Source organism: Pseudomonas piscis (assembly GCF_009380155.1).
Classification (GTDB): Bacteria; Pseudomonadota; Gammaproteobacteria; order Pseudomonadales; family Pseudomonadaceae; genus Aquipseudomonas; species Aquipseudomonas piscis.
The window spans coordinates 2023451-2081121 of record NZ_WHUV01000001.1; the positions used below are offsets into that span (position 1 = coordinate 2023451).

General features: G+C 65.2%; 48 protein-coding genes (1 of these 48 cut by a window edge). 32 read left to right on the forward strand and 16 right to left on the reverse strand.

The features are described 5' to 3' along the window. The first annotated feature begins 241 nt into the window (after positions 1–241). From GDH07_RS09545 to GDH07_RS09560, 4 genes are all read left to right on the forward strand, one after another. Complete coding sequence (locus GDH07_RS09545; protein WP_022643672.1) at positions 242–1021, forward strand: ABC transporter substrate-binding protein; 780 nt, start codon at positions 242–244, stop codon at positions 1019–1021. A 97-nt stretch (positions 1022–1118) separates the two neighbouring features. Then, complete coding sequence (locus tag GDH07_RS09550; protein WP_022643673.1) at positions 1119–2231, forward strand: succinylglutamate desuccinylase/aspartoacylase family protein; 1113 nt, start codon at positions 1119–1121, stop codon at positions 2229–2231. Between the two features lie 87 nt (positions 2232–2318). Next, a complete protein-coding gene (locus GDH07_RS09555; RefSeq protein ID WP_053138048.1) occupies positions 2319–2726 on the forward strand; it encodes a hypothetical protein in 408 nt (135 codons plus the stop codon). A gap of 114 nt (positions 2727–2840) precedes the next feature. Further along, positions 2841–3557 (forward strand): alpha/beta hydrolase, encoded by a 717-nt coding sequence (locus GDH07_RS09560; protein WP_152897231.1) that lies wholly within the window; start codon positions 2841–2843, stop codon positions 3555–3557. 7 nt (positions 3558–3564) lie between these two features. Here GDH07_RS09560 and GDH07_RS09565 read toward each other — a convergent pair whose 3' ends face one another. Continuing rightward, positions 3565–4143 carry a DcrB/PsbP domain-containing protein gene (locus tag GDH07_RS09565; protein ID WP_152897232.1) on the reverse strand — a complete coding sequence of 193 codons (579 nt, stop codon included), beginning with the start codon at positions 4141–4143 and terminating at the stop codon, positions 3565–3567. Between the two features lie 180 nt (positions 4144–4323). Further along, complete coding sequence (locus GDH07_RS09570) at positions 4324–4764, reverse strand: thiol-disulfide oxidoreductase DCC family protein (RefSeq protein ID WP_152897233.1); 441 nt, start codon at positions 4762–4764, stop codon at positions 4324–4326. 170 nt (positions 4765–4934) lie between these two features. Between GDH07_RS09570 and GDH07_RS09575 the strand changes: the two genes are divergently transcribed. Next, the gene (locus GDH07_RS09575) at positions 4935–6248 is read left to right on the forward strand and encodes an Nramp family divalent metal transporter (RefSeq protein WP_343038205.1); all 1314 of its coding nucleotides are present in this window, start codon (positions 4935–4937) and stop codon (positions 6246–6248) included. 102 nt (positions 6249–6350) lie between these two features. On the opposite strand, the gene GDH07_RS09580 is transcribed toward GDH07_RS09575, so the two are convergent. Beyond that, positions 6351–7283, reverse strand: coding sequence for a LysR family transcriptional regulator (locus tag GDH07_RS09580; RefSeq protein ID WP_152897234.1), 933 nt, complete (start codon positions 7281–7283; stop codon positions 6351–6353). Between the two features lie 112 nt (positions 7284–7395). Between GDH07_RS09580 and GDH07_RS09585 the strand changes: the two genes are divergently transcribed. Together GDH07_RS09585 and GDH07_RS09590 are read left to right on the forward strand one after the other, a co-directional pair. Continuing rightward, positions 7396–7899, forward strand: coding sequence for a DMT family transporter (locus GDH07_RS09585; protein WP_022643680.1), 504 nt, complete (start codon positions 7396–7398; stop codon positions 7897–7899). A 2-nt stretch (positions 7900–7901) separates the two neighbouring features. Continuing rightward, entirely contained in the window at positions 7902–8354 is a 453-nt protein-coding gene (locus GDH07_RS09590; protein WP_152897235.1) for a DMT family transporter, read from the forward strand. A gap of 31 nt (positions 8355–8385) precedes the next feature. Here the strand turns inward: GDH07_RS09590 and GDH07_RS09595 are convergent, their stop codons facing one another. Genes GDH07_RS09595 through glcD form a run of 4 tightly spaced genes read right to left on the reverse strand, consistent with a single transcriptional unit; the run spans position 8386 to position 12598 of the window. Next, positions 8386–8793 (reverse strand): heme-binding protein, encoded by a 408-nt coding sequence (locus GDH07_RS09595; protein ID WP_022643682.1) that lies wholly within the window; start codon positions 8791–8793, stop codon positions 8386–8388. A 17-nt stretch (positions 8794–8810) separates the two neighbouring features. After that, complete coding sequence (gene glcF / locus GDH07_RS09600; RefSeq protein WP_152897236.1) at positions 8811–10031, reverse strand: glycolate oxidase subunit GlcF; 1221 nt, start codon at positions 10029–10031, stop codon at positions 8811–8813. Between the two features lie 3 nt (positions 10032–10034). Beyond that, positions 10035–11099, reverse strand: coding sequence for a glycolate oxidase subunit GlcE (glcE, locus tag GDH07_RS09605; RefSeq protein WP_152897237.1), 1065 nt, complete (start codon positions 11097–11099; stop codon positions 10035–10037). Further along, positions 11099–12598 carry a glycolate oxidase subunit GlcD gene (gene glcD / locus GDH07_RS09610; RefSeq protein WP_152897238.1) on the reverse strand — a complete coding sequence of 500 codons (1500 nt, stop codon included), beginning with the start codon at positions 12596–12598 and terminating at the stop codon, positions 11099–11101. The genes glcE and glcD overlap by 1 nt, the downstream gene beginning before the upstream one ends. Before the next feature lie 232 nt (positions 12599–12830). On the opposite strand from glcD, the gene glcC reads away from it, so the two are divergent. Further along, entirely contained in the window at positions 12831–13598 is a 768-nt protein-coding gene (gene glcC / locus GDH07_RS09615; protein WP_031321469.1) for a transcriptional regulator GlcC, read from the forward strand. Positions 13599–13645: 47 nt separating this feature from the next. Here the strand turns inward: glcC and GDH07_RS09620 are convergent, their stop codons facing one another. Continuing rightward, positions 13646–13873, reverse strand: a complete 228-nt coding sequence (locus GDH07_RS09620) for a DUF6555 family protein (protein WP_022643687.1) — start codon at positions 13871–13873, stop codon at positions 13646–13648. A gap of 218 nt (positions 13874–14091) precedes the next feature. Here GDH07_RS09620 and GDH07_RS09625 point away from each other — a divergent pair, with 218 nt between their 5' ends. The 3 genes from GDH07_RS09625 (at position 14092) to GDH07_RS09635 (ending at position 16286) form a co-directional block, all read left to right on the forward strand. Next, positions 14092–14868 (forward strand): AraC family transcriptional regulator, encoded by a 777-nt coding sequence (locus GDH07_RS09625; protein WP_022643688.1) that lies wholly within the window; start codon positions 14092–14094, stop codon positions 14866–14868. A 248-nt stretch (positions 14869–15116) separates the two neighbouring features. Then, complete coding sequence (locus GDH07_RS09630) at positions 15117–15290, forward strand: DUF1427 family protein (protein WP_083457005.1); 174 nt, start codon at positions 15117–15119, stop codon at positions 15288–15290. A 39-nt stretch (positions 15291–15329) separates the two neighbouring features. Continuing rightward, positions 15330–16286 carry a quinone oxidoreductase family protein gene (locus tag GDH07_RS09635; RefSeq protein ID WP_152897239.1) on the forward strand — a complete coding sequence of 319 codons (957 nt, stop codon included), beginning with the start codon at positions 15330–15332 and terminating at the stop codon, positions 16284–16286. A gap of 199 nt (positions 16287–16485) precedes the next feature. On the opposite strand, the gene GDH07_RS09640 is transcribed toward GDH07_RS09635, so the two are convergent. Together GDH07_RS09640 and GDH07_RS09645 are read right to left on the reverse strand one after the other, a co-directional pair. Beyond that, on the reverse strand, positions 16486–17505 hold the full coding sequence (locus tag GDH07_RS09640; RefSeq protein ID WP_425502102.1) for a purine-nucleoside phosphorylase: 1020 nt from the start codon (positions 17503–17505) through the stop codon (positions 16486–16488). Between the two features lie 107 nt (positions 17506–17612). After that, positions 17613–18569, reverse strand: a complete 957-nt coding sequence (locus GDH07_RS09645) for a nucleoside-specific channel-forming protein Tsx (protein ID WP_152897241.1) — start codon at positions 18567–18569, stop codon at positions 17613–17615. A gap of 505 nt (positions 18570–19074) precedes the next feature. On the opposite strand from GDH07_RS09645, the gene GDH07_RS09650 reads away from it, so the two are divergent. From GDH07_RS09650 to mnmH, 6 genes are all read left to right on the forward strand, one after another. Further along, positions 19075–29604: an autotransporter-associated beta strand repeat-containing protein gene (locus tag GDH07_RS09650; RefSeq protein WP_425502103.1), complete on the forward strand. Its 10530-nt coding sequence runs from the start codon at positions 19075–19077 to the stop codon at positions 29602–29604. A 486-nt stretch (positions 29605–30090) separates the two neighbouring features. Further along, a complete protein-coding gene (locus GDH07_RS09655; protein ID WP_152897242.1) occupies positions 30091–30306 on the forward strand; it encodes a hypothetical protein in 216 nt (71 codons plus the stop codon). Between the two features lie 822 nt (positions 30307–31128). After that, the gene (locus GDH07_RS09660) at positions 31129–32103 is read left to right on the forward strand and encodes a PAS domain-containing protein (protein WP_178124018.1); all 975 of its coding nucleotides are present in this window, start codon (positions 31129–31131) and stop codon (positions 32101–32103) included. Between the two features lie 101 nt (positions 32104–32204). Then, positions 32205–32570, forward strand: a complete 366-nt coding sequence (locus GDH07_RS09665; RefSeq protein ID WP_152897244.1) for a nuclear transport factor 2 family protein — start codon at positions 32205–32207, stop codon at positions 32568–32570. 43 nt (positions 32571–32613) lie between these two features. After that, positions 32614–33648 carry a selenide, water dikinase SelD gene (selD, locus tag GDH07_RS09670; protein WP_053138077.1) on the forward strand — a complete coding sequence of 345 codons (1035 nt, stop codon included), beginning with the start codon at positions 32614–32616 and terminating at the stop codon, positions 33646–33648. Beyond that, positions 33648–34745: a tRNA 2-selenouridine(34) synthase MnmH gene (mnmH, locus tag GDH07_RS09675; protein ID WP_152897245.1), complete on the forward strand. Its 1098-nt coding sequence runs from the start codon at positions 33648–33650 to the stop codon at positions 34743–34745. The genes selD and mnmH overlap by 1 nt, the downstream gene beginning before the upstream one ends. A gap of 151 nt (positions 34746–34896) precedes the next feature. On the opposite strand, the gene GDH07_RS09680 is transcribed toward mnmH, so the two are convergent. Then, positions 34897–35952, reverse strand: coding sequence for a permease (locus GDH07_RS09680; protein WP_152897246.1), 1056 nt, complete (start codon positions 35950–35952; stop codon positions 34897–34899). A 160-nt stretch (positions 35953–36112) separates the two neighbouring features. Here GDH07_RS09680 and GDH07_RS09685 point away from each other — a divergent pair, with 160 nt between their 5' ends. Genes GDH07_RS09685 through GDH07_RS09695 form a run of 3 tightly spaced genes read left to right on the forward strand, consistent with a single transcriptional unit; the run spans position 36113 to position 37481 of the window. Next, positions 36113–36436 (forward strand): ArsR/SmtB family transcription factor, encoded by a 324-nt coding sequence (locus tag GDH07_RS09685; RefSeq protein WP_152897247.1) that lies wholly within the window; start codon positions 36113–36115, stop codon positions 36434–36436. Beyond that, positions 36433–36873: an SRPBCC family protein gene (locus tag GDH07_RS09690; RefSeq protein WP_152897248.1), complete on the forward strand. Its 441-nt coding sequence runs from the start codon at positions 36433–36435 to the stop codon at positions 36871–36873. The genes GDH07_RS09685 and GDH07_RS09690 overlap by 4 nt, the downstream gene beginning before the upstream one ends. After that, a complete protein-coding gene (locus GDH07_RS09695) occupies positions 36870–37481 on the forward strand; it encodes a flavodoxin family protein (protein WP_152897249.1) in 612 nt (203 codons plus the stop codon). Before GDH07_RS09690 ends, GDH07_RS09695 begins: the two co-directional genes overlap by 4 nt. 99 nt (positions 37482–37580) lie before the next feature. Here the strand turns inward: GDH07_RS09695 and GDH07_RS09700 are convergent, their stop codons facing one another. Continuing rightward, positions 37581–38255 (reverse strand): histidine phosphatase family protein, encoded by a 675-nt coding sequence (locus GDH07_RS09700; protein WP_152897250.1) that lies wholly within the window; start codon positions 38253–38255, stop codon positions 37581–37583. Between the two features lie 227 nt (positions 38256–38482). Between GDH07_RS09700 and GDH07_RS09705 the strand changes: the two genes are divergently transcribed. The 6 genes from GDH07_RS09705 to GDH07_RS09730 all read left to right on the forward strand — a co-directional run bounded on the left by GDH07_RS09705 (position 38483) and on the right by GDH07_RS09730 (position 45585). Then, positions 38483–39187, forward strand: a complete 705-nt coding sequence (locus tag GDH07_RS09705; protein WP_152897251.1) for a glutathione binding-like protein — start codon at positions 38483–38485, stop codon at positions 39185–39187. Positions 39188–39368: 181 nt separating this feature from the next. Beyond that, the gene (locus GDH07_RS09710) at positions 39369–40211 is read left to right on the forward strand and encodes a PhzF family phenazine biosynthesis protein (RefSeq protein WP_152897252.1); all 843 of its coding nucleotides are present in this window, start codon (positions 39369–39371) and stop codon (positions 40209–40211) included. A 222-nt stretch (positions 40212–40433) separates the two neighbouring features. Beyond that, complete coding sequence (gene hemB / locus GDH07_RS09715; RefSeq protein ID WP_068588817.1) at positions 40434–41408, forward strand: porphobilinogen synthase; 975 nt, start codon at positions 40434–40436, stop codon at positions 41406–41408. A gap of 117 nt (positions 41409–41525) precedes the next feature. After that, positions 41526–42047 carry a sigma-70 family RNA polymerase sigma factor gene (locus GDH07_RS09720; protein ID WP_152897253.1) on the forward strand — a complete coding sequence of 174 codons (522 nt, stop codon included), beginning with the start codon at positions 41526–41528 and terminating at the stop codon, positions 42045–42047. Beyond that, positions 42044–43015, forward strand: a complete 972-nt coding sequence (locus tag GDH07_RS09725; RefSeq protein WP_152897254.1) for a FecR family protein — start codon at positions 42044–42046, stop codon at positions 43013–43015. The genes GDH07_RS09720 and GDH07_RS09725 overlap by 4 nt, the downstream gene beginning before the upstream one ends. A 101-nt stretch (positions 43016–43116) precedes the next feature. Beyond that, positions 43117–45585, forward strand: a complete 2469-nt coding sequence (locus GDH07_RS09730; protein WP_152897255.1) for a TonB-dependent siderophore receptor — start codon at positions 43117–43119, stop codon at positions 45583–45585. Between the two features lie 66 nt (positions 45586–45651). On the opposite strand, the gene GDH07_RS09735 is transcribed toward GDH07_RS09730, so the two are convergent. Further along, on the reverse strand, positions 45652–47202 hold the full coding sequence (locus tag GDH07_RS09735; RefSeq protein ID WP_152897256.1) for an FAD-dependent monooxygenase: 1551 nt from the start codon (positions 47200–47202) through the stop codon (positions 45652–45654). A 57-nt stretch (positions 47203–47259) separates the two neighbouring features. Further along, positions 47260–47874 (reverse strand): LysE family translocator, encoded by a 615-nt coding sequence (locus GDH07_RS09740; protein ID WP_022643594.1) that lies wholly within the window; start codon positions 47872–47874, stop codon positions 47260–47262. Positions 47875–48214: 340 nt separating this feature from the next. On the opposite strand from GDH07_RS09740, the gene GDH07_RS09745 reads away from it, so the two are divergent. Continuing rightward, entirely contained in the window at positions 48215–49309 is a 1095-nt protein-coding gene (locus tag GDH07_RS09745; RefSeq protein ID WP_152897257.1) for a DUF1615 domain-containing protein, read from the forward strand. A gap of 307 nt (positions 49310–49616) precedes the next feature. Beyond that, positions 49617–50165 carry an ATP phosphoribosyltransferase regulatory subunit gene (locus GDH07_RS09750; RefSeq protein ID WP_053138453.1) on the forward strand — a complete coding sequence of 183 codons (549 nt, stop codon included), beginning with the start codon at positions 49617–49619 and terminating at the stop codon, positions 50163–50165. A gap of 6 nt (positions 50166–50171) precedes the next feature. Here GDH07_RS09750 and GDH07_RS09755 read toward each other — a convergent pair whose 3' ends face one another. Beyond that, a complete protein-coding gene (locus tag GDH07_RS09755; protein ID WP_022643597.1) occupies positions 50172–50969 on the reverse strand; it encodes a DUF4349 domain-containing protein in 798 nt (265 codons plus the stop codon). 198 nt (positions 50970–51167) lie between these two features. Here GDH07_RS09755 and GDH07_RS09760 point away from each other — a divergent pair, with 198 nt between their 5' ends. Beyond that, entirely contained in the window at positions 51168–51590 is a 423-nt protein-coding gene (locus tag GDH07_RS09760) for a PaaI family thioesterase (protein ID WP_152897259.1), read from the forward strand. Between the two features lie 167 nt (positions 51591–51757). On the opposite strand, the gene rtcR is transcribed toward GDH07_RS09760, so the two are convergent. After that, positions 51758–53356 (reverse strand): RNA repair transcriptional activator RtcR, encoded by a 1599-nt coding sequence (gene rtcR / locus GDH07_RS09765; RefSeq protein ID WP_152897260.1) that lies wholly within the window; start codon positions 53354–53356, stop codon positions 51758–51760. A gap of 203 nt (positions 53357–53559) precedes the next feature. Here rtcR and GDH07_RS09770 point away from each other — a divergent pair, with 203 nt between their 5' ends. From GDH07_RS09770 to GDH07_RS09780, 3 genes are all read left to right on the forward strand, one after another. After that, a complete protein-coding gene (locus GDH07_RS09770) occupies positions 53560–55110 on the forward strand; it encodes a TROVE domain-containing protein (RefSeq protein WP_152897261.1) in 1551 nt (516 codons plus the stop codon). A gap of 745 nt (positions 55111–55855) precedes the next feature. Next, positions 55856–57082, forward strand: coding sequence for an RtcB family protein (locus GDH07_RS09775; RefSeq protein WP_053138441.1), 1227 nt, complete (start codon positions 55856–55858; stop codon positions 57080–57082). A gap of 4 nt (positions 57083–57086) precedes the next feature. After that, a protein-coding gene (locus tag GDH07_RS09780; RefSeq protein ID WP_152897262.1) for a PBS lyase crosses the window boundary here: on the forward strand, positions 57087–57671 show its 5' portion. The gene runs 756 nt beyond the window's last position; only the first 585 of its 1341 coding nucleotides appear in the window; its start codon is at positions 57087–57089; its stop codon lies beyond the right edge, outside the window.

Consider the following 57671-nt stretch of genomic DNA (forward strand, 5'->3'; position numbering starts at 1 on the left):
CGGGGCTGCGTTCGTGGCCACGGTAGATGCCTCGTTTGCGGGTGGACATGCAGCGATGCGCAGGTCGACGCACCACCCCGGGGCAGGGAAAACCGACCTGGATCAAGGGGGTGTTATTTTTATAAGTATTTGTCGCATAAACACAATTTGCATCCAGGGCGCCGCTCTAGACTGCTGCCCACTTCGATTGGCCCACGATCGAATTCTGCCAACAAGAAACCTCCGCCCCCTGGAGTTATAAATGAACAAGTTTGTGCTGTTCGGTGCCCTGGCACTGTCGCTGTTTTCCTTCACCGCTTCGGCCGACGAGGCCAAGCCGATCCGCATCGGTATCGAAGCCGGCTACCCGCCATTCTCGATGAAGACTCCCGACGGCAAGCTCGCCGGTTTCGACGTGGACCTGGGCAACGCCCTGTGCGAGCAGATGAAAGCCAAGTGCACCTGGGTCGAGCAGGAATTCGACGGCCTGATTCCGGCGCTGAAGGTGAAGAAGATCGACGCCATCCTGTCGTCCATGACCATCACCGACGATCGCAAGAAGAACGTCGATTTCACCATCAAGTACTACCACACCCCGGCTCGTTTCGTGATGAAGGCCGGCACCACCATCAAGGACCCGCTGACCGAGCTCAAGGGCAAGAAGGTCGGCGTACTGCGTGCCAGTACCCACGACCGCTTCGCCACCGAAGTGCTGGTGCCCGCCGGTATCGACCTGGTGCGCTACGGCTCGCAGCAGGAAGCCAACCTGGACATGGTTTCCGGTCGCGTCGACGCGCTGCTGGCCGACTCGGTCAACCTTGACGACGGTTTCCTGAAAACCGAGGCCGGCAAGGGTTTCGCCTTCGTTGGTCCTGAGTACAACGATCCGAAGTATTTCGGTGGCGGTGCCGGTATCGCCGTGCGCAAGGGTGACAAGGAGCTGGCGGAGAAATTCAATGCCGCCATCACCGAGATCCGCGCCAATGGCAAGTACAAAGAGGTGCAGGACAAGTACTTCACCTTCGACGTCTACGGCGAATAAGCCGCTGGCATGAAAAAAGGTGGCGACCGGCTCCCGGTCGCCACCTTTTTTATGCGCGCTGTTCTATCCTGCGCCACGCCTTTTTTCCGGAGCCAGCATGCAACGCATCGACCACGCCCTGCCCTGGGGCCACCTGGGCACTTCGCGCCAGCTCAGCGTATTTCGCTTCGGCAACGGCCCGCGCAAGGTCTACATCCAGGCCAGCCTGCACGCTGACGAGCTGCCCGGCATGCGTACCGCCTGGGAGCTCAAGCAACGCCTGGCGCTACTGGAAGACCAGGGGCGCCTGCAATGCACGGTGGAACTGGTGCCGGTGGCCAATCCCATCGGTCTCGACCAGCAGGTGCAGGGCAACCACCTGGGGCGCTTCGAGCTGGGCAGCGGCAAGAACTTCAACCGTGCCTTCGTCGAGCTCAGCGGTCCGGTCGGCGACCGGATCGGCAAGCTGTTGGTGGATGACGCGGCGGCCAACGTGACCCTGATCCGCCGCACCATGCTCCAGGTGCTGGACGAGTTGCCAGCCCCGCTGTCGCAGCTCGAAGCCCTGCAGCGCTTGTTGTTGCGCCATGCCTGCGACGCCGATATCACCCTCGACCTGCATTGCGATTTCGAGGCGGCGATCCACCTGTATGCCTTGCCCCAGCACTGGCCCCAGTGGCAGTCCCTGGCGGCGCGGCTCAAGGCTGGCGTGGCGCTGTTGTGCGAGGACTCCGGGGGCAGTTCCTTCGATGAGTCCTGCTCCGCCCCCTGGCTGCGCCTGGCGCGGGATTTCCCGCGGGCGGCGATCCCCCTGGCCAACCTGGCCACCACCCTGGAGCTGGGCAGCATGGGCGACACCCGGGTCGAGCAGGCGCGCGCCAACTGTGAAGCCATCCTGGGCTTTCTCGCCGAACAGGGGCTGATCGACGGCGACTGGCCGGCGGCGCCGCAGGAATGCTGCGAGGGCATGTCGTTCGACGGCACCGAGTATCTGTTCGCCCCGCACCATGGCGTGGTCAGTTTCCTGCGTGAAGCCGGGGAGTGGGTCGAGCGCGGCGACGCCTTGTTCGAGGTGGTGGATCCGTTGAGCGACCAGGCCAGTATCGTCCGGGCCGGCACCAGCGGCGTGCTGTTCGCCCTGGATCGAGGACGCTACACCCAACCGGGGATCTGGCTGGCCAAGGTCGCCGGCCGCGAACCCATGCGCCATGGCAAGCTGGTCAACGACTGACCCGTTACACACCGCGAACCGCCCGTTGCCGATCTTGCAGTGGGCCTTTCACCACCCGGCCGCTTTGCGGCCCATGGGGCTCAAGCCTTGTTCCGATTGTCCCTGTGCATCCGCTGGTTGTTCGCCCTGTGCCTGCTGGCGGCGACGTTCAACCACCTGCATGCCGCCTTTACCCATGGCCTGCTCTGGGATTACGCCTATGGCGCCGCTACGCCCCTGGCCAGCCGGGCGTTCTGGGGTTCGCTGACGCTATTGGACCCGCTGGCCGTGCTGCTGTTGTGGCGGCGCCCACGCTGGGGGCTGGGGTTGACCCTGGTGATCATGCTGGCGGACGTCCTGCACAACAGCTTCTATGTCGCTGCCCACCACCAGTGGCTGGCGTCTTTCTACTTGTCCCAGGTGGCGTTCCTGCTGCTGGTGCTGTTGCTCACGCCGCTGGCCTGGCGGGGGCTTGCCGGCACCGGGCAAGCGAGATGCCGGCGCTTGCCCGGTTGAACTGGCGCGGGCTGCCCAGGGAGGTCATCGTGGCGGGCTCTGGCGGCGGCTGCTCCAGCCAGGCCCGCAGTGCTAGGCTCTGGCCGTCGATTTTTCCCACCCAAGGAGCCTTCCATGATCCGTTGCCTGGCGCTACTGGCCCTGTTGGCCGCGCCCTTTGTCCACGCCGATACCCTGCTGCACGACGACTTGCCGCTGCGCTACCTGGAGCAGGCGCCGGCGGAGACCCGCGACCAGCCGCTGGTGATCTTCCTGCACGGCTACGGCAGCAATGAAGCCGACCTGTTCGGGCTGCATGAGCGCTTGCCGGCGACCTACACCTACCTGTCGGTGCGCGCGCCGCAGACCCTGGACGCAGATAGCTTCCAGTGGTTCCGGCGCCAGGGACAGGGCGCCTATGACGGCGTCAGCGAAGACCTGGCCAGCAGCGCCGAGTTGATCGGCCGCTTCGTCCGTGCGGCGGCGGCCAAATATCACACCGAGCCTGGCAAGGTGGTGCTGGTGGGCTTCAGCCAGGGGGCGGCAATGGCCTATGAAGTGGGCTTGCGGCATCCGCAAACGGTGCGCGGGATTGCCGCCTTGAGCGGGAAGATCCTGCCGCTGCTGGCCTCGCAGCTCAGGAGCGAGCCAGGGTTGCAGCGCCTGGGGATCTTCATCGGCCATGGCACCAGCGATCAGCGCTTGCCCTACAGCGACGGCGTGGAGGCCAACCGGCTGTTGCGCGGGCTGGCCCTGGAACCGCAGTTCCATGCCTATCCGGGGATGGGCCACAGCATCAGCGAAGTGGAGATCCAGGATCTGGATCGCTGGTTGCGCGCACTCGCCCCCTGAACCAGGGTCATTGGCCGAGGATCTGCTTCATCAATGCCGCATGCCCGGCTTTGTCGGCGGCCCGGGAGATCACCTGGATCACCGCCATGTGCGTACCGGAGCCGGCGATCAGAGTCGAGTTCAGGGTCAGGCCGCCGCCCTGGGTGGCGGTGCTGTCGATCTGGCGCACGCCGAGACCCTTGAGGGTGAGGCTTCTTTGCGCCTGTTTCTTGAAGTCCGGCAGTGCCTGGGACTGCTGGACCAGGAAGCCGGCGGTCGCGTCATCGAGAAAGGCGCTGTCGTTGTCCTTGACCTGGGCCCCGTTGGGAATGCTGTTCTGCGCCGCGATCACTACGGTACGGGTGTCGTCGTTGGCGTACAGGGTGCCGCTGGCGCCGCCGGTGCCCTTGGCGTCGTCACCCACCGGCAGCGTCGAGGCGCTGAAGCCCTTGGGCAATCTGAAGGCCAGCTTGCCGTCGAGCAGCGTGACTTTTTCGCCCGTGGTCTGGCGAGCGGTGGATTTGCCGGCGGCCACGGCGTTCAACGCACCAAGGCCTGCCACGGCGGCGAACACCAGGACCAGGGCTTTTCTAGCTAGGGATGACATGCACGATCTCCGGGCATCTGGATGGAAGGCGCGCATCATCCCACGCCCGTGGCAGCCGGCTCCAGAGGGATTTCTTTCATTGGATCATCGGCTCTAGCTGCTGCCAGGCCCTGCCCCCGGTACCGGGCCGTGCGCAGCCTGCGGCAGCGGCTACACCAAGCAAAGCCCTGGCGTGGCAGGTCAGGGCGTGTCGTCGAGAAAGCGCCCATGGTGATCGGGGCTGGGCAGCAGGCAGACGTCGTAGCGGCCGAACCAGCGATAGCGGTGGCGGGCGATGTAGCTGTAGCCCCAGTCGCGCAGGGGCCGGGGAATCCACTGCAGCAGGCGCAGCCAGCGCCAGGGCGCGGGCAGTTGCGCCATCAGGCGGATGAAGGCTGTGGAGCGCAGGGACAGGCGCTGGCCTTCGATCAGCACCACGCTGTCGAACTGTTCGGTGGACAACCCGGCCCACGCCAGCAGGGCCTGGCCCTGGGGCGATTGCACCGAGGCCAGGCGGATCCGCCGTTCGGTGTCATGGGCGATGACGAAGCGCACCGAGGCGTTGCACAGTTTGCACACGCCATCGAACAGCAGCACTCGTTCGCCAGGTTGCAGGAAGGGCGGCAGGGTATCGCTTGCCATAGTCGTTGCGGAGTCAGCCACGGAGAAAACCTTGCAAGGGTGGAACGATGTCCGGTCCGGGCCGGAACCTGCGCAGCATACTCGCCTTGGCCGATGAATTTCAGGCTTGGGCGGCCGCGGCGAAACCTCTAAGCTGGGCACCTGCTTCAAGCCGCCGTGGAATCCCCCTTGTGAAATTCAGCCTGCCGAAAATCGCCACCGCTCCTTTCTGCCCGCCGGAAGTGGCCGGTTCCGTCACCGTCGACCCCCGTGCCTCGCTGTTCAAGCGCCTGCTGCGTTTTGCCGGTCCCGGATTGCTGATTTCCATCGGCTACATGGACCCGGGCAACTGGGCCACGGCCATCGAGGCCGGCTCGCGCTATGGCTACAGCCTGCTGTTCGTGGTGCTGCTGGCGAGCCTGGCGGGCATGGTGGTGCAGTGCCTCTGCTCACGCCTGGGCATCGCCACCGGGCGCGACCTGGCGCAGCTTTGCCGCGAGCGCTACAGCCCACGCTCGGCGCGGGCCCAATGGTTGCTGGCGGAGGTATCCATCATTGCCACCGACCTGGCCGAAGTGCTGGGCTGCGCCTTGGCTTTCCACCTCTTGCTGGGAGTCTCGTTGAGTACGGGAATCGTCATTACCGCCTTCGATACCTTGCTGGTGCTGGCTTTGCAGAACCGTGGCTTTCGCCGCTTGGAAGCGATCATGCTGGCTCTGGTGGCGACCATCGGCGTGTGCTTTTTCATCGAGTTGCTGCTGATCAAGCCCCACTGGCCAGACGTGGCCCGGGGCTTCACCCCGTCGCTGGCGGCCATCAGCGATGCCGCGCCGTTGTACCTGGCGATCGGTATCCTCGGCGCCACGGTGATGCCGCACAACCTGTACCTGCATACCTCGGTGGTCCAGACCCGCCTAGTGGGCAAGGACCTTGCCAGCCGCACCGATGCGATCCGCCTGGCGCGCATCGATACCATCGGTTCCCTGGCCCTGGCGCTGCTGGTGAACGCGGCGATCCTGATCCTTGCCGCAGCGGCCTTCCACAACACCGGGCACAGCGACGTGGTGGAGATCCAGGATGCCTACCACCTGCTCGATCCGCTGGTGGGCGGGGCCCTGGCCAGCGTGCTGTTCGGCGTGGCGCTGCTGGCTTCGGGGCAGAGCTCGACCTTCACCGGGACCATCGCCGGCCAGGTGATCATGGAGGGTTATCTGAACCTGCGGATTCCCTGCTGGCAGCGCCGCCTGATCACCCGTGGCCTGGCGCTGATCCCGGCGTTCATCGGCGTCTGGCTGCTGGGCGACGGCGCCGTGGGCAAGCTGCTGGTGCTGAGCCAGGTGGTGCTCAGCCTGCAATTGCCGTTCGCCTTGTATCCGTTGATCCGCATGACCAACGACCGACGCCTGATGGGCGTGTTCGTCAACCGCTGGCCGACCCGCTGGCTGGCCTGGAGCCTGTTCGCCGTGATCAGCGCTGCCAATGCCTGGCTCATAGCTAGCCTCTAGCGGCAAGCGGCAAGCGGCAAGCTCCAAGCCAGAGCCAGAGCCAGAGCGCCCAAGCCAAGGCTGATCGTCCGGCTTTCAACTTGCCGCTTGGAGCTGATCGCGCTAGCGATCCCAATACGGTACGGGCCCGAATGTCTCGACGAAGAAGTCGATCACCGTGCGGACCTTCACCGACAGGCGCCGGCTGCCCGGCCACAGGGCGGCGATCTGTTGCGGTTCGAGGCTGGTGGCCACTTCGAAATCCTCGAACAGCGCCACCAGCCGGCCCTGGTGCAGGGCCTCGCCGATCAGCCAGGAAGGAAACATCACCAGCCCCAGGCCTTGTTCGGCGGCCTGGGTCAGGGTGTCGGCGTGGTTGCCGGTCAGCGGGCCCGTGACGCTGTAGGGCGTCCAGGATTCCTGGCCCTGGCGGAAGAACCAGCGCTGCTGGCCGCTTTCGCCCTTGTAGGCCAGGCATTGGTGCTGGTGCAGTTGGTCGGGATGCCGGGGGTGGCCGTGACGGGCCAGGTAGCCCGGGCTGGCGGCGACCCGGTAGCGCTGCGGTGCCAGTAACCGGGCCTGCATCGAGGAGTCTCCCAGCACGCCGATGCGAAACAGCAGGTCGGTGCCGTCCTGCAACGGGTCGATGTAGCTGTCGGTCTGCTGGATATCCAGTTGCAGCTTGGGGTAGCGCCGGTGCAGTTCGCCCAGCCAGGGCGAGATATGCCGCTGGCCGAACACCACCGGCGCATTGATCCGCACCAGCCCGGTCGGCTCGTCCTGCTGTTCTTGCAGGGCCTGCTCGGCTTCTTCCCATTGCGCCAGCACCCGCCGGGCATGGTGCCCCAACAGGCGCCCGGCCTCGGTGGGGCTGACCGCCCGGGTATGGCGATACAGCAACTGTTGGCCCAGGGCCTGTTCCATCAGCTGGATCTGCCGCGAAATGGAGGAGGGTGCCAGGCCTTCGCGTCGGGCCACGGCAGAGAAACTGCCCTGGTCGAGCACCGCGATGAACAGCCGCAGGGCCTTGAAACCCAGGTCGTTGAAGCCTTGCATGGGAAGTCCTTGCTGTGCGCTTTACGCAAAAGTGTTGTCGGCATGCTCCCATTTATCGCAAAGCACGGGCAACCAATAATGCTCGCCATTCCATGAACCCAAGAGGTACCCCATGTCTTGCGAAACCCTTGACCCTACGCTGCCACCGCCAGTGGCCCCTGCTGTATCCACTGCCGGCTGGCAACGCCTGGCCCTGCTGCCGCTGGTGATCCTGGCCGGCATGGGCCTGTCGGTGGAGGCCGGCTTGCTCGGCCCCCTGGGAGCCCAGGTCGGCCACCTGTGGGCGACCCTGAGCATCTTCGGTGTCGGCGCGGCGTTGCTGGCCTTGCTGTTGCTGTTCAGTGGCCCGCAGCCGGGGCCGGCCTTGAGCCAGTTGCCGCGCTGGCAGTTGCTGGGCGGAGTGCTGGGGCCGATCTACGTGGTGGTGTTGACCCTGGCCACGCCGCATATCGGCATTGCCATGACCATGATCGCGATTCTTTCCGGCCAGGTCGGCAAGAGCGTGCTGATCGACCACTTCGGCTGGTTCGGCAGTGCCCGCAAACCGGTCAACGCCGAGCGTTGGCTGGCCCTGGTGCTGATCGTCGGCGCCCTGATCCTGATTGCCCGAGGTTGAACATGAACCTGATTCTATTGCTGGTGGTCGTGGTGGCCGCAGGTGCGGTGCTCAGTGTGCAGGCGGCGATCAACGGCCGCCTGGGACAGAGCGTGGGGGTGTTGCGCAGCAGCCTGCTGACCTTCGCCGTCGGTGCCCTGGTCACCTCGCTGCTGATCGTGTTCTTCCAGCCGCCCCAGGCCATGGGCCTGTTGCAGGCGCCCAAGTGGCAGCTCAGCGGCGCGCTGTTCGGCGTGGTGTACATGCTGGTGATGGTCGGCGCGGTGCCTCGGGTCGGTACTGCCGTGGCGACGGTGGCGGTGATCCTCGGGCAGTTGGGCATGGGCATGTTGATCGACCACTTCGGCTGGTTCGGCAACCCGGCCATGGCACTTTCCGGCAACCGCATCCTGGCGATGCTGTCCCTGGCCCTGGCCTTGTTGTTCATGTACCGCAGCAGCCTGCGCCGTAGCTGAGGGCCCAGGGGCGTTCTACGCAGCCGAGGGGTCAGGATCCTTCCAGGCAGTTGGCGGCCACTTGCGCCACCTGGGCATCTTCGCCGGAGCGGACGCCGGACACGCCCACCGCGCCGACCACCTGGCCATCCACGCGAATCGGCACGCCGCCTTCCAGGGAGGTCAGCAGCGGCGCCGAGAGAAAGGCGCTGCGCCCGGCATTGACCATGTCTTCGTAGGCCTTGGACTCACGCCGGCCCAGGGCGGCGGTGCGGGCTTTCTCCAGGGCGATGTAGGCACTGATCGGCGCGCAGCCGTCCAGGCGCTCCAGGGCCAGGGGATGGCCGCCATCATCGACCACGGCGATGCTCACCGGCCACTGCTGGCGATGGGCCTCGGCCCGGGCGGCGGCGAGGATGCGGCTGACTTCGTCTTGGCACAACACGGCTTTGTGGTGCATGGCAGGCTCCATTGGGTTCAAGGCTTGAGGGCGGCGTCCAGCAGTTCGATCCAGTGGCGTACCGGAGTGCGCCCGGCGCCATCCAGGTGGCTCTGGCAGCCGATGTTGGCAGTGGCGATCACGTCCGGGCTGCCGCTTTCCAGGGCTCGCAACTTGTCGTCGCGCAGTTGCCGGGCCAGGGCGGGCTGGGTCAGCGAATAGGTGCCGGCCGAGCCGCAGCACAGGTGGCCGTCGGGCACCGAAGTCAGGTTGAAACCCAAGCGTTGCAGCAGGCTTTCCACGGCGCCGCCCAGTTGCTGGGCATGTTGCAGGGTGCAGGGGCAATGGACGGCCAGGCGCTGCCCACTGCGTACTTGCAGCGCTGCCAGAGGTTCGGCCCGCACCACCTCCACCAGGTCCCGGGCCAGGGCGCTGACTTGCTGCGCCTTGGCGGCATAGACCGGGTCGTCGGCCAGCAGGTGCCCATAGTCCTTGACGAAGGCGCCGCAGCCGCTGGCGGTCTGGACGATGGCCTCGGCACCTTGTTGCAGGTGCGGCCACCAGGCGTCGATATTGTGCCGGGCTCGCTGGCGGCCGCGCTCCTGGGCATCCAGGTGGTAGTCCACGGCGCCGCAGCACGCGGCCTCGGCCACCGGCTGCACGCTGATGCCCAGGCGGTCCAGGACCCGGCTCGCGGCGGCGTTGGTATTGGGCGACAGCCCCGGCTGCACGCAGCCTTCGAGCAGTAGCACGCGCCGCGCGTGGACCCTGTCCGGGCGCACGCCGGCGGCGGGTACCTGGCGCGGCAGCTTGTCTTGCAGGGCCTGGGGCAGCAGCGGGCGCAAGCGGCTGCCGCCCAGTACCAGTGTCTTGAACAGCTGCGGGTTGCCCGCCAGGGTCCGCAAGCCCTGGCGCAGCAGACGCTGGCTGGCGGGCCGGGGCAGGGCGGCGTCCACCACCGCCCGGCCGATGTCCAGCAGGTTGTGGTACTCGACGCCCGATGGGCAGGTGGTCTCGCAGTTACGACATGACAGGCAACGGTCCAGGTGCAGTTGCGCCTGGTGGGTGACCGCGGCGCCCTCCAGCACCTGCTTGATCAGGTAGATACGGCCGCGCGGCCCGTCCAGCTCGTCGCCCTGGACCTGATAGGTGGGGCAGGTGGCGTTGCAGAACCCGCAATGCACGCAGCTGCGCAGGATACGTTCGGCTTCGGCGGCCCTTGGCAACTGCCGGGCCTCGGGGCTGAGGGTGGTCTGCATGGATCAGAGCTCCGGGTAGAGTCGGCCGGGGTTGAAGATGCCCTGGGGATCGAGCTGCGCTTTCAGGCGTTGGTGATAGTGCAGCAGGGTCGGTTCCAGGGGCTGGAAGGGGCTGTCCAGCAGGCCATGGCTGTAGCAACTGGCATGACCGCCGGCGGCGCTGGCCAGGGCGCGGATGCGCTCGGCCGGAGCATCGGACTTGAGCCAGCGCTGGGCGCCGCCCCAGTCCAGCAATTGGGTGCCGGGTAACGCAAGCTCCGGGGTGTTGTGCGGCAGCGACAGGCGCCACAGCGGCAGGCCGGGGTCGAAAAACGGCAGTTGCTGCTCGTTGAGCCGGTTCCAGTAGTGGCTGTCCAGGGGCTCGCCGCCGAGCCGATCGCGGGCCGCGGCCACTGAGCTTTCGCCGCCTTCCAGCCGCAGGTGCAGGCGGCTGCCGTCATGGCAGGCGGCGCTGATGGGCAATGGCTGCTGGCCCCATTGCGCGAGCCTGGCCAGGGCTTGCCCGGCAGGCAGTTCCAGGCTCAGGCTCAGGCAGTGGCGCGGCTTGGGCAGCACCTTCAGCGAGACTTCGGTCACCAGAGCCAGGCAGCCATAGCTGCCGGCCATCAACCGCGACAGGTCGTAGCCGGCGACATTCTTCATCACCTCGCCACCAAAGCGCAGGTGCTGGCCCAGGCCACTGATGATCCGGGTGCCCAGGACGAAGTCGCGCACCGCTCCGGCCCAGGGTCGGCGTGGCCCGGACAGGCCACTGGCGAGCATGCCGCCCAGGGTGGCGCCGGTACCGAACGCCGGCGGCTCGCAGGGCAGCATCTGCCCGGCGGCATCCAGTACCGCCTGCAGTTCGCCAAGCGGTGTTCCGGCCCGGGCGCTGATCACCAGTTCGGTGGGGTCGTAGCTGACGATGCCGCGATGGACCCGGGTATCGAGGATTTCGCCGGCGCTGTCGCGCCCCAGGAACGCCTTGCTGTTGGAGCCCTGGATGCGTAGCGGGGTGGCGTTGTCCAGGGCGTCGCGCACCTGCTCCAGCAGGGCTTCGCTGGCGTCGCAATCGGTGGGGGCGGCCATCAGAATCGCTCCAGTTCGGGGAAGGGTAACTGCCCATGGTGGATGTGCATGGCCCCGGCCTCGGCGCAGCGGTGCAGGGTCGGGATGTTCTTGCCGGGGTTGAGCAGGCCCAGGGGGTCGAAGGCGCGCTTGATGCCGTGGAACAGGCTCAGCTCGTGGCTGCTGAACTGCACGCACATCTGGTTGATCTTCTCCCGGCCCACGCCGTGCTCGCCGGTGATGGTGCCGCCCACCGCCACGCACAGCTCGAGGATCTTGCCGCCCAGGGTTTCCGCTCGCTCAAGTTCCCCACTCTGGTTGGCATCGAACAGGATCAACGGGTGCATGTTGCCGTCGCCGGCATGGAACACGTTGGCCACCCGCAGCTGGTGCTCGGCGGCCAGCCGGGCGATGCCGTGCAGCACCGCGGGCAGTTGGCGCCGGGGGATGGTGCCGTCCATGCAGTAGTAGTCCGGCGACAAGCGGCCCACCGCCGGGAAGGCATTCTTGCGCCCGGCCCAGAACCGCGCGCGCTCGGCCTCGTCCCGGGCCAGGCGCACTTCGCTGGCGCCGGCCTGTTGCAGCAGTTGGCGCACCCGCTCGCAGTCGTCGTGGACATCGGCCTCGACCCCATCCAGCTCGCACAGCAGCATGGCCTGGGCATCCACCGGGTAGCCGGCGTGGATAAAGTCTTCGGCGGCGCGGATCGCCAGGTTGTCCATCATCTCCAGGCCGCCGGGGATGATGCCCGCGGCGATGATCGCCGCCACCGCCTGGCCGGCGTTCTCCACCGAGTCGAAGGCCGCCAGCAGCACCTTGGCGATCTGCGGCTTGGGCAGCAGCTTGACCGTGACTTCGGTGATCACCCCCAGCAGCCCCTCGGAACCGGTGAACAGCGCCAGCAGGTCGAAGCCCGGCGAATCCAGGGCCTCGCTGCCCAGGGTCAGGGGTTGGCCCTCGACGGTGAGCATCCGCACCTGGAGCAGGTTGTGCACGGTCAGACCGTATTTCAGACAGTGCACGCCACCGGCGTTTTCCGCGACATTGCCACCGATGGAGCAGGCGATCTGCGACGACGGGTCGGGGGCGTAGTACAGCTCGTAGGGCGCCGCGGCCTGGGAGATCGCCAGGTTGCGCACCCCGGGTTGCAGGCGCGCGCAGCGCGCGGCGGGGTCGATCTTGAGGATGTCTTTGAATCGCGCCATCACCAGCAGCAGGCCCTTTTCCAGGGGCAGGGCGCCGCCGGACAGGCCGGTGCCCGCGCCCCGGGCCACCACTGGTACCCGTTGCTGGTGGCAGATCTTGAGGATCTGCTGCACCTGCTCCAGGCGCCGGGGCAGGGCCACCAGCAGCGGGGTGCTGCGGTAGGCGCTCAGGCCGTCGCATTCGTAGGGCTTGAGTTGCTCCTGGCGGTCCAGCAGTTCCAGGTCCGGCAGCTGGCTGCGCAGGGCGTGGATCAAGGCTTGGCGGTCGACCTCGGGCAGGGCGCCGTCGAGGCGTTCATCGTAGAGAATCGTCATGGCTGGCGAATGACCTTGTGTCGTTGTTATCAGGTCGCGACTGCATCACGCATGCCTTGCATCATTGGCCCGGGGCGCCTTAGTGTCCATGTGCGCCGGCAGTGGTCGAACCACTTTGTTTTCCGGTACTTGCCCCGGGCTCCAGTAAAACTGATTGATTTCAGCAAGTTGCAGCCAAGCCAGGAAGTGGGCGCGAATCGACAAGGAACTGGTCATACCAGTGGGAGGCGAGATGCAGGACAAACCGGGACAGCCGCGCTTGCAGGTGGCCGATAGGGTCTGCGCACGGATCGAGCGCCTGATCGTCGACGGGGTATTCAAGACCGGCCAGCTGTTGCCCTCGGAGCGGCGCCTGACCGCCAAGCTCGGGGTCTCGCGCACGGCCCTGCGCGAGGGCCTGAAGCTGTTGCGGGCCCGGGGCATCATCGACACGGTGCAGGGTCGTGGCTCGCAGGTGGCGCAACTGTCGGCGCCGGCGGCGGACTCGCCACTGCTGCACCTGTTCAGCTCCCAGCCACGCACTCTCTACGACTTGCTGGAGGTCCGCGGCCTGCTGGAGGGCGAGTCGGCGCGGCTGGCGGCCCTGCGTGGCACCGAGGCCGACTTCGTGCTCATCGGCCGTAGCTACCAGGCCCTGCTTGAGGCCCATGACCAGGACCTGGAGCCCGCCGACCTGGCGCGCCTGGACCATGCCTTCCACCTGGCCATCTGCGAGGCTTCGCACAACCCGGTGCTGGTGCAGACCCTGGGCTCGCTCAACGGCCTGTTGCTCAATTCGGTGTTCGCCTCGGTCAACAACCTCTATCACCGGCCACTGCACAAGCGCCAGATCGACCGCCAGCATGCGCGCTTGTACCACGCGGTCACCGGTCGCTTGCCGGAACAGGCGCGCAAGGCCGCACAGGCGCATATCCAGGGCATCGCGCAAAACCTGCAGGAGATCGAAGAAGAGGAGCAGCGCTTGGTGCGGGCCACGCTGCGCCTGCAAGGCTGGGATTGAGCCTCGGCGCTGGGGATGGCGCCGGGTGGCGCCATCCGGTTTACCGGCTAGACCGAAGGGCGCCAGGTGACGTTGTGGATACCGAACTTCTCCGCCGTGGGGCGGCTGGTCTTCTTCACTTGTTCGCGCCCGAAGCGGCCGATGCGGCCCACCCCGGCGTCGCAGCTGGCCCAGTGCCAGGCCTCGGCGTTGTCCATCTTTTCCTGGCGGATGATGAAGGACTTGGGAGCACCGTGCAGGGTGTATTCGATGACGAAGAGTTTTGCGTTGTTCATAAAGCGTTCAATCCTCCCTGTGATGCAGCAGTGATCCCCCTGCGGCGGAAAAATTCACTCGGATTGTCCCAGCGGGCCGGCGAGGTGTCGAAAAATCCCGGCAGGCTATCCAAACGGATGGTTCTCGAGCGCCATGGCATCGATTTGGCTAGTGCTGGCTGGTGGCTGCCTCGACGGCTGGTTACCATGGTCGCCCGCCGTCCCGCCGCGACCTTGCCATGGCCCTAGCCGCTCCTCCCGACCTCACCGACACCGCGATTCCCGTGCAGCCGCTGGCCCGTACCTACCCGCGCGGGTTGTTCGTCGAGCCCCATGAGCACGACTGGGGCCAGTTGCTGTATGCCATGAGCGGGGTGATGTGGGTCGAGACTCCCCACGAGGCCCTGGTGGTGCCTCCGCAGCGGGCGGTGTGGCTGCCGCCGGGCGTGGTCCATGGCATCCGCGTGGTCAGCGACCTGCAGATGCGCAATATCTACCTGCGTCCCTCCCTGGCAGCGACTCTGGATACCAGGGTCCAGGTGCTGCAAGTGGATACCCTGCTGCGGGAGTTGATCGTGCGCCTGGTGGAGCTCGAACCACCCCAGCCGGACTACTACGAGGCCCTGGTGGGCCTGGCCCTGCTGGAGCTGCAACGGGCGCGGCGCTCGGAGTTGAAGATCGTCTTGCCCGATGCCGCCGACCGGCGCCTGTGCAGCCTGTGCCAGGCGGTGATGGCGGCGCCGTCCCTGGAGATATCCTTCGAGCAGCATGCCGAGGCCGTCGGGGCCAGCGTGCGTACCCTGGCGCGCTTGTTCAAGGAACGCCTGGGCCTGGGCTTCGCCGAATGGCGGCGCCAGGTGCAACTGGCCACTGCGGCGGCGGAGCTGATCCAGGGCGTGCCGGTGAGCCGGATCGCCCGCGAGCTGGGTTATTCCCCCAGCAGCTTCAGCGACATGTTCCGCCGCGAGCTGGGCGTCGCCCCCTCGCAGTATGTCGCCGGCGAACCCTCGGCCTGAGACACCGCGATGCTTTGGCCGATAGCCTGAAGTACTTGGCCGATGCCACTGCCTCCTTGTCTCTAGAATCCACTCCATGCCTGTAGCCGCTGCCGAGCCTGTGAAGCTGCGTTCGGGGCCGCAGGGCCTTGCGCGATCCCAGGCTCGCGGTGGCCCTGCGGGCCATGCGCAGCCTGCGGCAGCGGCTACACGAAGCGACGCTGTAGTTGCAGCCGAGCCCATGCACCACGGCCTTTTGGGAGTGAGCCATGAATTACCTGATGTCCCTGGCGGCTGGCCTGCTGGTCGGGCTGCTCTACGGTGCCCTGCAGGTGCGTTCCCCGGCACCGCCAGCCATCGCCCTGGTGGGGCTGCTGGGCATGCTCGGTGGCGAACAGCTGTGGCCCCTGGGGCGCCAACTGTTCAGCCAGTGGCTGTCCTGATCGCTGATATCGACTGTTTTTCGACCCATGGAGTCTTTGATGAAAGCACTGCAATTTTCCGCCACCGGCGACCTCGCTTCCCTGCAACTGGTGGAGGTTCCGACTCCGGTCCCCGGGCCCGGCCAGGTATTGGTACGGATCAAGGCGGCGGGCCTGAATCCCAGCGATGTGAAGAATGTCCTCGGGCGTTTTCCCTACACCACGCTGCCACGGATTCCCGGACGGGATTTTGCCGGGGTGGTGGAGCAGGGGCCGGACGACTTGATCGGCCAGGAAGTCTGGGGCACCGGCAGGGACCTGGGCTTTTTCGCCGACGGCAGCCACGCCCAGTACGTGGTGTTGTCGGCCAGCGGCGTGGCGCTCAAGCCCCGGCACCTGAGCTTTGCCCAGGCCGCCAGCCTCGGCGTGCCCTATACCACCGCCTGGGATGCCCTGGAGCGTAGCGGCGTGGTCGCCGGTACCCGGCTGCTGGTGATCGGTGGCGGCGCCGTGGCCACTGCGGCCCTGGCCCTGGCCAAGGTTCGTGGCGCCCAGGTGCTGGCGGCGGCGCGCCGGCCGGAGCAGGTGCAGGCGTTGCAGGCCCAGGGCTATCCGGTGCTGCAACTGGCGCAGCCGGAAAACCTCGCCACCCAGGTGGGCGAGCATCATGCCGGCGGCGCCGAGGTGATCTTCGACACTACCGGCTTCTGGCTGCCGGCGGCGGTGCCGGCCCTGGCCACGTTCGGTCGGATCGCCATCATCGCCGCGCCGGTGGATGGCCATGTGCAGCTGCCGGCCCTGGCCCTGTACCGCAAGGGTGGCTCGGTGGTGGGGATCAATTCGCTGCTGTATGGCGTCGAGGAATGCGCGGCGATGCTGGAGCAGTTCGGTCGCTATTTCGACGAAGGCTTGTTGCCGCTGCCCGAGGGGTTGCTGGAGTCGCCGCTGGAGCAGGGGCTGGAGCGCTATGCCGAGGTCAACCAGGGCGGTGGCGACAAGGTGATCCTGATTCCTTGAGGCGGGCAGGGCCGGGGGGCGTTGACGCAGCTTCGCAGGCTCAGCAGCGGCTACAGGGTTTGTTTGTGTAGCCGCTGCCGCAGGCAGCGTACGGGCCGTAGGGCCGTAGGGTTTGTGGGATCGCTGAAGGCCCTGCGGGCCTTGGCGCAGCTTCGCGGGCTCAGCAGCGGCTACAGGTTTGGGTAGGGCGATCACGGGGTCATTGCGGGACGCCGTGCTCCCAGGCCGACCAGTTCTTGAGGATGTCCTGCACCAGGGGGTTGCCGGCGCGGTAGAGGTTTTCCAGGGCCGGTACGAAACCGCCCTGGTCGGCGTACTTGAGCAGGTTGTCCACTTCGCTGGCACCGGGTGCCGGGCGGTCGAAGTCCGAGCCGGCGCGCAGTACCGCCAGGCGCTGGACGTCCACCAGGCCTTCGCGGCTGGCCCGCAGCAGCGCCTCGTAGGTGGAGTTGTCTTCCTGCTGGGTGGTGCAGTAAACGCCCTTGTTGTCGGTGAGCAAGCGGGTCCAGACCTCAGCTCGTTCACTCAGGCGCGTGCCGGAGAACCAGGTATTGCCGGCCAGGGTGTCGCAGCGGGTGACCACCGGCGGTTGGTTGGCCGGAGCCTGGGGATACTTCAGGCGCCAGGCCGCTGATTCCTTGCTTTCGCTCAAGGTCACCTTCTGGCTCAGGGCAAACGCCTTGGCCTGGAGTTTCGGGTTGAGCTCGAACACTTCGGTCTTGTAGTCCAGGGGCGGTTTTTCATTGGGCCCCTTGGTGTTGATGCCCAGGTAGCCGGTGGGCCATTCCTTGGGCGCATCCCGCGAGTCGAGCTCCCACTGGGTGCCGAACTCCACCAGGTAATGGGCCCAGGCCGCGGTGCCGATGGTGCCTTGATGCGGGCTGATGCCGGCAATCCCGGCAATGAGGAAGTAACTCTTGCGCAGGTCGAACTTCGGCGACAGCGCCAGGGCCAGGGTCGAGGCCGCGGCGTTGGTCTGGCCCATGCCGGTGGTCAGCAGGCACACCTGCCGGTCGTTGTTGCAACTGATGTCCGGGTATTCTCCGGCCAACCCCGGGACACGCACCTTGTGCTTGAGCTCCAGGCGCTCGATCCAGTTCTGTGCTTCCGGAGCGAACATGCTGATCAGCACCACCTTGGGCTTGATCGGCGCCTCATTGGCCCAGGCCCCGCCGGCCAGCACCGCACTCAGGCCCACTATCCACGAAACTTTCTGCATGCCACGCATAACACCTCCATGATTGCCGTTGATCGGTGCTGATCCTGCTCGATCCAGGTTACACCGTGGTTGTCTTGCTGCTTGTCGCTCGAAACTTGCCGCTGTCGCTAAAACTGATAGCCGACCCCGGCGTAATACCCCCAGCCGTTGGAGCGCGCGCGGAATTCGCCATCGCCGAAATTCAGCACGCTGCCGTCTTCCCAGTTGCCGCCGTTATGGAAGTACCGGCCCACCAGGGTGAAGCGCAGATGGGTGAAGGAGTACAGCAGCACATTGGTGGCCACGGTGGCATTGGCCGTACGGGCCGGGTTGTCCTTGTGCAGGTCGGAACCGAAATCGAAGTTGGTGAAGCCGATGTAGGTCAGCGAGGCGCCGTTGCTGAATTTGTCGATGGGCACGATGTACTTGAGCTGGGCGCGGTAGCCATCCCAGGAGTATTCATTGCTGGCGCCATAGTTTTCCCACTGGTAGCGACCGTAGAAGTTGGCGGACAGGTTGACCCGCGAGTGGGTGTCGATGTCGGTGCCCAGGCCGCTGTACAGGGTGTTGGCACGGTTGGCGGTGCGGCTGCCGTGGTCGTAGATCCAGTCGAAGGCCACGTACCACTCCTTGATCGGGCCGATGGCCAGGCTGCGGCCGGCCAGGTAGTCGATGGAGATGCGCGGCTCGTGCTCCATGAACAGCGGCGAGCCATGGTCCCAGACGCCCTTGTCGTGGCTGTTGCCGATATCGAGGACCTTCGGCAGGTCGATGTAGCCATAGAGCTCGAACGGTCCCTTGCGCCCGAAATACTCGTATTCCAGGTAGACGTCGTCCGCCGGGCGGGGGCCGAAGCTGATGTCCTTGCTGCCGATCAGCATCAGGTCCTGGTTGTACCAGTCGGAGAGGTAGGCGCCGGGCTTGGCCGGTTGCACATCCTTGCTCAGGCCTTCGCCCTGGGCCGACTCGTCCGGGGTGACCGGTTGGGCCAACAGTGCAGGGCTGAGTAATCCGGTAACGATGCCCAGTAGCAGGGAAACGCTGCGTGGGTACGAAGGCGCGGTACGCCTGGAGGTGACGAGCATTGAAAATCCTTGTTCGTGCGGGGTGAGATCAGGTTTGGGCAATCATCGGCGAATGGCCTGGATTCCCTGGCGCGCAAACGTTTGCATGTGTCGTACCAACTCGTCTTTTTGCTGTTGGATCGACGTGACCGGTCTGTTTGGGAAGGAAAGGGTGGATGAGCGCACCATTTGGCCAGGTTCAGCCCGAACTTGACCTCGTAAGGGTGCAATACAGTGACCTGTGCGCTGTTGTAAAAATTTTAGAACACTACGGATGGCCGAAAATAAGCGCTTTTTCCCGGATTTTTACTGAGATTAATCGTTGCACCTTACCAAGGTATTAATGCTATTTGATGGTGCACCAGGGTTGGGCAAGCTTTGCGGCGTCGTCTAGGTTTCTGCCAGGGAAATTTAACCATCAGTCAGGTTTTTGCGGGTTGCTGCGTGTAGTAGAGGGATCTGAAGCTTCCGGGTAGTACGCGTTCCTACGTAATGAAGAAGCCTGCTCTCAAGGAAGGAGCTGCATGTGAACGCTCGCGCCAGGGATGTGCTGGTCAGTCTTTCGCCTTTGCCCCTGGCCATCCGCCTGGGATTGGCCGGCCTGCTCTGGGGCCTGGCCAGCCCGGCAGCCATGGCCGCGTGCTCCCCGGCCAACCCCAGCGCCGGCAGCATCGTCACTTGCAGCGGCAATGCCACGGCGATCCTCACCAACGCTTTCGCCACCTCCGCCGACGACCTGACGGTCAACGTCAACAGTGGCGCGACCTTCAACTCGCTGCTCGGCGGCACGGCGATGAGCCTCACCGGCCATAACATCACCCTGAACAACAGTGGCACCATCGACCCGGCCCTGCTCGGGCTGGTGACCCTGCTCAGCAATGGTGCGGTCATCGGCAATGGCAGCGCCGCGACCGTCAACATCAACAACGCGGCCAGCGGTACCCTCAACGGTACCTCCGGCATCCTCGGCCTGAACCTGGGCACGCTCAACGGCATGGCGCTGAACATCAACAACGGCGCGGGGGGCAGCACCACCATCGTCAATAACGGCAGCATCGGTTCCTCGGCATTGCTGGGCCTGACCCTGCTCTCCGCCGATGCGCCGGTGGTGGCGGTGCGGGGTGGCTCGCAGGTCAACATGACCAACAACGGCACCCTGGTGGGCCGGGTGGCGTTCCAGGCCTCGGCGGCTGGCAACAACTTCACCAATACCGGGCAGATCACTGGCGGTGTGTCCCTGGGGGCCGGCAGCACCAACAGCTTCACCGCAGTGACTGGTTCCTCGGTCAGCAGCGGCGGCGGGATCGGTGTCAGCCTGGGTGGCCTGCTGGGGGTCGACCTGACGTTTGCCCCCACAGGGCAGATCGATGGCGGCGCCGGTGGTTCCAACACCCTGCTGCTGCAGAACACCCTGGGCGTGGGTGGCGGCACCACCGGCAGCGGCACCATTTCCAGCGCCAACTACGTCAACTTCAACAACCTGACCCTCAACAGCGGCACCTGGACCTTGCAGGGGCCGGTGGTCAGCGGCAACACCACGCTCAATGGCGGGGTGGCCCTGTACAACAACAGCGCCACCTTCGGCAGCGGTCTGCTGACCTCCAATGGTGGTGTGCTGCAAGCCAGCAGCGCCGGCCTGACCTTGAACAACCTGATCAGCCTGGGCGCTGGCGGCCTGACCCTGCAAGGCAGCAACGACACCACCCTGGCCGGGGTGATTTCCGGTGGTGGCGGGCTGGTCAAGTCCGGCGCCGGGCAACTGACCCTCAATGGCGCCAATACCTACACCGGCAGCACCACCCTCAATGGCGGCACGGTGCAGGTGGGCAACAACCAGGCTTTCAGCACTTCCACCGTGACCCTGGGCGGCGCGGCCACCTTGAGCGCGCCGGGCAGCGTCAACCTGGGCAACAGTTTCGTGTTGAACAACGCCCTGAGCACCGGCGGTGTCGGCGCGCTGACCTTGTCCGGTGTCCTCAGCGGCAGTGCCGCGCTGAACAAGGGTGGCACCGGTAGCCTGACCCTGAGCGGCAACAACACTGGCTTCAGCGGCACCACCAACCTCAACGCCGGCAGTCTGATCCTGGGCAACAACAATGCCTTGGGCAGTGGCCTGCTCAGTACGGCCAGCGGCACCACCCTGGATGCCAACACTGCCATCAACCTGGGCAACGCCCTGGCCCTGGCCGGCAACCTGACGGTGGGCGGCAGCAATGCCCTGACCCTGGGCGGCCTGGTCAGCGGTGCCGGTGGCCTGATCAAGAATGGCAGCGCCGACCTGGTTCTCAATTCGGCCAATGCCTACCTGGGCAACACGGCCCTGAATGCCGGGCGCTTGATCGTCGGCAATGCCGGCGCCCTGAGCACCGGCACCCTCAACGCGGCGGCCGGTACGACGCTGGATGCCAACACCGCCTTGAGCCTGGGCAACAACGTCAACCTGGCCGGTGCCCTGACCATTGGGGGCACCCAGAACCTGGGCCTCTCCGGGCAGATCAACGGTGCCGGCGGGCTGGTCAAGAACGGCGGGGCCAGCCTGACCCTGTCCGGCAACAACGGCTACCTGGGCAATACCAACCTCAACAGCGGGTCGTTGATCGTCGGCAGCAACCTGGCCCTGGGCCTGGGTGTGCTCAATACCGCCGCCGGCACTACCCTGGACAGCAGCACCGCGGTGTCCCTGGGCAATACCCTGAACCTGTCCGGCAACCTCAACCTGGCCGGCAGCAACGCGCTGACCCTCGGCGGGCTGGTCACCGGCACCGGAGGCCTGACCAAGAACGGCACGGCCAACCTGACCCTCAATGGCAGCAACACCTACCAGGGCGGAACCTTGCTCAACGGCGGCACCCTGACCCTGGGCAACAGCGGCGCCCTGGGCAGTGGCACCTTGACCGTGGGCAGCGCGGCGAACCTCGCCGGCAGCACCAGCCTGGACCTGCTCAATGCCATAGTGCTCAACGCCGACCTGACCCTGGACGGGCTCAACCCGCTGATCCTGGATGGCGATATCAGCGGTGCCTATGGCCTGGTCAAGAACGGTGGCGCCAACCTCACCCTCAATGGCAACAACAGCTACCAGGGCGGCACCTTGCTCAATGCCGGCAGCCTGACCCTGGGGAGCGCCACGGCCCTGGGCAGCGGTGCGCTGACCGTGGGCGGCGCCAGTTCGCTGAATGCCGGCAGTGCCCTGAACGTGGGCAATGCCATCAACCTCAATGCCAACCTCACGGTGGGCGGTAGCAATGCCCTGACCCTGGGCGGAACCATCGGCGGCAGCGCCGGGCTGATCAAGAGTGGCAGTTCCAGCCTGACCCTCAGCGGTACCAATACCTACCAGGGCAATACCGCCCTCAACGGCGGCACGCTGATCCTGGGCGCCAATGGTGCCCTGGGCAATGGCACGCTGAATGCCGCCAACGGCACCAGCCTGGATGCCAGCACCGCGGTCAGCATCGGCAATGGATTGAACCTGGGCGGCAACCTGACGATCGCCGGCAGCAATGCCCTGACCTTGGGTGGCGTGATCGGCGGGATCGGCGGCCTGATCAAGAATGGCAGCGCCGACCTTATCCTCAACGGCGCCAACGCCTACCTGGGCAATACCACCCTCAATGCCGGCCGGTTGATCGTCGGTAACGCCAATGCCCTGGGCGGCGGTGCGTTGAATGCGGCCGCAGGCACCACCCTGGATAGCAGCAGTGCCCTGACCCTGACTAACCAGTTGAACCTTGGTGGCGGGGTCACTATCGGTGGCGGCGCCGACCTGACCCTGGCCGGGGTGGTTGGCGGGATCGGCAGCTTGATCAAGAACGGCAACGCCAACTTGACCCTGAACGGCGCCAACACCTACCAGGGCGGCACCACGCTCAACGCCGGGACCCTGACCCTGGGCAACAACAGCGCCCTGGGCAATGGGGTGTTGACTGTGGGTGGCGCGGCAAACCTGGACAGCGCACCAGGTATCAGCCTGAACAACAACCTGACCCTCAATGCCAACCTGACCCTGCCCGGCAGCAACGACCTGACCCTGGGCGGGGTGATCGGTGGTACGGGGCAATTGATCAAGAACGGCACGACCAACCTGACGCTCAACGGCATCAACACCTACCAGGGTGGCACCGCGCTCAATGCCGGGACCCTGACCCTGGGCAACAGCGGGGCCCTGGGCGCTGGCGCCCTGACCGTTGGCGGCGCCGCGACCCTGGACAACAGCACGCCAATGGCCCTGGGCAACAACCTGACCCTCGATGCCGACCTGACCCTGGCCGGCAACAACAACCTGATCCTGGCTGGGGTGATCGGTGGCAGTTCCGGGCTGATCAAGGACGGCCTGGCGGACCTGTCCCTGAGTGGCAACAACACCTTCAGCGGACCCTTGAATGTGCTGGCAGGCAGTGTGACCACGCTCTCCAGCGGCGCCCTGGGCAACAGTTCCGGGGCCAATATCAGCGCGGGTGCCAGCCTCAACCTGGGCGCCAATGCCAGCCTTGGCGGGTTGACCGGCAGCGGCTCGGTGCAACTCAGCCCCGGGGTGGCGCTGAGTGTCGGTGGAAGTAACGCCAGCTCGGTGTTCAACGGCGACCTCAGTGGCAGCGGGCAGTTGACCAAGGTCGGCAGCGGCACCCTGACCCTGGACGGCATCAATGGCCTGACCGGCAACACCCTGGTCAGCGGCGGCACCCTGAAGGTCGACGGTTCCCTGGCCAGCGGCACGGTCAACGTCGCCAGCGGCGGCACCCTGACTGGCGCCGGTTCGTTGCTGGGCGCCCTGGATGTGGCGTCCGGTGGCCATCTGGCGCTGAACTCGGGCAATACCCTGTCGGTGGGCTCGCTGGTGCTCAACAGCGGCGCCAACCTGGACGCCAACCTTGGCGCGCCGTCCACCACTTCGCTGCTCAATGTCGGCGGCAGCCTGACCCTGGGCGGCCAACTGAACGTCAGCGATGCCGGTGGTTTCGGTGTGGGCGTTTATCGCCTGATCAACTACACCGGCAGCCTGGTGGACCTGGGCCTGAACGTGGCCAGCGTGCCATTGGGCTTCAACCTTGGCGACCTGGTGGTGCAGACCAGCGTTGGCAACCAGGTCAACCTGCTGGTGTCGGGAAGCGGCAGCAACGTGCGTTTCTGGGACGGCAGCCAGACCACGGCCAACGGCGTGGTCGATGGCGGCAGCGGCACCTGGGACTCGCTTGGCAACAACTGGACCTCGGTCAACGGCAGCCTCAACCAGACTTGGGGCAACGGCTTCGCGGTCTTCCAGGGCACTGCGGGTACGGTCACCGTGGCCGGGGCGCAGAGTTTCACTGGCATGCAGTTCACCACCAGCGGTTATCAACTGGTGGGGGCCCCCGGTGGTTCGTTGACAGCAGTCAACGGCAGCAGCGGCAACACGGCGATTCGCGTCGATCCCGGCATGACTGCCACCCTCGGCGTGGCGATCAACGGCAGCGGGACCCTGGCCAAGCTCGACAGCGGTACCCTGGTGCTCAATGGTGCCAACAGCTACAGCGGCGGCACTTCGCTGCAGGGCGGCACCCTGGTGGTGGGCAACAACAGCGCCCTGGGTACAGGCGCCCTGAGCACCGCCAATGGCACCACCCTGGATAGCAACACCGCGGTGACCCTGGGCAATGCCGTGACCCTGGCTGGTGCACTGAATATCGCCGGCTCCAATGCCCTGACCCTGGGCGGAGTGATCAGCGGCAACGGGAGCCTGGTCAAGAACGGCAGCGCCAGCTTGACCCTGACCGGCAACAACACCTACCTGGGGCCTACCGCGCTCAACGCCGGTGGCCTGATCCTGGCCAGCAACACCGCCCTGGGCGGTGGTGCGCTGAACGCCGCAGCGGGTACCAGCCTGGACGCCAGCACGGCGGTCAGCCTCACCAATGTGCTCAACCTGGCCGGCAACCTGGGCATCGGCGGTACCGCCGACCTGACCCTGGGCGGGATGATCAATGGAGCAGGCAGCCTGACCAAGAACGGTGCGGCCAACCTGATCCTGAACGCCAACAATGGCTTCACTGGCGGCACCTTGCTCAACGCCGGGACCCTGACCCTGGGCAACAACGGCGCCCTGGGCACCGGTGGCCTGACCGTGGGCGGTGCCGCGACCCTGGACGCCAGCAGCGCCCTGAGCCTGGCCAATGCCCTGACCCTCAATGCCAACCTGACCCTTGCCGGCAGTAACGACCTGACCCTGGGTGGAGTCATCGGCGGTGCCGGCCAGCTGATCAAGAATGGCCCGGGCAACCTGATCCTGGGCGGCGTCAACAACTACCAGGGCGGTACCTTGCTCAACGCCGGCACCCTGACCCTGGCCCAGGCCGCAGCCCTGGGCAGCGGCGCGCTGACCGTGGCGGGCTCCGCGACCCTGGCCAACAGTGCGCCGCTGGTGCTGAACAACGATTTGAACGTCAATGCCGGACTGGCCCTGGCCGGGGCCAACGACCTGACCCTGGGTGGCGTGATCGCCGGCAACGGGACCTTGACCAAGAACGGCGCGGCCAACCTGACCCTGAGTGGCAACAACAGTTTCAGCGGCCTGTTCGACGTGTCGTCCGGCAGCCTGATCACCCAGGGCAGCGGGGCCTTGGGCAACAACGCCAGGGTCAACCTCGGGGCTGGAACCAACCTTGACCTGGGCGCTTCCGCCAGCCTTGGCGGTCTCAGCGGCAGTGGTGCGGTGACCATCGGCAGCGGCAATACCCTGGCCCTGGGCGGTAACAACCTGGGCAGTACCTTCGCCGGCGGCCTGAACGGTGCCGGGCAACTGGTCAAGACCGGTAGCGGCGTTCTCAATCTCAGTGGCACCAGCAGCCTGAGTGGCAATACCCAGGTCAACGCCGGCACGCTGAACCTCAGCGGCTCCCTGGCCAGCAATACGGTCACGGTCAACAGCGGCGCGACCCTGACCGGTAACGGCAGCCTGGGCGGTACCCTCAGCGTGGCCGATGGCGGGCACCTGGCGCTGAGTTCCGGCAACAGCCTGTCGGTGGGCTCGCTGGTATTGGGGGCCAACTCCAACCTGGACGTGGGCCTGGGCACGCCAGTCAGCGGTGGCGGCAATGCCCTGGTCAATGTCGGCGGCAACCTGACCCTGGACGGTACCCTCAACGTCAGCGATATCGGTGGCTTCGGCACAGGCGTCTATCGCTTGATCAACTACACCGGAGCCTTGACCGACAACGGCCTGAACTTCGGCAGCTTGCCTGGCAGCGTGACCCCGGGCGATCTGCAACTGCAGACGTCGGTGGGTAACCAGGTCAACCTGCTGGTGACTGCACCCAACACCACGGTGCTGTTCTGGGATGGCTCGCAGACCGTGGGTAATGGGACGATCGAGGGCGGTTCGGGCACCTGGGGCAGCGGCACCAGCAACTGGACCTTGGCCGATGGCAGCCTGAACCAGGCCTGGGCCGGCAGCTTCGCGGTGTTCCAGGGCAACGCCGGCAACGTGACCGTGAACGGTACGCAGAACCTCACCGGCATGCAGTTCGTCACCGACGGCTACAACCTGGCCGGCGGTGTGGGCGGGGCGCTGAACCTGGTCAATGGCGGCACCGGCAACACGGCGATCCGGGTCGACCCGAATGCCACAGCTACCCTCGGCGTGACGCTCACTGGCGGCGGTACCCTGGCCAAGCTCGACAGCGGCATCCTGGTTCTCAATGGCAATAACAGCTACAGCGGCGGCACCTCGCTACAGGGCGGCACCCTGGTGGTGGGGAACGACAACGCCCTGGGTACAGGCGCCCTGAGTACCGCCAATGGCACCACCCTGGACAGCAATACCGCAGTGTCCCTGAGCAATGGGCTGAACCTGGCTGGCGCATTGAGCATCGGCGGTTCCAATGCCCTGACCCTGGGCGGCGTGGTCGGTGGCAGCGGTGGGCTGGTGAAGAGCGGCAACGCCAGCCTGACCTTGAACGGCGTCAATACCTACCAGGGCGGCACCTTGCTCAAGGCTGGGCAATTGATCCTGGGCAACAACAGCGCCTTGGGCACCGGGGCCCTGACGGTGGGCGGCAATGCCCAGCTCGACAGTCCGGTGGCCCTGCAACTGGCCAACGCCATTACCCTTGGCGCGCAGTTGAACCTGGCCAACCAGCAGGCCCTGACCCTCAGCGGCGTGATCAGTGGCAATGGCTCGCTGGTGAAGAATGGCAGTGGTGATCTGTTGCTCAGCGGCGCCAACACCTACAGCGGTGGCACCACGCTCAACGCGGGCATCACTCGCGGCGACACCAGCAGCTTGCAGGGCTCGATCCTCAACAACGCCGCGCTGATGTTCCAGCAGAACGCCAATGGCACCTATGCCGGCAACCTCAGCGGCAACGGCACCCTGGTCAAGCAAGGCAGCGGCACGCTGTTGCTGACCGGCAACAACAGCTTCACCGGTACCACCCAGGTGCAGGGTGGCTCGTTGCTGGTGGACGGCAGCCTGGCCAGCGGCAATGTGCAGGTGGCCAATGGCGCCAGCATCGGTGGCAGCGGTCAGCTCAGCGGCACCGTGCAGTTGGATGATGGCGCCAGTCTCAAGGCCGGCGGCAGTGCCACGCCATTGTCCGTGGGTGGGCTGGTGCTGTCTTCCGGCACCAACCTGGACTTCAGCCTGGGCCAGGCCACCAGTTCCACCACGGTGGTCAACGTGGCTGGCGACCTGACCCTGGACGGTACCTTGAACATCACCGATGCCGGAAACTTCGGCGTAGGTGTCTACCAGTTGTTCCGCTACGGCGGCACCTTGACCAATAACGGCCTGAACTACGGCACGCTGCCTGGGGGCGTGTTGCCTGGGTCCCTGAGCCTGCAGACTGCCCTGGCCAACCAGGTCAACCTGTTGGTGCAGGGCGCGCCAGGCCAGGTGCAGTTCTGGAACGGCGGCCAGACCACGGCCAACGGCAGTATCAGCGGCGGCAACGGAACCTGGGGCGGTTCGACCAACTGGACCGACCCCACCGGTACCCAGACCGAAGGCGCGGGCAACCAGTTCGTGATCTTCGGTGGGCAGGGTGGCACCGTGACCGTGGCTGGCAACCAGGGCTTCACCGGCATGCAGGTGCTGGACAGTGGCTATAGCTTCGTCGCTGGCAGCAACGGCAGCCTGAGCCCCACCAATGGCAGCGACGGCAGCCTGGCCAAGGTACGGATCAACGGTGGGGTGGTGACCCAAATAGACGCACCGCTGGTGGGCAACGGCGGTATCGAGAAGACCGATGCCGGGGTGTTGCTGCTCACCGGCGCCAACACCTACACCGGCGGCACCACGGTAAGTGGCGGCACCCTGGCGGGCAACACCACCAGCTTGCAGGGGCGGATGCTGGTCAACGCCCGGATGTTGTTCGCGCAGAACAGCAATGGCGTGTTCAACGGCCTGCTCAGTGGTACCGGTACCGTGGTCAAGCAAGGCGCCGGGCTGTTGCAACTCAATGGCAACCAGCCCTTCAGCGGCACCCTGGCGGTGGAGCAGGGCACCGTACAGATCGGCGACGCCCCGGCCTCCCTGGCCGGACAGGTGGTGGTCAGCAATGGTGCCGCGCTGCTGGGTAACGGTAGCGTCGGTAGCCTGGCCAACAATGGCCTGGTGAGTTCCGGCGGGCCGATCGGCAAGCTGGCGGTCACTGGCAACTTCAGCAATGGCAGCACCGGCACCCTGCAGTTGACGCCGACCTCGGCCAGCAGCCCGGCGTTGCAGGTCGGTGGCACCGCCAACCTGGCGGGCAACCTGCAGGTCACAGGCCTGAACTATGGCGCTGCCAGTTCCAGCTACTCGTTGATCAATGCCGGCGGTGGTATCACCGGTACCTTCAGCGGCAGCAACTTGCCGCAACTGGTGTTCTTCAACACCTCGCTGGTGTATGGCGCCAACCAGGTGAACCTGAACGTCAATCGCAACCAGACCAGCTTCGTCGACGTCGCCCAGACTTCCAATCAGCGCGCGGTGGCGGCGGCCCTTGCCGCCTACTCGGGTGACGACGACGATCCGGCCGACCAGTTGAACGCGCAGATCCTCGGCCTGGACCGCGCCGGGGCGGTGGAGGCGTTCAACAGCCTGTCCGGGGAGATTCACGCCAGCACCGTCAGCGCCTTGCTGGAGGACTCGCGTTATGTGCGTGATGCCCTCAATGACCGGATGCGCCAGCCTGGCTGCTCCAACTCCCAGGACGATCCACGGCAGGTCTTGGCCAGTCGTGAGAACCGCCTGAGCGGCAGCGGCTGCCAGGGTGAGATGGTCGGCTGGATGCGGGTGCTCGGCACCTGGGGCGACATGGCCGGCAACAGCAATACCGCCAAGCTGGACCGCAACCTGTCAGGCTTCATGCTCGGCAGCGACCGCCAGCTGGACGACACCTGGCGTGCCGGGGTCGCTGCCGGTTACACCCGCAGCGACCTGTCGGCCCATCGGCGCCAGTCCGACGCCAAGGTCGACAGCACGCACCTGGGGGCCTACCTCAATTCCCAGTTCGATGCCGTGGCCGTACGCCTGGGAGCGGCTTACAGCTGGCACCGGATCGAGACCAAGCGCGACGTCAATGTCGGCACCTACAGCGATCGGCTCAAGGCGCACTACAACGCCCGCAGTGCCCAGGTCTTCGGTGAGGTGGGGTATGCGATGGACGCTGCAGGTGTGGCCCTGGAGCCATTCGTCGGGTTGTCCTATGTCAACTACGACAGCAACACCGGCAAGGAAAAGGGCGGTGCGGCGGCGCTCAAGGCCAAGGCCAGCCAGGACGTGACCTTCTCCACCGTCGGTATACGGGCCGGCAAGCGCCTCACCTTGGGCAATGGGCACCAGCTCACGCCACGGGTGGGCCTGGGCTGGCGCCATGCCTATGGCGACACCAAGCCGGATGCCGACCTGACCTTCATCGACGGCGGCACCTCCTTCACCACCCAGGGTGTGCCGATTGCCAAGGACAGTGCGCTGCTGGAGGCTGGCCTGGACTACCAGATCACCCCGGCCGGCAAGCTGGGCATCGGTTACTCGGGGCAGGTATCCGACAAAACCAAGGACCATGCCATGACCCTCAACTTCACCCTCGACTTCTGACTGTCCAGGGTGTTCGGCAGCCGCCCTATGGGCGGCTTTGCCATGTCCGGTGGTCGCGCGAGGTTGCCGGTCGTCGGGCCGCGTTGCTTGACCAATGTCCTTGAGTGGCGTCCAGTGGCGCGCGATCTTGCTTGTCGGACATGGCAGAAATGCGGGCCGATACTGGAGGCCGACAAGCCTTGCCGGCTGTTCTGGATCACTCTTTCCTATATTTAAAATATAAGGCTGCTTGATTGCAGTGGACTTGTTTCAAGTCTGGCTGTTAATTCGATGAACTTGCATTTTGGCAAATTGTCCGACCCTCCTGCTGTCATGGTTCATAGGTGAAATAAAACTGCAACAAGGTCGCGTGAGTATGCGTGGATAGAAACTTTCCTGGTGTGTCGGTATCAGGCTGGGCTGTTTCGATTGTGGGTTTAAGTGGCACTATGGTGGGGCTTTGATAATAAGCGTGGGCTTACCGCGGACCAATCCGGGATGCAGGTTATGTACGATGAACAGCGTCAGGCTCGAATAATTACAGTTTTGCAACTTATAGGTAGTGCGCCTGATGCTGTACATGTCCGTGCGGCAGCGGCCTATGTCCATGGTTATATCGACGGACTATTCGACGAAGGTAAACTCTCGGTGCAAACCGCACAGGACTTGAAGTGGGTGGCGGAGATGCGCCGTGATAAGCGGCTGGCGGATTTGAACATTTGAACCCGATTGCTGAGGCAAACGCTGGAAGCCGGGCGTTTTATCCTCCTGTGTGCAGGTCTGCGGCACGGTTGTCCAAAGCATCGGTTCTTTTGTACCTGATCCTGCTTTTGGGCAGAGCGCAGCCACCCGGAGCGGGGCCGAGTCTACGGGCACCAGGCAGGCGCTCGAGGCGCTTCTGGCGATGGCTACTGCCTGTCCTCGCTACCCGCTGGTTTTTGGCTGGTCTCTACGGATACAGCATTATCGAGATGCGGATAGGGGCTGCCTTGCACGGGAAATATCCCGGTCTATCTTATGCCCTTGCTGTTTTCGCCCTATCTTCACTGTTCCTTGGTCAATCGAACCCTATCCCTGGAATGTCCTGTGGGTTAGTAGAGGCTCATGCTTGTTATGGACAGCCTGGTTGACTCTATGGGGAGCTTCTGGGGATGTCTTGGTCAAGTGTTCTGATGCAGTTTTAGTCTGTCAAAAATACAAGTCATGGTCTTTATCGATGGATGTCTGTCGGACTGTTTCAATCAATCATGGGTAAGTTTTTTTGAGTGTTCGTTCGGTTTTTCAGAACAAGTTTTTATATCCAATGGTTCGTTTTTTTATTTATAGTCAGGTGCGGTTTTCGTTGGGCGAGTTGCGCAAGGCAACATGAATGGTGCTTATGGCTCAGAGCGAAAAGTATTGTGGGGCTATTTGGATGTTGATTTTTCGTCGTGGCCATAGTTGTCATGTTTTTGTCGCGTGAACTTTTGACGCTGTTGTCCGGGTTCACTCTTCGGGTAGTCAAGACATATGAAGAAAGAGTCCGGCAAACGGGATACTCCCGGCATGGAGCTGACTGCTGCCAATATCCAGCGCGCAATGCTCGATGCCACCCCTGATTGCATCAAGGTGCTGACGCCTGGCGGTGTGCTCCTGGCCATGAGTGAGGCTGGATGCGTCGCGTTCCAGATACCCCAGGCGCAAGTCAAGGGCACGGCCTGGGTACCCTTGCTGCCTGCATCGACCCACGGCGCCGCCCTCGATGCCCTGGCCTTGGCGGCGGCGGGTATTTGCGCGCGTTTCACCGGCTACAGCGATGCCCACGGCAAGATCATCCACTGGGATAACCTGCTGACCCCGACCCTCGATCAGCAGGGGCGAGTGCATAGCATCGTGTGCGTATCGCGCGATATCACCCCGCAGGTGCTGTTGCAGCGGGAGCTGAACCAGGCGCTGGTGCGCGAACAACTATTGACGAGCGAAAGGCTGCATCGGATCAAGAACCTGTTCACCGTGGCCGATGCGGTGGTCATGATGGCCGACAGGGAAGCGCGCAGCACCGGTATTCTCGACCGCCTGGGCAAGATCGCGGCCGACAAGCTGAGGGCGCTGTCCAGGGTCTATACCCAGATCCTGGACGCGGAGGGGGGCACGGCGATGGAAATGACCGCCTTCATCGGTTCCGTGCTGCAACCCTTCGGCGCTCGGTGCCGGTTCAGCGGCACCCTCGAACATGTCCCCGGGACGCTGGCCAACCTGTTGGCCCTGTTGCTCCATGAACTGGCGACCAATTCGGTGAAGCATGGTGCACTGAGTGTCGTCGAAGGTGAGATCGACATTCGCTGGGCGAGCCATGAGGGCTGGCTGAGTCTCGATTGGCACGAGCAGGGCGGGCCGGCGATTCTTGCCCCGCCGCTCCGGCATGGCTATGGCTGTGAGTTGATCGACGAACTGGCGATCGTCGCCGGTGGGGCCATCGAGCGGCACTGGTACCCGGAGGGACTGCGGGTGGCATTGAAGCTTGCATTGGCCGGTAAGTAGCTCGGTAGCCGCATCCAGTGGTCATTTGCGGAACACCGAAAGAGCGATGCGCTCGGGTGCTAGAGTGCGCTGTCCAGGCATGACCGATACCCGGAGGAAAGATGGATCTGTGCGAACACTTGCTGCTGCTCGAACGCCAACTGCAGGACGCCGACGTGCGTGGCGATCCCCAGGCGCTGGATGCGCTGCTGGCCGATGAGTTCCTCGAGTTCGGCGTCAGCGGCGGGCGTTGGGACAAGGCCCAGGTGCTCGCCAGCTTGGCGCAGCAACTGTTCATCGAGCGGCACATCGAGCAGTTCACCGTGCAGCGGCTGGCAGCTGACTTGGCCCAGGCCACCTACCTGTGCCATAACGCCGCAGCGCCCGGGCGGGTGGCCTGCAGTGCCTGGCGCAGCTCGCTGTGGCGCTGCCGCGAAGGGCACTGGCAGATGCTGTTCCACCAGGGGACGCCGCGACCTGGGGCCTGAGGGCTCTGCTAGAATCCCCGTCCCAGACTTGACGAGGTGCCCCATGAGCGAGCCGATTCGCCTGACCCAGTACAGCCACGGAGCCGGTTGTGGTTGCAAGATTTCACCCCAGGTCCTGGAGGTCATCCTGGCCGGCAGCGGGGCGCAGAACCTCGATCCCAAGCTCTGGGTCGGCAACGCCTCGCGCGATGATGCGGCGGTCTACGCCATCGACGGCGAACGCGGGGTGGTCTCCACCACCGACTTCTTCATGCCCATCGTCGATGATCCCTTCGATTTCGGGCGGATTGCCGCCACCAACGCCATCAGCGATATCTACGCCATGGGCGGCGATCCCTTGATGGCCATCGCCATCCTGGGCTGGCCGGTGAACGTGCTGGCCCCGGAAGTCGCCCGTGAAGTGATCCGCGGCGGGCGCTCGGTGTGCGACGCGGCGGGCATTCCCTTGGCAGGCGGGCACTCCATCGATGCCCCTGAGCCGATCTTCGGCCTGGCGGTGACCGGCCTGGTGGAAAAACGCTTCATGAAGCGCAATGACACCGCCACCGCCGGCTGCCTGCTGTACCTGACCAAGCCCCTGGGGATCGGGGTGCTCACCACCGCCGAGAAGAAGGGCAAGCTGCGCGAAGGTGATGTTGGCCTGGCCCGCGACTGGATGTGCACCTTGAACAAGCCCGGCAGCCATTTCGGCAAGCTCGAGGCGGTTACCGCAATGACCGACGTCACCGGCTTCGGCCTGCTCGGGCATCTGGTGGAGATGGCCGATGGCAGTGGCCTGACCGCGCGTATCCACTATGACCGGGTGCCGCGCCTGCCCGGGGTGGAGTACTACCTGGACCAGGGCTGCGTGCCCGGTGGCACCCTGCGCAACTACAGCAGCTACGCCGACAAGGTCGGGCGGGTGCAGGAGCTGCACAAGCGGGTGCTGTGCGATCCGCAGACCAGCGGCGGCCTGCTGGTGGCGGTGACGCCTGAAGGCAATGCCGAGTTCCTCGCCCTGGCGGCGCAGTTGGGCCTGGAACTGGCGCCTATCGGCGAGCTGTTGGAGCGACAGAGTCACGCGGTCGAGGTGTGCTGATGTCCCTGGACTACACCGATTACCGCGAGATCTTCCTCAACGACCGGCCGCTGATGGACACCCGTGCGCCGATCGAATTCACCAAGGGCGCCTTTCCCGGCGTGCTCAACCTGCCGCTGATGACCGACCAGGAGCGCCAGCGGGTCGGTACCTGCTACAAGCAGCAGGGCCAGCAGGCGGCGATCGTCCTCGGGCACCAGCTGGTATCCGGGGCGATCAAGGCCGAACGTATCCAGACCTGGGCCGATTTCGCCCGGGCCCATCCCGATGGCTTGCTCTACTGCTTCCGTGGCGGCTTGCGTTCGCAGATCGTCCAGCAGTGGCTGCGCGACGAGGCCGGCATCGACTATCCACGGGTGGGCGGTGGCTACAAGGCCATGCGGACCTTTCTCCTGGACACCGTGGAGCAGGCCATGCAGCAGTGCGACTTCGTGCTGCTGGGCGGCATGACCGGCACTGGCAAGACCCAAGTGCTGGGGCAGTTGGACAACGCCCTCGATCTCGAAGGCCATGCCAATCACCGGGGTTCCAGTTTCGGCCGGCGCGCCACCGGCCAGCCGAGCAACATCGACTTCGAGAACCGCCTGGCGGTGGACCTGCTGAAGAAGCGTGAGCGTGGCGTGCGGGGCTTCGTCGTCGAGGACGAGAACCGCATGATCGGTAGCTGTGCATTGCCGCTGCCGTTGCACCAGGGCATGCAGCTAGCGCCGATGATCTGGCTGGAGGACCGCCTGGACCAGCGGGTGCAGCGGATTCTCCAGGACTACGTGGTGGACCTGTGCGCCGAGTTCGTTGCTGTGTATGGCGAGCCGGGTTTCGCTCTGTTCGCCCAGCGCTTGCTGGAAAGCCTGAACAAGATCCACAAGCGCCTGGGCGGCGAGCGCCACCAGCGGTTGCTGGCGCTGATGCAGCAGGCCCTGGCCGAACAGGAGCGCAGCGGCGTGGTGGAGTTGCACCGGGGCTGGATCCAGGGCCTGCTCAGCGAATACTACGACCCGATGTACGCCTTCCAGCGCGAGAGCAAGGGCGCCCGGATCGAGTTCGTGGGCGACCACGCCGCAGTGCTCGATTACCTGCGCCAGCGCCGCCCTCTGTAGCTGCTGTCGAACCCGTGAGGCTGCGCATGAGAACGCAGTCCTCGCCAAACCAGTCGATGCATTCCACCTGGATAAACGCAGTGCCTGCTCTAGCGGGCGCTGCGCACCCGGTCGCAGCCGCGCTGGCGCTTGGCTGCGGTCAGGGGAAGGGTTACAGCAGGGCGCCGCCGACCAGGCCGCAGACGATGCCCACCAGCATGGTCAACACGGCGACGGTGACCAGCACCCGGGCGTCGAAATCCTTGCGCAGCATCAGCAGCGACGGCAGGCTGATGCTCGGCAGGGTCATCAGTAGGGCCACGGCGGGGCCGGTACCCAGGCCGAGGGTCATCATGGTCTGGACGATGGGGATTTCCGCGGCGGTAGGGATTACGAACAGGGTGCCGGCAATCGCCAGGGGCACCAGCCACCACAGGCTATCGCCCATGGCCCCGTCGATATGCGGGAACAGCCAGACCCGCGCCGCGCCCAGCAGCAGGACCGCGACGATATAGATCGGGATGGTGCTCCAGAACAGTTGCCACAGGGTCTTGCCCCAGCGTGCCAGGAAGGGCTGAGAGTTCGGCGTGCCGGCTTGCACCACGGCTTCCACCGCCGCTTCGGGCAGTTGCTCGGGGCGAGCCACGCGCTGGGCGATCAGCGATACCCCCAGCACCAGGACGATGCCAGCCACCAGGCGCAGGGCCGTGAAACCCCAGCCGAGGACGAAACCCATGAACACCAGGGTCGCGGGGTTGAGCACCGGGTTGGCGATCCAGAACGCCAGGGCCGCACCCACCGATACGTTCTGCCGACGCAGGCCGGCGGCCACCGGGGCGGCGCAGCAAGAGCACATCATGCCGGGCAGGGCGAACAGGCCGCCGCGCAGGGTCGAGCCGAAGCCGGCGCGTCCGAACAACCGCAGCAGCCAGTCCCGGGGGATCAACACCTGCAGCAGGGAGCCGAGGATCACTGCCAGAACGGCGGCCTTCCAGATCGCCAGGAAGTACACCTGGGCATAGGCCAGGGCAGCGCTCCAGGGCGAGCTTTGCTGATCGTTGAGGATCGAGGCACCGATACTGTGGCTGTCGGCGGCGACGAAGGCCTTGAAGTAGTAGGGCGACCACTTCACGTAGTACAGGCCGATGGCGGCGACCAGCAGGAACAGCAGGGGTTTCCACCAGAACGACCAGCCACGGGCGGGCTGGGTGGAGGCGAGGTTGGACATGAAGGGGATTTCCACACGAAGACAATAAGCGCGGATTTTAGCCGATGGCCGAGCCAGTTGCTGAATCGATCATGGTGCTGTCTTTTCCAGGGGGAGGTCGTTGACAATCGATAACCGCAAAGTTATGGTTTTAATTCATAACTTTTTGGCTATGTATTTCATGAACACTTCGACGGACCTCCTCTTCACTGCCCTGGGGGATCGCACACGGCGCAATCTGTTCCAGTACCTGGCGCAGCAGGGCGAGCAATCGGTGCACGCCATGACGGCCCAGGCGGGCATCTCCCAGCCAGCGGTGTCCAAGCACCTGGCGCTACTCAAGCGTGCCGGCCTGGTGCAGGACCGGCGTGCCGGCCGCGAGACTTTCTACTGCATCCAGCCTGACGGGTTGGCGCCGCTGATCGACTGGATGAGCTTCTACAGCGAGTTCTGGAACAAGCGCCTGGATTCGCTGGAAGACTTGTTGGGGCGCATGGACACATGAACCTGTTCCCGGATTACAGCCGCAGCCTGGTGTTCCAGCGGCAAGTGCCGCATCCACCGGAAAAGGTCTGGCGCGCCCTGACCGAATCCTGGCTGATGGACGAATGGCTGCTGGACAACGACTTCATACCCGTGGTCGGCCATCGTTTCACCGTGCGCGGCAAGCCGCGGCCGGGCTGGTCCGGGGTCACCCATTGCGAGGTGCTGACGGTGGAGGCGCCGCTCCGGCTGGCCTATCGCTGGGGCGACGGCACCGAGTCGGTCAATGGCCTGCGGACCCTGGTGACCTGGAACCTGACCGCCAATGCCGGCGGCACCCTGATTCATCTCGAACACTGCGGGTTCGGTGCCAGCGACGAGCTCAGCGCCAGGCGGATCGGCGCCTTGTGGCCGGTATTTCTGCAACGCATGGATACTTTACTGGGAGCAATCGCATGACTTTGATCCAACCGCAGGTGGCCGTGGTCTATCACAGCGGCTATGGCCACACCGAGCGCCAGGCGCGCGCCGTTGCCGAGGGCGTGGCCCTGGTCCCGGGGGTACAGGCGCTGCTGCTCGATCTCGAGCAGGCCGCTGCGCAGCTGGAACTGCTGAATCAGGCCGAAGGCATCATCTTTGGCTCGCCCACCTACCTGGGCAATGTGTCGGCCGCCTTCAAGGCGTTCCAGGAGATGACCTCGCGCGCGGTCATGTCCAACGGTTATGCCTGGCGCGACAAGGTGGCTGCCGGCTTCACCAACTCAGGCGCCCAGGCCGGGGACAAGCTGGCCACCCTGGTGCAACTGGCGCTGTTCGCCGCCCAGCACGGCATGCATTGGGTCAACATGAGCCTGCCGCCGGCCAACAACAGCACGAACGGATCCGCCGCCGACCTCAACCGCCTGGGTTTCTGGCTGGGAGCCGGGGCCCAGTCGAATGTCGATGAAAGCGCCCAGACCGCGCCACCGGAAGCCGACCTCGCCACCGCCCGGCACCTTGGCCAGCGCGTGGCCGAGGTCACCTTGCAACTGGCCCACGGTCGCGAACGGTTGGGGCGGGCGGCCTGAGGCAGGCCCGCGGTTGCGAAGGCGCCCTGTGCTTGCCTGCTGCCGGGCAAGCCTCCCTGCCGGTTCAGCTCTCGCACTGCCAGTAATGCCCTGGGCTGATCAGCTCGGGCATTCATGCGCGCCATTGTCCAGGCCCTGCTTGTAGCTCTGGCTGTGCAGGCTGGCCTTGCCGTCGCGCCAGGTCAGGGTCAGCACGTACAGCGAGTCGAAGTCATTGGAGGCCCAGTCTTCGGTGATCGAGTGTTTTTCGCCCACGGCTTCTTCAGCGACCTTGTTGATCAACTCCGGCAGGTAGCCGTGGGACCAGGCGGTGTAGATGATCGAGTTGTGGTAGCGATCATGCAGCAGCTCGTCCGCCAGGTCGCTGGTGTCGTTGGCGGCAAAATCGATGTTCACCGGCAGGCCGAGCTTGATGGCGCTGGGGCTGATGGTCATCAAGGGGCGGATGTAGCTGTAGGAGTTGTCCAGCTCGCCTTCCTCGACGTTGCGCGTCGGGTCGGCGGCGAACACGTACTGCGCCTTGCCGAATTTTTCTGGCAGTAGCGAGGCCAGGTCGATGGCCCGGTTCAGGCCCTGGCAGTTGAGTTGGCCAAGACCACCGGCGGGCTTTTCCGCGTGGCGCAAAAAGACCAGGGTCTGGGTGCCATCCGCTGGTTGCGCGCGGCTGACGCTGGATTCCAGGAACAGGCACAAGGTGCTGCCCAACAGCAGGGCGGGGAGCGGCAGGTAGCGGCGGTGCAGGGCATAGCGGGCAAGGCGGCGGGGCAGGCTCATGGGCTTGTCGTTCTTCGCGGGCATTCATGACGGCTGACAAACCGATGTTCCTTGTCGTTGCTGCGGCCTGTCGGGGCCGTGGGTTCTGAGTCCCTGAATGGCATTTGGTTCGATCATCGGCAGGTTGAACGCTGCAGGTTGCCGATTTAAGAAAAGCCGGCGGATAATTCCCCGCGGTTGCCCGCCTGTGGCGCTGTTCCCCTTTTGATTGAGACTGGAAGCCTGTCATGACCGATCTTTCCGCTTTTGCCGTCACCCAGAAATGGCCCGCGCAATTTCCCGACTGGATCCAGTTGTACTCCCTGCCGACTCCCAATGGGGTCAAGGTCTCGATCATGCTCGAAGAGATCGGCCTGCCTTACGAGGCCCATCGGGTCAGCTTCGATACCCAGGACCAGATGACGCCCGAGTTCCTCAGTGTCAGCCCCAACAACAAGATCCCGGCGATCCTCGATCCCCATGGCCCGGGCGAGCAACCGCTGGCGCTGTTCGAGTCCGGGGCGATCCTGATCTACCTGGCCGACAAGAGCGGGCAACTGCTGGCCCAGGAGTCGGCGGCCCGCTATGAAACCATCCAGTGGTTGATGTTCCAGATGGGCGGCATCGGGCCGATGTTCGGCCAGGTGGGCTTCTTCAACAAGTTCGCCGGCAAGGAGTACGAGGACAAGCGCCCCCTGGAGCGTTACGTGAACGAAGCCAAGCGCCTGCTGGGGGTGCTCGACAAGCACCTGCAAGGGCGTGACTGGATCATGGGCGAGCGCTACACCATCGCCGATATCGCCACCTTCCCGTGGATCCGCAACCTGATCGGCTTCTACGAGGCCGGCGAGCTGGTGGGTATCGACAACTTCCCTGAGGTCAAGCGAGTGCTGGCGAAATTCGTGGCGCGCCCGGCGGTGATTCGCGGGCTGGAGATACCCAAGGTTTCTTGACGGGCGCACGCCCTCTAGCCGCTGCCGCAGGCTGTGCTCGAGCGCGCAGCGGTCGCGGCGATCTCAAGAGCGCCTGAGGCCTGGGGTCGCCAAGCAAGGGCCTGCGGCCCTTCTCGCAGCCTCGCTACAGCCAGCGTTGTGCCTTATAACGCTGCGCCTCATAAGAAACAGGAAATTTCGTATGCGCCCCCTGAGTTTCAAGCAGGTCGACGTCTTCAGTTCCACGCCCCTGAAGGGCAACCCGGTGGCCGTGGTGTTCGATGCCGACGGGCTCGACGAGCAGCCGATGGCGACCTTCGCCAACTGGACCAACCTCAGCGAAACCACCTTCATCCTCCAGCCCCGGGACCCGCGTGCCGACTATCGCCTGCGGATCTTCACCACCCTGGACGAGCTGCCGTTCGCCGGCCACCCGACCCTGGGCAGCTGTCATGCCTGGCTGGAGTCCGGTGGGGTGCCCAAGGGGCAGGAGATCATCCAGGAGTGCGCGGTGGGCCTGGTGCGGATCCGCCGCCAAGGGCAGCAATTGGCGTTCCTGGCGCCGCCCCTGCTGCGCTCCGGGCCGGTGGCGCCCGAGTTGCTGGAGCAGGTGCGCCAGGGTCTGCGCCTGGTACCGGGGGCGATCGTCGATGCCCAGTGGGTCGATAACGGCGCTGGCTGGCTGGCGGTGATGCTCGCCGAGCGCCAGCAGGTGCTGGAGCTGCAACCCGACTATTCGCAGTTGCACGGCCTGGCGGTGGGGGTGATCGCCCCTTGCGACCCGGAGCGCGACGAGAGCGATGCGCAGTTCGAAGTCCGGGCTTTCATCGCTGGCGACGGCATGCCCGAGGACCCGGCCACCGGCAGCTTGAACGCCGGCATTGCCCAGTGGTTGCTGGGGGCGGGGCTGGCCCCGGCGCGCTATCGGGTCAGCCAGGGCCTGAGCATGGGGCGCGCCGGTTGCATCGAGGTGGAGCAGGTGGGGGACGAGGTGTGGATCGGTGGCAACGCGGTGACCTGCATCGATGGACATCTGACGCTGTAGCCCAGCCCCGGAGCTGCCCTGGCACGCTTGCGGCAGATCGTCGCAGGATGCTGCCCGGCCCTCGTGGCGAGTGCCTGAACACCGGGGTTGTCGGCGATTGTTACCTGATCGGCAAGGCTCTCTTGAGCATCCCGGGTTTGTACCCGGGCGGCCGCAGGCATAAGCTTTCAGCCTTTTTTCGATATAGCTCTAGTTGTCCCGCGCCCAGCCTTAGGAAAAAACATGTCCAGTCAGTTTCCAGAAGCCCGTCCTCGTCGCCTGCGTCGTTCCGAACAGCTGCGCAGTCTGTTCCAGGAAACCGAATTCACCCTCAACGACCTGGTGCTGCCGATTTTCGTCGAGGAGGAAATCGACGATTTCGTGCCGATCAAGAGCATGCCCGGCGTGATGCGCATCCCCGAGTCCAAGCTTGCTGGCGAAATCGAGCGTTATGCCCGTGCCGGGATCAAGTCGGTGATGACCTTCGGCGTGTCCCATCACCTGGATGGCGACGGTAGCGATACCTGGCAGGAAAACGGCCTGGTCTCGCGTATGTCGCGCATCGCCAAGGACGCGGTGCCGGAGATGGTGGTGATGTCCGACACCTGCTTCTGCGAGTACACCGAGCATGGCCATTGCGGCGTGATGCACGGCCACGAGGTGGATAACGACCAGACCTTGATCAACCTCGGCAAGCAGGCCGTGGCCGCCGCCCGCGCCGGTGCCGACGTGATCGCCCCGTCGGCAGCCATGGACGGTCAGGTCCAGGCGATCCGCCGGGCCCTGGATGCCGCCGGGTTCACCCAGACGCCGATCATGGCCTATTCCACCAAGTTCGCCTCGGCGCTCTATGGCCCGTTCCGCGAGGCTGGCGGCAGTGCGCTCAAGGGCGACCGCAAGAGCTACCAGATGAACCCGATGAACCGCCGCGAAGCGGTGCGTGAGTCGTTGCTGGACGAGCAGGAAGGCGCCGACTCGCTGATGGTCAAGCCGGCGGGCGCCTACCTGGACATCATCCGCGACATCCGCGAAGCCTCGCGCCTGCCGGTGGCGGCGTACCAGGTCAGTGGCGAGTACGCGATGATCAAGTTCGGTGCCCAGGCCGGGGCGATCGACGAGCAGCGCGTGGTACGCGAGAGCCTGGGCTCGATCAAGCGTGCCGGCGCCGACCTGATCTTCACCTACTTCGCCATGGACCTGGCCCTGGCCGGGATCTGACTCCCGCCGCGCCGGTGCCCAAGACCACGGACGTCATCGCGACGTTCGTGGCTATTGCCAAGCCTTCCGTCCCTACATGACAATGCGATTCATTATCAAATATGAATCCCCTCTGTCATGCCCGCCGACGACTTAACCCTGAGCTGTGCCGTCAACGACCTCTATCTCGACCATCATGGCTGGCTCCAGGGTTGGCTGCGCCGCCGCCTGGGCAACACCTGCGATGCCGCCGACCTGGCCCAGGACACCTTCGTGCGGGTGCTCAAGGCGCGCAACGCCCTGGAGATCCGTGAGCCTCGGCCCTATCTCTCGCGGATCGCCAATGGGTTGCTGATCGACCTGTTCCGCCGTCGCTCCCTGGAACAGGCCTATCTCGAGGCCCTGGCCCAGGTGCCCGAGGCCGAGCATCCGTCGCCTGAAGAGCAAGGCATGCTGCTGCAGGCCCTGATGGAGGTCGACCGCTTGCTCGATGGGCTGGGGGCCAAGGTCAAGCAGGCCTTCCTGCTGTCCCAGTGCGATGGCCTGACCTACGAGCAGATCGCCGTGCGCCTTGGAGTGTCGGTACGCAGCGTCAACAACTACATGGCCAAGGCGATGGAGCATTGCTGCCTGATGCAGATGCGGATGCAACGCGGATGAGCCCGCCACCGCTGCAATTGAGCGTGGGCGAGCGCCAGGCCATCAGCGCCGCCGCCCGCTGGTATGCCCAACTGCGCTCCGGTACGGCCAGTGAACAGGAACAGGCGGCGTGGCGTGAATGGCTGGCGGCTGATCCGTTGCACCGCGAGGCCTGGACGCAGATGCAGGCACTGGGTGAGCAGATGTCGGCGCTGCCCGGTGGCCTCGCCGGTTCCACGCTGCGCGGTGCCGGGCGTTCGCGTCGCGAGTTGATGCGTAACCTGGTGGTGCTGGCTTCGGCGGGCTCCCTGGGATGGCTGGGCTGGCGCAGCGACAGTGCCCAGCAACTGTTGGCCGACTATCGCACCCAGGTCGGCGAACGCCGGGAAGTACGCTTGGCGGACGGCAGCTCGCTGCTGCTCAATACCAACACGTCGGCAAACGTGCAGTTCGACGGCGAGCAACGCAAGGTGACCTTGCTCTGGGGCGAGATGCTGGTCAGCACCGGCGCCGACTCGTTGCAGCGCCCATTCCAGGTGTTCACCCGGCACGCCAAGGTATTGGCCCTGGGCACGCGCTTCCTGTTGCGCAGCGACGAGCATGAAGACCAGGTCGCGGTGCTCGAGCATGCGGTGCAGGTCAGTCTCGGGCATGGCATTGCGCCGCGCCGGGTCGAGGCCGGCCAGCAACTGGCGTTCAGCGCCCGGGACTTTGCCGCATTGCAGCCCAACGATGCATCGGTGGGCGCCTGGCGCCAAGGCAGCATCATCGCCATCGACCGGCCGCTGGGGGAGTTGCTTGCCGACCTTTCGCGCTACCGGCGCGGGGTCTTGCAGTGCGATCCGCAGATCGCCGGGCTGAAGGTCTCCGGGGCCTTTCCCATCGACGACACCGATCGTGCCCTGGCGGCATTGCAAAGCGGCTTCTCGTTGCAGGTCAAGCGCTATACCCGGTATTGGGTGCGGATTTCCGCCAGCCACGTGGGCTGATCGGGTGCGTGAAAAATAATTGTTCGCGTTTGCACTATTGTCGGGCCTGGTCCGGCTCATCCCCCAGTGGATTCATTTTCAAGCGTGGGGGATGGCAAAGCATGTCTGATGTACACAAGTCCAAGCGGGTGTTGGCGGTCAGGATCGGGTTGTGGGGGGCGCTGACGGCTCACGCCATGGCACCGGCAATGGCTGCGGTCGCCAGCGAGCAGGTGCAGGCCCGCCACTTCGATATCGCCGCCGGTGAGCTCACCGAGGTGTTGAGCCGTTATGCCAGCGCTGCGGGGGCGGCCATTTCCTTCGATGCCCGGCAGACTGCTGGCCTGCGTTCAGCCGGCCTGAAGGGCGACTATGGCGTGCAGGAAGGTTTTGCGCGGATTCTTGCCGGCAGTGGCTGGCAGGCCGAACCCCAGAGCAACGGCAGCTATGTCTTGCGCCCCGTACCCCAGGGCAGCGGCGCCCTGCAGTTGGGCACCACCCAGGTCCAGGGCCAGGAGCTGGGGGCGACCACCGAATACTCCGGCTCCTACACCACTGGCGCGGTGACCATCGGCAAGGGCCAGCATTCCCTCAAGGAAACCCCGCAGTCGGTGACCGTGATCACCCGCAAGATGCTCGATGACCAGAACCTCAACACCATCGACCAGGTGATGGAGAAAACCCCGGGCATCACCCTCTACGACTCGCCCATGGGCGGCAAGTACTTCTACTCCCGGGGCTTTCGCATGACCGGCCAGTACCAGTACGACGGCGTGCCCCTGGACATGGGTAGCAGCTACGTGCAGGCCGACAGCTTCAGCAGCGACATGGCCTTTTATGATCGGGTGGAGATCCTGCGTGGCGCCGCCGGCATGCTCAAGGGCGCAGGCGGTACCGCAGGCTCGGTGAACTTCGTGCGCAAGCGTGGTCAGGCCACGCCGCACACCGAGCTTGCGATGTCCGCCGGCAGTTGGGACAACTATCGGGCCCAGGTGGACACCGGCGGGCCGTTGAACGATGCCGGCACGGTCCGTGGCCGGGCGGTGGTCACCCAGCAGACCCGGCAGTACTTCTATGACCTGGGCGAGCGCAAGGACCAGGTCTACTACGGCGCCCTGGATTTCGATCTTGGTGACGACACCACCCTGGGCCTGGGCATGGCCTATGAAGACGTCGATTCGCGCCCATGCTGGGGCGGCCTGCCGCGCTACAGCGATGGCAGCGATCTCAAGCTCGGCCGTTCGACTTGCCTGAACGCCGCCTGGAACAACTCGCGCAGCAAGCGCGCGACCTATTTCGCCGACCTCCGGCAGCAGCTCAACGATGACTGGGCGCTGAAGGTGGCGGGTGTCTACAGCCGCAACACCCAGGACATCGAATACGCGTTCCCCAGCGGCTCGGTGCCGGTGGGCGCCAGCCGCTCCAATACCCTGATGCTGGCCAGCACCTTTGATTACGACCAGGTGGACTATGGCTTCGATGCCTATGTCGACGGACGCTTCCAGGCCTTTGGCCAGGAGCACGAACTGACTGTCGGGGCCAATGCCAGCCGTTCGATCAAGGACGACTTCTACGCCGTGGCCAGCTTGCCGCAACGGCAGAATGTGCTGGACCCCGATCACCACCTGCCCAAGCCCGATGACAGCTACTACCAGGCCAACTCCAGCCGGGGCGGCCCCTCCGATATACGGATCCAGCAGCAAGGGCTGTATTCCACCCTGCGCCTGAAACTGGCCGACCCGCTGACCCTGGTGATGGGCAGCCGGGTCAGCTGGTACAAGTCGCAGAACGATGCCGTGGCCTACTGGCGCGAAACCCGTACGCCCAGCAGTACCCGTTCCAAGGAAACCGGCGAGGTCACCCCGTTCGCCGGGATCTTGTATGACCTCAACGACAACCTGACGCTGTATGCCAGCTATTCCAGCATCTTCACCCCCCAGGGCAACTATCGGACCCTGGATGGCACCACCCTCAAGCCGCTGGTGGGCAAGAGCTACGAAGCAGGGATCAAGGGCGAGTGGTTCGATGGCCGCCTGAACAGCGCCTTCAGCCTGTTCCGCACGATCCAGCAGGATGCCCAGCAGGACGACCCGGCATGCCCCGACAGTACGTGTTCGATGAACTCGGGCAAGGTCCGCGCCCAGGGCTTTGAAGCCGAAGTCAGTGGCGAGGTGATCGAGCGTCTGCAGGTGCTGGCCGGCTACACCTATACCCAGACCAAGACCCTGGAGGACGCCGACCGCAACAACAACGGCCAGCCATTCAACTCCTATGTGCCGCGGCACCTGTTGCGGGTCTGGGGCGACTACCAGCTGGGCGGTGCTCTGGAGCGCTTTACCTTGGGGGCCGGGGTCAATGCCCAGAGTGACAACTACCGCGTCTCGCCTGCCAGCGGCAAGCACATCAGCCAGGCCGGTTATGCCATCTGGAACGGGCGGATCGGCTACCGCATCGACGACACCTGGTCCCTGGCGCTGAACGGCAACAACCTGTTGGACAAGCGCTACTACACCACCATCGGTACCGAGAATTTCGGCAACTTCTATGGTGATCCGCGCAACTTCACCCTGTCGGTCAAGGCCGACTTCTAAGGCCCGTGAGGCGGGGCTGGCGGATGCCGGAACCGCCTTGCCAATACCGATGGAGCGGGGCAGGTCTCACGGCGTCCTGGGCAGCGCCGTGGCGGGCTGTGGGGATATCTGCCGTTCACGGAAATACCGCTCCAGCACCTGCGGGTCGGCCGAACGCTCCGCCAGCGCGACGTAGGTGTCGGGGCGCAGCAGGTACAGGGCGTTGCGCACCAGCCCGGCCTCGGCATGGGCCGGCAGCCAGTCGAAGCTCGACAATGGGACACCCCGGGCCTGGCACCAGTCGCGCAAATCCTCATTCGCCTCGCCATACACATGCACCTGCCAGCCCAGGTACTCCAGGCTGTCGAAATTGTCTTGCCCCTCGGTCCTGACCCAGGGCAGGCGATCGCCGCCGTGCACCGGGCCGACGCCGCCGGCGCTCAGGGGCATGCCGCGGTAGTTCAGGGTGATCTGCGACACGGTGCGAAACAGGAACTCCCGGGCCCGTTCCACGGCGGCGATCTTCGGCAGTAGCAGGGGCGCCAGGCGGGTCCGCACCAGCTGGGCGATCGGCCCATCGGCGGTGGCGAAGCTGAACACCCGATCGGTGGTGGCCACCAGGCGCCGGGCGAACTCCATGCGCTCGATGCCGTAGCTGTCCAGCAAGCTCTCGCTGGCCTGGCCCTTGAGTACCGCGGCCAGTTTCCAGGCCAGGTTGATCGCGTCGCCAATCCCGGTGTTCATGCCCTGGCCGCCTGCGGGGCTGTGCAGGTGCGCCGCGTCGCCGAGCAGGAACGCCCGGCCGCAGCGGAATTGCTCGGCCACCCGGTGGTGCACCCGGTAGCTGGAGAACCAGTTGACCTGGCCGACCTCCACCTTGAGCTGGTGCATGGCGCGCTGGCTGACATCCTCGAAGCGCAGGTGCTCCGGGTGCTCGGCACGTTCGTCGCGCACGGTGCCGATCAATCGCGCCCGGCCACTTTGGGCCAGGGGAAACACCGCCAGGAAGTCGGCATCGTCCAGGTCCACATGCAACTGGCCATCGAGGCTCGGGCCGCCGGCCTCGACATCGGCGACGTAGAACACCTGCTGGTAGGTGCCACCGGGGAAGGCGCTGCCCAGGGTCTTGCGCACGACGGAGTGGGCACCGTCGCAACCGGCCAGGTAGAACGCCTGGCAGTGTTCTTCGCGGCCGTCGGGGCCGCGCAGCCGGGCGTTGACCAGATGGCCGTGGTCGGTGAAGGCCAGCAGTTCGGTGTCGCGCTCGACCTGGGTGCCCAACAGGGCCAGGCGCTCGATCAGCAGTTGCTCGTGTTCGTCCTGGGGGAAGATCTGCAGGAAGGGGTAGGGCGTCAGGTCGCCGCCGATGGCATTGAACGGCAACTGCGCGGCCCGCTCGCCCTTGACCCAGAGGTTCACCGCCGGCACGTGGTAGCCACGCTCGACGATGGCCTGGGTCAGGCCCAGCTGGCGATACAGTTCCAGGGTCCGGGCCTGCACCGCCAGGGCCCGGGACGTGGTGCCCGGGCCGTGGGTCTTGTCGATGATCCGCACCTTGACCCCTTGCTGGCGCAACCAGAGCGCCAGGACCAGGCCGGTGGGGCCGGCGCCGCTGATCAGTACGTCGCTGCAGTTCATGTCTGGATCCTCGGCAAGGAAGTCAATGTCATGGGCCTGGCGCTGCTTGCCACGGGTTCAACGCTGGGCGAAGGCCAGGTTCAGCCCCAGGCCGGCAAAGCTGGCGGCGAAGCTGCGGCGCAGCCAGTCCTGGACCTTGGGCGATTCGATCACCGCGGTGCGGAACAGGTTGGCCAGCAGGCCGTAGAGCACGAACACCAAGAAGGTCATGGCCATGAACACGCCGCTCAAGAGCAGCATCTGCGGGATCGGGTCGCTGCCGTCGTGGCTGATGAACTGCGGCAGGAAGGCGAGGAAAAAGATCGTCAGCTTGGGGTTGAGGATGTTCAGCAGGCAGGCCTTGAGCATCAGCGCGCCGGCGCCCTGGCTGACCGCGTTGCTATCGACGGCGAAGGCCGAGCGATCGCGCCAGGTGGCGTAGGCCAGGTACAGCAGGTAGGCGACCCCGGCGAACTTCAGGCCCTGGAACGCCAGGGCACTGGTGTGCAGGATCGCCGACAGGCCGAGGATCGAGGCCAGCAGGTGCGGGACTATCCCGCCGGTGCAGCCGATGGCGGTGAACAGGCTGGCGCGCTTGCCGGCCACCAGGGCCGTGGAAATGGTGAGGATCACGCCGCTGCCGGGGATCAGCACGACGATCAGGCTGGTGATCAAGAAATCCAGGTTCAACATCCGGGCAGAACTCCATGGCAAGGCGGGGGAGTCGTCGAACATACACCCAGGCGGGGGTGTGCAGTAGATGGATTCTAGTCGGCCCTGTTCTTGTTGCCGGCGATTTGAGCGGATCTGTAGCCGCTGCCGAGCCTACGAGGCTGCGCCAAGGCCCGCAGGGCCTTCAGTGCACGAATGGCCGGGCATGGGCGGTCGCCGCGCGCCGGTACGCAGCCTGCGGCAGCGGCTACACGAAGCCGATCACAGCGGGGCAGGGGAACGGCGCTACAGCTCTTCGGTCGAAGCTCGCGTTCGTTGCTTTACTTGCATGGGACCGGGTCCCGACTTTCCTTGGAGAACCATGATTTCACATCGCCTTGTCGGCAGTTTCCTGGGCCTGCTGTTGTTGGCCGGTTGTGCCAGCCAGCCCGGTTCCCGCTCGCCCGAGATACCTGCCGAGCAGGTCCAGGCGCGCATCCTGCGACTGTTGCCCGCCCAGGTGAACGATCGCCAGGGCTGGGCCCGGGATATCCAGGTGGCATTCAGCGCCCAGGGGCTCGAGCCCAGTCCCGGCAACCTGTGCGCGGTGCTGGCGGTGGCCGAGCAGGAGTCCGGTTTCCAGGTCGATCCGGCGGTGCCGGGCCTGGGGCGCATTGCCCGGGATGAAGTCGATCGTCGCGCGGCCAAGGTGCATGTGCCGGCGATGCTGGTCAGCGCCGCGTTGCAGGTGCGCTCCGGCGACGGCCAGTCCTACAGCCAGCGCCTGGCCAAGGCCCGTACCGAAAAGGAGCTGAGCGCGATCTTCGATGACTTCATCGGCCAGGTGCCCATGGGGCAGACCCTGTTCGGTGGTTTCAACCCGGTGCACACCGGCGGGCCGATGCAGGTCAGCATCGCCTTTGCCGAGAAACACGCCCAGGGCTATCCCTATTCACCACGGGACTCGATCCGCCATGAGGTCTTCAGTCGTCGCGGTGGCCTGTACTTCGGCATCGCCCACCTGCTGGGTTATCCGGTGAGCTATCCGCAGCCGCTGTATCGCTTCGCCGACTTCAACGCTGGCTGGTACGCCAGCCGCAATGCCGCGTTCCAGGCCGCGGTGAGCCAGCTCAGCGGGATTCGCCTGGCGCTCGATGGCGACCTGATCCGCTACGACTCGATCCTGCCCGGCAGCACCGAGCTGGCAGTACGCACCCTGGGCAAGCAGTTGGGGCTGCGCAACCCGGTGATTCGCGACCAGCTGGAGCAGGGCGACAGCGCGCAATTCGAGCAAACCGCGCTGTACCGCAAGGTGTTCGTCCTGGCCGACCAGGCCAAGGGCAAGGGCAAGGACGTACCGCGGCAGATACTCCCGGGCATCGAGCTCAAGAGCCCGAAGATCACGCGCCAGCTGACCACCGCCTGGTTCGCCAAGCGGGTGGACGAGCGCTATCAGCGTTGCATGGCGCGTCGGTAGGCTTGGCATCGGCGCATCCGATATGCCAGGATGCGCCATGAATTTTTTCCGGCTCGGCAATCGCACCCATCACCATCGACCTCATTCCAGGGGCCGTGGTCGCGTATGCGCGTCGAGCCGTCAGTGATGCGCATCCCTCGCCACTGACCCTCGATTCACCACCAAGGCGCCCTGCAAGGCGCCTTTTTTATTGTCTGTAAAAAACCTGAGGAACTACCCATGACCATGCTCCGTGGCACGCGAATGATCACCGGCGAACAAGCCGCCAACCTGCGCATCCTGGAGGGCCGGTTCCGGAGCAGGCTTCATCGAAGCGGGTGCTGAAGAGGTCATAGTCCCGGCCTTGTGGGGCCAGGACACCTTCATCGAGAAGGCCGGTGGCAGTGAAGTCATCGGCCAGATGTGGGCCTTCGCCGACAAGGCCGGACGCCCGTGCTGCCTGATCCCGGAAGCCACCGCGCTGTTCCAGGAAACCGCTGGCCAGCTGCTGGCGGGACGGACCCAGGCAATGTTCTTCTACGTTGCCCGCTGTTATCGCTACGAGAAGCCCCAGGCCGGGCGCTACCGTGAATTCACCCAGCTGGGACTGGAGATCCTCGGGCCCGACCCACGCCAGGCACTGCTGCAGGCGCAGCAGTTGTGCACCGGCTTCCTGGATGCCTTGGCGCTGGACTATGAGCTCAACCTCGGGGTCAAGCGTGGCCTGACCTATTACCTGGATGGCGAGGGTTTCGAGGTGCGTTGCCGGCGCCTGGGGGCGCAGCAGCAAGTGGTGGGGGCGGGGGCCTATCGCCAGGGGGCTGGGTTCGGCATCGGCCTGGAGCGCTTGCAACTGGCGCTCCAGGCCCAGGCCTAGGCGAGGTTACTGGCGGCGACGGACGAACTTGCGCCACAGCCAGACCCACAGCAGCGCCAGGGGGAAGGCGAGGATCACGAAGGGCAGCACGTAGCTGCCTTTCTCCAGGGCCTCGGCGGTACCGTCGGCCAGGTTGTCCAGCAGGTTGCTGAAGGCGCGCTTGAGGTTGGAGCTGCGCTGGCCGCTGTCGCTGGGCTGGAAGTTCAGGGTCAGGCGGTTGGTGTCCAACCGCCGTTGCTGGCCAGCGGCGGTCTGGGCCAGGGCTTGCAGGTCATTCTCGATGCCGGCTTGTTCCTTGCTCAAGGCGATCAGGTCGCCGACGCTGATGTCCTTGCGCGCGGCCAGTTCGTCCAGCCGCTGCTGCTGGGCCTTGAGCCGTTGCTGCTGGCGCTGCACGTCGGCCACGGCGTCGGCCAGGTCTTCGGCGCTGGTGATGCGCTCGCCCAGCTCGGCGCCTGCGGCGGCCTGCTGGACCAGGGGCTCGACGCCGCCAGGGACGATGCGCAGCACCACCTGGGCGCGGTATTTGCCTTGTTCCAGGCGCAGGATATTGCACGCGCCGAACTTCGCCTGTTCGCAGGCTTCACGGGTTTGCACCAGGCGCGGGCCAATCTGCTCCGAGGGCAACGACAGGGTCAGCTCATGTTCGTAGGCCAACTGGGCGCCGGCCTGGCCCTGGGCGCCGCCAAGGGCCACGGCGCTTCTGCCCTGGTCGCTGGGAGAGCAGGCGCTGAGTGCCAGCGCGCCCAGCAGGGCAAAAGCCAGGCGGCGAGGGCGGTTAGGGTGGTCGTCCTGATGTTGCATGGGAGCTCCTTGGGTACTTGAAACTGCGTTGGGAACGCAGGCGCGCATCTTACCGTCCTTCCTGGGGCGGCCACGATGGCGTTGTGTCTTATTTGCGGCAATTTCCGGGATTGATACTGATAGGCCGCTCCGCGGATTGGCGCTACATCTGTGGCAGTACGCAGCGATGGTGCTGCGCTGGTGCTCAAGGAGCCTGTCATGAGTGAAGCGGATGTTCCCCAGGGTTTCAGTCCCTTGCCTCGCAGCAGTCCGTTGCTGGAGCTGATCGGTCCGGTCTATGGCTGCGGCAGTGGCAGCGGGCTGCGCGTGGGCCTGCGTGCCGATGCGCGGCACGCCAACGGTCGCGGCATCGTCCATGGCGGCATCATCGCGACCCTGGCGGACATCGGCATGGGTTACGCCATGGCCTTCGCCAGCGAGCCGCCGTTGCCGCTGATCACCGCCAGCATGAGCCTCGATTACCTGGGCGCGGTGCAGGTGGGGGAGTGGCTGGAGGTGCGCCTCGAGCATTCCCGGCGGGGGCGGCAGATCGCCTTCGCCACCGTGGTGCTGAGTGTTGGCGAGCGCGAAGTGGCGCGGTCCAGCGGCGTATTCGCCGTGCCACAGCCGGCGCTGGCCTGATCTGCCGCATCGCGGCCGCTGCGCGCCCGTGCGCAGCCTGTGGCAGCGGCTACACGAAGCGGGCACCCTTGTGTCTGGCGCAGCCTTTGTAGCCGCTGCCGAGCCTGCGAGGCTGCGCCAAGGCCCGCAGGGCATTCAGTGGGCATTCATGAGCAGCTACGCGATGCTCAACTGGTGATCTGTTTCCAGTCCAGGCCGAAGCGCGCCAGGTACTTGCGCAAGCGATCGGCGTCGTTGGGATTGGCCTTGCCCAGGCGCGAGACCCCGAACAGGCGCCGCCCGGCATCCGACAGGCTGTCGGCGCGCCGGCATTCGGCGATCACCGCCTTGAGTTGCAGGCGGTCGAACAGGTCCAGTTCCACATCTGCGCCCAGCAACAGTTGCACCTCGTCCTCGACCTGTTCCAGGCCCCAGGCATGGCGCAGGCGCTGGATCTCTTCCTGGGCCAGGGCCTCGTCGATCCGGCCGCTGTCGGCCAGGGTGGCCATGCGGGTGATGGACGCCGACAGCTCGCGGAAGTTGCCCAGCCAGGCCGCTTCGCTGGAGCTGGCGAAAGCCAGGTAGCGCCGCCGGGCCTCGAGGTTGAAGCGCACCAGTTGGCCTTGCTCCCGGGCATGGCGTTCCAGCTCGAAATCGATGTTGGGCTCGATGTCTTCGCGACGCCCCGCCAGCCCCGGCAGATTGAAGGTCCAGAGGTTGATCCGGGCGTACAGGTCTTCGCGGAACAGGCCCTGGGCGACCCGGCCGCGCAGGTCGCGGTGGGTGCCGGCGATGATCAGGAAGTCGCTCTCCATCTCCTGGTCCGACCCCATGGGGAAGAAGCGTTTCTCCTCGATGGCCTTGAGCAGCATCGCCTGTTCGTCCAGCCCCAGCTCGCCGATCTCGTCGAGGAACAACATGCCGCCGTGGGCCGCCCGCAGCAGGCCCTCGCGGGCATTCTGGGCGCCGGTGAAGGCGCCCTTGGTATGGCCGAACAGTGCCGACATGGCGCCGTCGCCGCGCAGGGTGGCGCAGTTGACCTCGACAAAGCGCCCCTGGACCTGGTGCCGCCCACGCTTGAGTTCATAGATGCGCCGGGCCAGGAACGACTTGCCCGCCCCGGTGGGGCCGATCAGCAGCATCGGGGCCCTGGAACGTACCGCCACTCGCTCGATCTGTTCGATGGAGCGGTTGAAGGCCAGGTTGCGGGTGGCGATCCCCGACTTGAGAAAGGCCAGGCCCTCCAGGCGCTTGTGGGCGAAGCGCGAAGCAATGCGGTCATAGCGCGACAGGTCGAGGTCGATCAGTGCATGGGTACCAGTGGCGTGCTCGCCCGGATCGCGGCGCCGGGCTGGGGAGGTCTGGATCAGCCGCGCCGGCAGGAAGCGGGCCTCGGTCAACAGGAACCAGCAAATCTGCGCCACGTGGGTCCCGGTGGTGATGTGCACCAGGTAGTCCTCGCGCTCGGTGTCGAACGCGTAGGCGCTGGTGAAGTCGTGCAGGGCGCCATACACCTCCTCGAAGTCCCAGGGGTTCTTCAGCTCCATGGGGTGCAGGCGCACCTCGGTCTCGGGGGAGACCTGGCGGATGTCATCGGCAATGCGCCCGGCGAGGCTGATGTCCCGGACGTCGACGCCATGGATCAGTTCCAGGCGGTGGATCAGCACATCCTGCTGCTGGCACAAGCCCACGCTCGGGCGCCAGTGGCTCCAACGGTTGGCGCCCTTGCCGACGCGATCGAGGGTGGCACCGACGAAACCGATGGCGACCGTGGACTTGCCCGACATGTTTATACCTTTAGATAAATTGCGATAGATAAAGATATAAAATCAGAGGGGTGTTTGTCGTGAAAAATCACCGAAGAAATCAAGGTGAAAAATAAATTCGTTTAAAATCAATAAGTTAAAAGTTAATTCGATAAAAAATTCAAAGCTGGCACGGCGGCTGCAATATCTCTGGCAACGAACAAGACAACCAGCGAGACGCCAAGATGGCCAACCAGCAGCTGTTCAACACCCAACAGGCAAAAGCCCCGGCGAGCGACACCCGCAATGCCTCCCGGGCCCCGGCCTACGCCTACGACGCCAAGCACCGCCTGGCTCAGCTGGCGGTCACCGGTTGCCTGAACTCGACCTTCTACACCTCGCCCGAGGATCAGTTGGAAGCCGTGTTGCAACTGGTGGGTGCAGTCGACAGCCGCTTCGTGGCCCAGGCCGCTCGCTACGCTCGCCAGCAAGGCCATATGAAGGACATGCCGGCGCTGCTGCTGGCGGCGCTGACCGCGCAACGTTCGGTCCAGGTGCCCGAGCTGTTCGCCCAGGTGGTGGACAACGGCAAGATGCTGCGCAACTACGTGCAGATCCTGCGTAGCGGCGTGACTGGTCGCAAGTCCCTGGGCTCGCAACCCAAGCGCCTGGTACAGGACTGGCTGAACAACGCCAGCGAGCGCCAGCTGCTGCAGGCATCGATCGGCAACCAGCCGTCGCTGGCGGATGTGGTCAAGATGGTCCACCCCAAGCCCCGCGAGGCCTGGCGCGAAGCATTCTTCGCCTGGCTGATCGGCAAGCCGGTGGATGTCCAGGCGCTGCCCGGGCTGACCCGCGAGCTGCTGGCGTTTCGCAGCGGGGCCAGCACTCAGGTGCCGGATGTACCGTTCCAGTTGCTGGGCAACGAGACCCTGAGCGCCGAGCAATGGGCCGCCCAGGCTCGCAACATGGGCTGGCAGGGGCTGCGCATGAACCTCAACACCCTGGCTCGCCACGGTGCGTTCCAGGTGCGCGGTTGCACGGAGTATGTGGCGGCGCGGCTGGCGGATGCCGAGGAAGTGGCCAAGGCCCGGGTCTACCCGTACCAGCTGCTGGCGGCCTACCGCATGGCGGGGCAGGAGGTGCCGTACCGGGTACGTGAAGCGCTGCAGGATGCCCTGGAGCTGTCCCTGGCCAACGTGCCGGCGCTCAGCGGTTCGGTCGTGGTATGCCCGGACGTCTCGGGGTCGATGCACAGTCCGGTCACTGGCCATCGCCAGGGTGCCACCACAGCGGTGCGCTGCATCGACGTGGCGGCCCTGGTGGCGGCGGCGGTCCTGCGCAAGCGGCCGACGGCGCGGGTCATGCCGTTCGAGCGGGAAGTGGTGGATATCCGCCTCAATCCCCGGGACAGCGTGATGACCAACGCCCAGAAGCTGGCGGCTATCGGTGGCGGCGGGACCAACTGCTCGGCACCTTTGGCGCAGCTGGCCAATGCGCGGTTCAAGCTGGATACGCTGATCCTGGTCTCGGACAACGAGTCGTGGATCGACGCCCGGCGCCATGGGGCCACTGAAACCATGCGCCAGTGGGAGCGGATCAAGGCGATCAACCCCAACGCCCGGCTGGTGTGCATCGATATGCAACCCGGGGCCACCACCCAGGCCCCGGACCGTGAGGACATCCTCAATGTCGGTGGCTTCAGCGATGCGGTGTTCGACGTGATCGAGCAGTTCATCGCCGGCAACTATGGTGGCCAGCACTGGGTGAAAGCCATCGAGGCCCTGGCGCCCTGAGCGCCAGGTTATTGAGTCAGAGCATGCGCCGGGTAGCCGGCGCACACAGAAGTTTCTTGATCATTGGCCCTGAATGCCGCTGTGACTACATCCAAAGACGTCTCAGCAGATTTTGTCAGGGCCGGTGACGGCGCGAATGCCGGTGGCTGTACATCCTGGTCTTGCCGGTTCGAATCCGGCTATCAGTCACTACTGTTGTCGCGCCACCTGTTTTGCGGTTTTTTGCGACGAATGCCGATGGAACTACATCCAAGGCTCGAGATGCGGGTGCAAGCCCCGCCGGTGCTCGAAAAGGGCGCCGTGGTTCAACCACCAGAACGCGAGTGCATCGTTTCATCGATCCCTTGTCGTCGCAGGTTTTCCCCGCCTTGGCGGGATGGCAGCGAATGCCACGGGTACTACATCGTGTCGCGGGTTCGAGCCCCGCCAGCCGCAAGGCTGTAGCTCAGTGGGTAGAGCAAATGTGCCCGTTCCCTTGTCGCTGCCCGCAGGCCCGGCCTGCACCGATTGACCCGGCGAATGCCGGTGGAACTACAGGACAGCCTGGTCGCGGGTTCGATTCCCGCCCACCGCAAGGTGGTAGCTCAGGGGTAGAGCAGGCTGCATGTTTCACCTTTTTTTGTCGCCAAGACCTGCCGGATGACCGGCCACCCGATCGATCATGGGCGCAAGACTGCAATCCGCTCTTGCGCTGCCGATATAACAAGGCCCGGATTCGGGCCCCAGGAAGAACGAGTAAAAAGATATGGAACGCAAGACCTACCAATTGCTGGAAGTCGCCAACGGTAAGCCAATCAAGATGTGGACCCAGGGCGTGCCCGTGGAAAACGAAGCCCGCCAGCAGCTGATGAACACCGCCAAGATGCCCTTCATCTTCAAGCACCTGGCCGTGATGCCCGACGTCCACCTGGGTAAGGGATCGACCATCGGCAGCGTGATCCCCACCGTGGGCGCGATCATTCCGGCGGCGGTCGGGGTGGATATCGGCTGCGGGATGATCGCCGCCCGGACCTCGCTGACCGCCTCCGACCTGCCGGATAACCTGGCCGGGTTGCGTAGCGCCATCGAGCAGGCGGTGCCCCACGGTCGTACCTCGCCACGTAGCGGGCGAGACAAGGGGGCCTGGGGCGAGATCCCGCAGCAGGCCGACCAGGCCTGGGCGGCCCTGCATCCACGGTTCAAGGCGATCACCGATAAGTACCCGGCGCTGGCCAACAGCAACAACCGCCAGCACCTGGGAACCCTGGGAGGCGGGAACCACTTCATCGAGGTGTGCCTGGACGAGGCCAACCGCGTCTGGTTCATGCTCCATAGCGGTTCGCGCGGCGTAGGTAATGCCATCGGCAACCTGTTCATCAACCTGGCCCAGGCGGATATGCGCCAGCACATCGCCAACCTGCCGGACCGCGACCTGGCCTACTTCGAGGAAGGTAGCCAGCACTTCGATGATTACGTCGAGGCCGTGGCCTGGGCCCAGGATTTCGCCCGGCAGAACCGCGAGTTGATGATGCAACTGGTGATCCAGGCCACCCGCAAGGTGATCAGCAAGCCTTTTGAAGTGGCGCTGGAGGCGGTGAACTGCCACCACAACTACGTACAGAAGGAGCGCCACTTCGGTGAAGAGGTGCTGGTGACCCGCAAGGGCGCGGTGTCGGCGAAGAAGGGCGAGTTGGGGATCATCCCCGGGTCGATGGGGGCCAAGAGCTTCATCGTCCGCGGATTGGGTAACGAGGAGGCGTTCTGCTCCTGCAGCCACGGTGCCGGTCGAACCATGAGCCGGACCAAGGCCAAGAACACCTTCACCCTGGCCGACCAGATCCGCGCCACCGCCCATGTGGAGTGCCGTAAGGATGAGAACGTGATCGACGAGATCCCGATGGCCTACAAGGACATCGACCAAGTGATGGACGCCCAGCGCGAACTGGTGGAAGTACTGCATACCTTGCGTCAGGTGGTATGCGTTAAGGGGTAGAGCGATGGATGTCATGGATATGCTGGAGTGCCCGCCCGATTGGCACTACCAACTGAGCGACTACGAAATTGGCCGGATGCGCGAAGTCTGGCAAACCCGGGACGAACACGATGCCTGGCTGGTCCTGAGCGGTTTTGGCAATGGCTTCGTCCGCCAGTCGGCAGTACGACGGCTGGCCCGCCAGCCGTCGGCCGCCGCCCTGGTGGTGCTGCTGGAGCGTCTCAACGATTGGGTACCCCAGGTTCGCCAGGAGGCGGCTACGGCCGTGGAGCTGTACCTGGTACCTGAACATGGCGCCTTGTGGTTGCAGGCCCTCGGTCCGCTGCTGGCCTTGACCGCCAAGCAGCGGGTCAGCCACGGGGCGACCCTGGAACGGGCACGAGCGGTGCTGCAGTTGCCGCAAGTGCGAGGCGAGGTCGAGCAGGCCTTTGCCGCTTGCCGGGGCCGGGCCGCACGGTTCGTCTTCGAGCTGTTGCTGGACAGTGGTGCGGATCGCCCGGCACTGCTGGCCCAGGCCCTGGGCCATGGCGAGGTCAGCGTGCGGCAGATGGCGGTGGACGCCTGCGCCGAGCTGGCTAAAGAGCAGGCC

Bases quoted from the DNA above. Each gene is read 5' to 3' on its own strand.
- GDH07_RS09545 (WP_022643672.1), top strand. From the start codon at position 242: ATGAACAAGTTTGTGCTGTTCGGTGCCCTGGCACTGTCGCTGTTTTCC.
- GDH07_RS09550 (WP_022643673.1), top strand. From the start codon at position 1,119: ATGCAACGCATCGACCACGCCCTGCCCTGGGGCCACCTGGGCACTTCG.
- GDH07_RS09560 (WP_152897231.1), top strand. From the start codon at position 2,841: ATGATCCGTTGCCTGGCGCTACTGGCCCTGTTGGCCGCGCCCTTTGTC.
- GDH07_RS09565 (WP_152897232.1), bottom strand. From the start codon at position 4,143: ATGTCATCCCTAGCTAGAAAAGCCCTGGTCCTGGTGTTCGCCGCCGTG.
- GDH07_RS09570 (WP_152897233.1), bottom strand. From the start codon at position 4,764: ATGGCAAGCGATACCCTGCCGCCCTTCCTGCAACCTGGCGAACGAGTG.
- GDH07_RS09580 (WP_152897234.1), bottom strand. From the start codon at position 7,283: ATGCAAGGCTTCAACGACCTGGGTTTCAAGGCCCTGCGGCTGTTCATC.
- GDH07_RS09585 (WP_022643680.1), top strand. From the start codon at position 7,396: ATGTCTTGCGAAACCCTTGACCCTACGCTGCCACCGCCAGTGGCCCCT.
- GDH07_RS09590 (WP_152897235.1), top strand. From the start codon at position 7,902: ATGAACCTGATTCTATTGCTGGTGGTCGTGGTGGCCGCAGGTGCGGTG.
- GDH07_RS09595 (WP_022643682.1), bottom strand. From the start codon at position 8,793: ATGCACCACAAAGCCGTGTTGTGCCAAGACGAAGTCAGCCGCATCCTC.
- glcF (WP_152897236.1), bottom strand. From the start codon at position 10,031: ATGCAGACCACCCTCAGCCCCGAGGCCCGGCAGTTGCCAAGGGCCGCC.
- glcE (WP_152897237.1), bottom strand. From the start codon at position 11,099: ATGGCCGCCCCCACCGATTGCGACGCCAGCGAAGCCCTGCTGGAGCAG.
- glcD (WP_152897238.1), bottom strand. From the start codon at position 12,598: ATGACGATTCTCTACGATGAACGCCTCGACGGCGCCCTGCCCGAGGTC.
- glcC (WP_031321469.1), top strand. From the start codon at position 12,831: ATGCAGGACAAACCGGGACAGCCGCGCTTGCAGGTGGCCGATAGGGTC.
- GDH07_RS09620 (WP_022643687.1), bottom strand. From the start codon at position 13,873: ATGAACAACGCAAAACTCTTCGTCATCGAATACACCCTGCACGGTGCT.
- GDH07_RS09625 (WP_022643688.1), top strand. From the start codon at position 14,092: ATGGCCCTAGCCGCTCCTCCCGACCTCACCGACACCGCGATTCCCGTG.
- GDH07_RS09630 (WP_083457005.1), top strand. From the start codon at position 15,117: ATGAATTACCTGATGTCCCTGGCGGCTGGCCTGCTGGTCGGGCTGCTC.
- GDH07_RS09635 (WP_152897239.1), top strand. From the start codon at position 15,330: ATGAAAGCACTGCAATTTTCCGCCACCGGCGACCTCGCTTCCCTGCAA.
- GDH07_RS09640 (WP_425502102.1), bottom strand. From the start codon at position 17,505: ATGCAGAAAGTTTCGTGGATAGTGGGCCTGAGTGCGGTGCTGGCCGGC.
- GDH07_RS09645 (WP_152897241.1), bottom strand. From the start codon at position 18,569: ATGCTCGTCACCTCCAGGCGTACCGCGCCTTCGTACCCACGCAGCGTT.
- GDH07_RS09655 (WP_152897242.1), top strand. From the start codon at position 30,091: ATGTACGATGAACAGCGTCAGGCTCGAATAATTACAGTTTTGCAACTT.
- GDH07_RS09660 (WP_178124018.1), top strand. From the start codon at position 31,129: ATGGAGCTGACTGCTGCCAATATCCAGCGCGCAATGCTCGATGCCACC.
- GDH07_RS09665 (WP_152897244.1), top strand. From the start codon at position 32,205: ATGGATCTGTGCGAACACTTGCTGCTGCTCGAACGCCAACTGCAGGAC.
- selD (WP_053138077.1), top strand. From the start codon at position 32,614: ATGAGCGAGCCGATTCGCCTGACCCAGTACAGCCACGGAGCCGGTTGT.
- mnmH (WP_152897245.1), top strand. From the start codon at position 33,648: ATGTCCCTGGACTACACCGATTACCGCGAGATCTTCCTCAACGACCGG.
- GDH07_RS09680 (WP_152897246.1), bottom strand. From the start codon at position 35,952: ATGTCCAACCTCGCCTCCACCCAGCCCGCCCGTGGCTGGTCGTTCTGG.
- GDH07_RS09685 (WP_152897247.1), top strand. From the start codon at position 36,113: ATGAACACTTCGACGGACCTCCTCTTCACTGCCCTGGGGGATCGCACA.
- GDH07_RS09690 (WP_152897248.1), top strand. From the start codon at position 36,433: ATGAACCTGTTCCCGGATTACAGCCGCAGCCTGGTGTTCCAGCGGCAA.
- GDH07_RS09695 (WP_152897249.1), top strand. From the start codon at position 36,870: ATGACTTTGATCCAACCGCAGGTGGCCGTGGTCTATCACAGCGGCTAT.
- GDH07_RS09700 (WP_152897250.1), bottom strand. From the start codon at position 38,255: ATGAGCCTGCCCCGCCGCCTTGCCCGCTATGCCCTGCACCGCCGCTAC.
- GDH07_RS09705 (WP_152897251.1), top strand. From the start codon at position 38,483: ATGACCGATCTTTCCGCTTTTGCCGTCACCCAGAAATGGCCCGCGCAA.
- GDH07_RS09710 (WP_152897252.1), top strand. From the start codon at position 39,369: ATGCGCCCCCTGAGTTTCAAGCAGGTCGACGTCTTCAGTTCCACGCCC.
- hemB (WP_068588817.1), top strand. From the start codon at position 40,434: ATGTCCAGTCAGTTTCCAGAAGCCCGTCCTCGTCGCCTGCGTCGTTCC.
- GDH07_RS09720 (WP_152897253.1), top strand. From the start codon at position 41,526: ATGCCCGCCGACGACTTAACCCTGAGCTGTGCCGTCAACGACCTCTAT.
- GDH07_RS09725 (WP_152897254.1), top strand. From the start codon at position 42,044: ATGAGCCCGCCACCGCTGCAATTGAGCGTGGGCGAGCGCCAGGCCATC.
- GDH07_RS09730 (WP_152897255.1), top strand. From the start codon at position 43,117: ATGTCTGATGTACACAAGTCCAAGCGGGTGTTGGCGGTCAGGATCGGG.
- GDH07_RS09735 (WP_152897256.1), bottom strand. From the start codon at position 47,202: ATGAACTGCAGCGACGTACTGATCAGCGGCGCCGGCCCCACCGGCCTG.
- GDH07_RS09740 (WP_022643594.1), bottom strand. From the start codon at position 47,874: ATGTTGAACCTGGATTTCTTGATCACCAGCCTGATCGTCGTGCTGATC.
- GDH07_RS09745 (WP_152897257.1), top strand. From the start codon at position 48,215: ATGATTTCACATCGCCTTGTCGGCAGTTTCCTGGGCCTGCTGTTGTTG.
- GDH07_RS09755 (WP_022643597.1), bottom strand. From the start codon at position 50,969: ATGCAACATCAGGACGACCACCCTAACCGCCCTCGCCGCCTGGCTTTT.
- GDH07_RS09760 (WP_152897259.1), top strand. From the start codon at position 51,168: ATGAGTGAAGCGGATGTTCCCCAGGGTTTCAGTCCCTTGCCTCGCAGC.
- rtcR (WP_152897260.1), bottom strand. From the start codon at position 53,356: ATGTCGGGCAAGTCCACGGTCGCCATCGGTTTCGTCGGTGCCACCCTC.
- GDH07_RS09770 (WP_152897261.1), top strand. From the start codon at position 53,560: ATGGCCAACCAGCAGCTGTTCAACACCCAACAGGCAAAAGCCCCGGCG.
- GDH07_RS09775 (WP_053138441.1), top strand. From the start codon at position 55,856: ATGGAACGCAAGACCTACCAATTGCTGGAAGTCGCCAACGGTAAGCCA.